The sequence below is a fragment of the Stenotrophomonas sp. 21LCFQ19 genome (assembly GCF_056861425.1).
The window spans coordinates 55,482-112,672 of record NZ_JBSPUF010000010.1 but is presented as its reverse complement, the minus strand read 5'-3'; the positions used below and the strand labels follow the sequence as shown (position 1 = coordinate 112,672).

At 63.6% G+C, this 57,191-nt stretch carries 50 protein-coding genes; 33 read left to right on the top strand and 17 right to left on the bottom strand.

From position 1 onward, the window contains the following. Window positions 1–17 precede the first annotated feature (17 nt). The 8 genes from zipA (at window position 18) to AC13FW_RS12590 (ending at window position 11,767) form a co-directional block, all read left to right on the top strand. A complete protein-coding gene (gene zipA / locus AC13FW_RS12625; protein ID WP_482986949.1) occupies window positions 18–758 on the top strand; it encodes a cell division protein ZipA in 741 nt (246 codons plus the stop codon). A 183-nt stretch (window positions 759–941) separates the two neighbouring features. After that, window positions 942–3,419 carry an NAD-dependent DNA ligase LigA gene (ligA, locus tag AC13FW_RS12620; protein WP_482989279.1) on the top strand — a complete coding sequence of 826 codons (2,478 nt, stop codon included), beginning with the start codon at window positions 942–944 and terminating at the stop codon, window positions 3,417–3,419. Then, window positions 3,416–3,892 carry an N-acetyltransferase family protein gene (locus tag AC13FW_RS12615; RefSeq protein ID WP_481534573.1) on the top strand — a complete coding sequence of 159 codons (477 nt, stop codon included), beginning with the start codon at window positions 3,416–3,418 and terminating at the stop codon, window positions 3,890–3,892. Before ligA ends, AC13FW_RS12615 begins: the two co-directional genes overlap by 4 nt. After that, window positions 3,889–4,836 carry an EF-P lysine aminoacylase EpmA gene (epmA, locus tag AC13FW_RS12610; RefSeq protein WP_482986947.1) on the top strand — a complete coding sequence of 316 codons (948 nt, stop codon included), beginning with the start codon at window positions 3,889–3,891 and terminating at the stop codon, window positions 4,834–4,836. The genes AC13FW_RS12615 and epmA overlap by 4 nt, the downstream gene beginning before the upstream one ends. Window positions 4,837–4,958: 122 nt before the next feature. Beyond that, window positions 4,959–5,642 carry a DUF3011 domain-containing protein gene (locus tag AC13FW_RS12605; RefSeq protein WP_481534571.1) on the top strand — a complete coding sequence of 228 codons (684 nt, stop codon included), beginning with the start codon at window positions 4,959–4,961 and terminating at the stop codon, window positions 5,640–5,642. Window positions 5,643–5,703: 61 nt separating this feature from the next. Next, the gene (gene mtnA, locus AC13FW_RS12600) at window positions 5,704–6,768 is read left to right on the top strand and encodes an S-methyl-5-thioribose-1-phosphate isomerase (RefSeq protein ID WP_482989278.1); all 1,065 of its coding nucleotides are present in this window, start codon (window positions 5,704–5,706) and stop codon (window positions 6,766–6,768) included. A gap of 369 nt (window positions 6,769–7,137) precedes the next feature. Beyond that, complete coding sequence (gyrA, locus tag AC13FW_RS12595) at window positions 7,138–9,837, top strand: DNA gyrase subunit A (protein WP_482989277.1); 2,700 nt, start codon at window positions 7,138–7,140, stop codon at window positions 9,835–9,837. A 310-nt stretch (window positions 9,838–10,147) separates the two neighbouring features. Continuing rightward, the gene (locus AC13FW_RS12590; protein WP_482989276.1) at window positions 10,148–11,767 is read left to right on the top strand and encodes an acyl-CoA synthetase; all 1,620 of its coding nucleotides are present in this window, start codon (window positions 10,148–10,150) and stop codon (window positions 11,765–11,767) included. A 235-nt stretch (window positions 11,768–12,002) separates the two neighbouring features. Here the strand turns inward: AC13FW_RS12590 and AC13FW_RS12585 are convergent, their stop codons facing one another. The 3 genes from AC13FW_RS12585 to AC13FW_RS12575 form a co-directional block, all read right to left on the bottom strand. Continuing rightward, window positions 12,003–12,395 (bottom strand): DUF3037 domain-containing protein, encoded by a 393-nt coding sequence (locus AC13FW_RS12585; protein ID WP_482989275.1) that lies wholly within the window; start codon window positions 12,393–12,395, stop codon window positions 12,003–12,005. Beyond that, on the bottom strand, window positions 12,373–13,149 hold the full coding sequence (locus AC13FW_RS12580; protein ID WP_482989274.1) for a HipA family kinase: 777 nt from the start codon (window positions 13,147–13,149) through the stop codon (window positions 12,373–12,375). Before AC13FW_RS12580 ends, AC13FW_RS12585 begins: the two co-directional genes overlap by 23 nt. A 137-nt stretch (window positions 13,150–13,286) precedes the next feature. Further along, window positions 13,287–14,480: a GGDEF domain-containing protein gene (locus tag AC13FW_RS12575; protein ID WP_482989273.1), complete on the bottom strand. Its 1,194-nt coding sequence runs from the start codon at window positions 14,478–14,480 to the stop codon at window positions 13,287–13,289. 131 nt (window positions 14,481–14,611) lie between these two features. Between AC13FW_RS12575 and AC13FW_RS12570 the strand changes: the two genes are divergently transcribed. Further along, entirely contained in the window at window positions 14,612–15,682 is a 1,071-nt protein-coding gene (locus tag AC13FW_RS12570) for a DUF1615 domain-containing protein (RefSeq protein ID WP_482989272.1), read from the top strand. 359 nt (window positions 15,683–16,041) lie between these two features. Here the strand turns inward: AC13FW_RS12570 and fabR are convergent, their stop codons facing one another. Continuing rightward, window positions 16,042–16,704 carry an HTH-type transcriptional repressor FabR gene (gene fabR, locus AC13FW_RS12565; protein WP_282266051.1) on the bottom strand — a complete coding sequence of 221 codons (663 nt, stop codon included), beginning with the start codon at window positions 16,702–16,704 and terminating at the stop codon, window positions 16,042–16,044. A 93-nt stretch (window positions 16,705–16,797) separates the two neighbouring features. Between fabR and AC13FW_RS12560 the strand changes: the two genes are divergently transcribed. Next, window positions 16,798–17,850 (top strand): ferredoxin reductase, encoded by a 1,053-nt coding sequence (locus tag AC13FW_RS12560; RefSeq protein ID WP_482989271.1) that lies wholly within the window; start codon window positions 16,798–16,800, stop codon window positions 17,848–17,850. Between the two features lie 3 nt (window positions 17,851–17,853). Continuing rightward, complete coding sequence (locus AC13FW_RS12555; RefSeq protein WP_482989270.1) at window positions 17,854–18,981, top strand: fatty acid desaturase family protein; 1,128 nt, start codon at window positions 17,854–17,856, stop codon at window positions 18,979–18,981. 70 nt (window positions 18,982–19,051) lie between these two features. Here AC13FW_RS12555 and AC13FW_RS12550 read toward each other — a convergent pair whose 3' ends face one another. Next, window positions 19,052–20,254, bottom strand: a complete 1,203-nt coding sequence (locus AC13FW_RS12550; protein ID WP_482989269.1) for an acyltransferase family protein — start codon at window positions 20,252–20,254, stop codon at window positions 19,052–19,054. Window positions 20,255–20,408: 154 nt separating this feature from the next. Here AC13FW_RS12550 and AC13FW_RS12545 point away from each other — a divergent pair, with 154 nt between their 5' ends. From AC13FW_RS12545 to AC13FW_RS12525, 5 genes are all read left to right on the top strand, one after another. Continuing rightward, on the top strand, window positions 20,409–21,314 hold the full coding sequence (locus AC13FW_RS12545) for a LytTR family DNA-binding domain-containing protein (RefSeq protein ID WP_296252198.1): 906 nt from the start codon (window positions 20,409–20,411) through the stop codon (window positions 21,312–21,314). Between the two features lie 76 nt (window positions 21,315–21,390). Beyond that, window positions 21,391–22,173: a hypothetical protein gene (locus AC13FW_RS12540; protein ID WP_482989268.1), complete on the top strand. Its 783-nt coding sequence runs from the start codon at window positions 21,391–21,393 to the stop codon at window positions 22,171–22,173. Window positions 22,174–22,387: 214 nt separating this feature from the next. After that, entirely contained in the window at window positions 22,388–22,846 is a 459-nt protein-coding gene (locus AC13FW_RS12535; protein ID WP_482989267.1) for a hypothetical protein, read from the top strand. A 240-nt stretch (window positions 22,847–23,086) separates the two neighbouring features. Beyond that, window positions 23,087–23,470: a hypothetical protein gene (locus tag AC13FW_RS12530; RefSeq protein WP_296252192.1), complete on the top strand. Its 384-nt coding sequence runs from the start codon at window positions 23,087–23,089 to the stop codon at window positions 23,468–23,470. A gap of 556 nt (window positions 23,471–24,026) precedes the next feature. Beyond that, on the top strand, window positions 24,027–26,921 hold the full coding sequence (locus AC13FW_RS12525) for a VIT domain-containing protein (RefSeq protein WP_482989266.1): 2,895 nt from the start codon (window positions 24,027–24,029) through the stop codon (window positions 26,919–26,921). Between the two features lie 171 nt (window positions 26,922–27,092). On the opposite strand, the gene AC13FW_RS12520 is transcribed toward AC13FW_RS12525, so the two are convergent. Beyond that, entirely contained in the window at window positions 27,093–28,439 is a 1,347-nt protein-coding gene (locus AC13FW_RS12520; protein ID WP_282266029.1) for an ABC transporter substrate-binding protein, read from the bottom strand. Between the two features lie 109 nt (window positions 28,440–28,548). Then, entirely contained in the window at window positions 28,549–29,706 is a 1,158-nt protein-coding gene (locus AC13FW_RS12515; protein WP_482989265.1) for a PPC domain-containing protein, read from the bottom strand. A gap of 173 nt (window positions 29,707–29,879) precedes the next feature. On the opposite strand from AC13FW_RS12515, the gene prfB reads away from it, so the two are divergent. Continuing rightward, window positions 29,880–31,005 (top strand): peptide chain release factor 2 gene (prfB, locus tag AC13FW_RS12510; RefSeq protein ID WP_296252185.1). Its coding sequence is split into 2 segments (ribosomal slippage): window positions 29,880–29,954 and window positions 29,956–31,005, totalling 1,125 coding nucleotides; the frame shifts between segments, so codons are not numbered across the junction. Window positions 31,006–31,105: 100 nt separating this feature from the next. Continuing rightward, complete coding sequence (gene lysS, locus AC13FW_RS12505) at window positions 31,106–32,626, top strand: lysine--tRNA ligase (RefSeq protein WP_482989264.1); 1,521 nt, start codon at window positions 31,106–31,108, stop codon at window positions 32,624–32,626. 242 nt (window positions 32,627–32,868) lie between these two features. On the opposite strand, the gene AC13FW_RS12500 is transcribed toward lysS, so the two are convergent. Continuing rightward, complete coding sequence (locus AC13FW_RS12500; protein ID WP_482989263.1) at window positions 32,869–33,927, bottom strand: YeiH family protein; 1,059 nt, start codon at window positions 33,925–33,927, stop codon at window positions 32,869–32,871. 97 nt (window positions 33,928–34,024) lie between these two features. Between AC13FW_RS12500 and AC13FW_RS12495 the strand changes: the two genes are divergently transcribed. From AC13FW_RS12495 to AC13FW_RS12480, 4 genes are all read left to right on the top strand, one after another. Further along, entirely contained in the window at window positions 34,025–34,930 is a 906-nt protein-coding gene (locus tag AC13FW_RS12495; protein ID WP_482989262.1) for a LysR family transcriptional regulator, read from the top strand. A 35-nt stretch (window positions 34,931–34,965) separates the two neighbouring features. Beyond that, window positions 34,966–36,855, top strand: a complete 1,890-nt coding sequence (locus tag AC13FW_RS12490) for an ATP-binding cassette domain-containing protein (protein WP_482989261.1) — start codon at window positions 34,966–34,968, stop codon at window positions 36,853–36,855. A gap of 86 nt (window positions 36,856–36,941) precedes the next feature. Next, the gene (locus AC13FW_RS12485; RefSeq protein WP_482989260.1) at window positions 36,942–37,370 is read left to right on the top strand and encodes a VOC family protein; all 429 of its coding nucleotides are present in this window, start codon (window positions 36,942–36,944) and stop codon (window positions 37,368–37,370) included. A gap of 272 nt (window positions 37,371–37,642) precedes the next feature. Then, on the top strand, window positions 37,643–38,170 hold the full coding sequence (locus tag AC13FW_RS12480; protein ID WP_482989259.1) for an SRPBCC family protein: 528 nt from the start codon (window positions 37,643–37,645) through the stop codon (window positions 38,168–38,170). 3 nt (window positions 38,171–38,173) lie between these two features. Here AC13FW_RS12480 and AC13FW_RS12475 read toward each other — a convergent pair whose 3' ends face one another. Then, complete coding sequence (locus AC13FW_RS12475; RefSeq protein WP_482989258.1) at window positions 38,174–38,623, bottom strand: barstar family protein; 450 nt, start codon at window positions 38,621–38,623, stop codon at window positions 38,174–38,176. Then, the gene (locus tag AC13FW_RS12470) at window positions 38,620–39,084 is read right to left on the bottom strand and encodes a guanyl-specific ribonuclease (RefSeq protein ID WP_482989257.1); all 465 of its coding nucleotides are present in this window, start codon (window positions 39,082–39,084) and stop codon (window positions 38,620–38,622) included. The genes AC13FW_RS12475 and AC13FW_RS12470 overlap by 4 nt, the downstream gene beginning before the upstream one ends. Window positions 39,085–39,345: 261 nt before the next feature. Here AC13FW_RS12470 and AC13FW_RS12465 point away from each other — a divergent pair, with 261 nt between their 5' ends. After that, window positions 39,346–39,957: a superoxide dismutase gene (locus tag AC13FW_RS12465; RefSeq protein ID WP_303746572.1), complete on the top strand. Its 612-nt coding sequence runs from the start codon at window positions 39,346–39,348 to the stop codon at window positions 39,955–39,957. Between the two features lie 224 nt (window positions 39,958–40,181). Here AC13FW_RS12465 and AC13FW_RS12460 read toward each other — a convergent pair whose 3' ends face one another. Further along, window positions 40,182–40,991: an endonuclease/exonuclease/phosphatase family protein gene (locus tag AC13FW_RS12460; protein ID WP_482989256.1), complete on the bottom strand. Its 810-nt coding sequence runs from the start codon at window positions 40,989–40,991 to the stop codon at window positions 40,182–40,184. Window positions 40,992–41,169: 178 nt separating this feature from the next. On the opposite strand from AC13FW_RS12460, the gene AC13FW_RS12455 reads away from it, so the two are divergent. Next, entirely contained in the window at window positions 41,170–42,738 is a 1,569-nt protein-coding gene (locus tag AC13FW_RS12455) for a POT-type proton-dependent oligopeptide transporter (RefSeq protein ID WP_481534199.1), read from the top strand. Window positions 42,739–42,740: 2 nt separating this feature from the next. After that, the gene (locus AC13FW_RS12450) at window positions 42,741–43,361 is read left to right on the top strand and encodes a rhomboid family intramembrane serine protease (RefSeq protein WP_482989255.1); all 621 of its coding nucleotides are present in this window, start codon (window positions 42,741–42,743) and stop codon (window positions 43,359–43,361) included. Between the two features lie 132 nt (window positions 43,362–43,493). Here the strand turns inward: AC13FW_RS12450 and AC13FW_RS12445 are convergent, their stop codons facing one another. Then, window positions 43,494–43,658: a hypothetical protein gene (locus AC13FW_RS12445; RefSeq protein ID WP_296246622.1), complete on the bottom strand. Its 165-nt coding sequence runs from the start codon at window positions 43,656–43,658 to the stop codon at window positions 43,494–43,496. 199 nt (window positions 43,659–43,857) lie between these two features. Here AC13FW_RS12445 and AC13FW_RS12440 point away from each other — a divergent pair, with 199 nt between their 5' ends. The 7 genes from AC13FW_RS12440 (at window position 43,858) to AC13FW_RS12410 (ending at window position 50,113) form a co-directional block, all read left to right on the top strand. Then, entirely contained in the window at window positions 43,858–44,151 is a 294-nt protein-coding gene (locus AC13FW_RS12440) for a GNAT family N-acetyltransferase (protein ID WP_482989254.1), read from the top strand. Window positions 44,152–44,211: 60 nt separating this feature from the next. Continuing rightward, a complete protein-coding gene (locus tag AC13FW_RS12435; RefSeq protein WP_282270353.1) occupies window positions 44,212–45,039 on the top strand; it encodes a DUF3298 and DUF4163 domain-containing protein in 828 nt (275 codons plus the stop codon). Window positions 45,040–45,056: 17 nt separating this feature from the next. Further along, window positions 45,057–46,172, top strand: coding sequence for a cyclopropane fatty acyl phospholipid synthase (gene cfa / locus AC13FW_RS12430; protein WP_482989253.1), 1,116 nt, complete (start codon window positions 45,057–45,059; stop codon window positions 46,170–46,172). Window positions 46,173–46,262: 90 nt separating this feature from the next. Then, window positions 46,263–46,757 carry a MarR family winged helix-turn-helix transcriptional regulator gene (locus tag AC13FW_RS12425; RefSeq protein WP_296246596.1) on the top strand — a complete coding sequence of 165 codons (495 nt, stop codon included), beginning with the start codon at window positions 46,263–46,265 and terminating at the stop codon, window positions 46,755–46,757. Window positions 46,758–46,764: 7 nt separating this feature from the next. Next, entirely contained in the window at window positions 46,765–48,909 is a 2,145-nt protein-coding gene (locus AC13FW_RS12420; protein WP_482989252.1) for an FUSC family protein, read from the top strand. Beyond that, window positions 48,899–49,096, top strand: a complete 198-nt coding sequence (locus AC13FW_RS12415; RefSeq protein ID WP_282270361.1) for a DUF1656 domain-containing protein — start codon at window positions 48,899–48,901, stop codon at window positions 49,094–49,096. Before AC13FW_RS12420 ends, AC13FW_RS12415 begins: the two co-directional genes overlap by 11 nt. Window positions 49,097–49,105: 9 nt before the next feature. Next, on the top strand, window positions 49,106–50,113 hold the full coding sequence (locus tag AC13FW_RS12410; RefSeq protein WP_482989251.1) for an HlyD family secretion protein: 1,008 nt from the start codon (window positions 49,106–49,108) through the stop codon (window positions 50,111–50,113). 114 nt (window positions 50,114–50,227) lie between these two features. On the opposite strand, the gene AC13FW_RS12405 is transcribed toward AC13FW_RS12410, so the two are convergent. Continuing rightward, window positions 50,228–52,399 carry a M3 family metallopeptidase gene (locus tag AC13FW_RS12405; RefSeq protein WP_482989250.1) on the bottom strand — a complete coding sequence of 724 codons (2,172 nt, stop codon included), beginning with the start codon at window positions 52,397–52,399 and terminating at the stop codon, window positions 50,228–50,230. 154 nt (window positions 52,400–52,553) lie between these two features. On the opposite strand from AC13FW_RS12405, the gene AC13FW_RS12400 reads away from it, so the two are divergent. Then, the gene (locus tag AC13FW_RS12400) at window positions 52,554–53,036 is read left to right on the top strand and encodes a glutathione peroxidase (protein ID WP_482989249.1); all 483 of its coding nucleotides are present in this window, start codon (window positions 52,554–52,556) and stop codon (window positions 53,034–53,036) included. A gap of 16 nt (window positions 53,037–53,052) precedes the next feature. Here AC13FW_RS12400 and AC13FW_RS12395 read toward each other — a convergent pair whose 3' ends face one another. From AC13FW_RS12395 to AC13FW_RS12380, 4 genes are all read right to left on the bottom strand, one after another. Next, the gene (locus AC13FW_RS12395) at window positions 53,053–53,346 is read right to left on the bottom strand and encodes a HigA family addiction module antitoxin (protein WP_282270369.1); all 294 of its coding nucleotides are present in this window, start codon (window positions 53,344–53,346) and stop codon (window positions 53,053–53,055) included. Continuing rightward, on the bottom strand, window positions 53,346–53,624 hold the full coding sequence (locus AC13FW_RS12390; RefSeq protein ID WP_296246580.1) for a type II toxin-antitoxin system RelE/ParE family toxin: 279 nt from the start codon (window positions 53,622–53,624) through the stop codon (window positions 53,346–53,348). The genes AC13FW_RS12395 and AC13FW_RS12390 overlap by 1 nt, the downstream gene beginning before the upstream one ends. A gap of 114 nt (window positions 53,625–53,738) precedes the next feature. Further along, complete coding sequence (locus AC13FW_RS12385) at window positions 53,739–56,144, bottom strand: AAA family ATPase (RefSeq protein WP_482989248.1); 2,406 nt, start codon at window positions 56,142–56,144, stop codon at window positions 53,739–53,741. A 112-nt stretch (window positions 56,145–56,256) separates the two neighbouring features. Next, the gene (locus AC13FW_RS12380) at window positions 56,257–57,045 is read right to left on the bottom strand and encodes a ferredoxin--NADP reductase (protein ID WP_482989247.1); all 789 of its coding nucleotides are present in this window, start codon (window positions 57,043–57,045) and stop codon (window positions 56,257–56,259) included. Between the last annotated feature and the right edge of the window lie 146 nt (window positions 57,046–57,191).

Sequence of the window (57,191 nt, the reverse complement as noted above, 5' to 3'; positions counted from 1 at the left end):
TCCGGAGACTGCAGCGCATGTCTGACACGGCACTGTTGCGTATCGGCATTCTGGTTGCCGGCGTTTTGCTGGTAGCGGCCATTTTCTTTTTCAGCCGGCCAAAGCGCCTGGCCCAAGGCAAGCGCAAAGAACCTGCCAGTGGTGAGCAGCCGCGGCGCGAGCCGGTGCTGGGCGGTGCCGATGGCGCTGCAGGTGCCGAGCTGGGCGAGGGTGGTGCAGAAGGCGACGGCGTGAGCCAGCCCGAGCTTGGCCTCCCTGACGTGGACGAAGGCAACCTGAGTGAGCTCGGCAAGCGGCCTACCCAGGATTTCGACAAGATTGTCTCGCTGTACGTGGCTGCCCGTTCCGGGCAGGTGCTGCGTGGCGAGGACATTGTGGTGGCAGCGGAAAAGACTGGCCTGGTCTTCGGCTACATGAATGTGTTCCACCGTCTGGTGGAAGGGCATTCGGAGCGCGGCCCGATCTTCTCGATGGCCAGCATCATGAAGCCGGGCAGTTTCGACATGGCCAACATCCGCGAGATGGAAACCCCGGCCATTGCGTTCTTCCTGACCCTGCCGGCGCCGATGACTGCGCTCGATGCCTGGGAAAAGATGCTGCCGACCGTGCAGCGCATGGGCGAGCTGCTGGATGGCGTGGTGCTGGATGACAGCCGCAATGCGCTGGGTCGCCAGCGCATCGCGCATATCCGCGATGATCTGCGTGCCTATGACCGCCAGCATCAGGCGCCGCCGCTGACCAAGTCGCCGCGTTGGTAAAGCTTTAAAAGCTATCCCTCCCCAGCCCTCCCCTGGCTACGCCAAGGGAGGGGGCAGGGCTTTTCCCCCTCCCTTTGCCGCAGGCAAGGGGAGGGCCGGGGAGGGGGGCTTTTCGCAGCAAACGTAAATCCCAAGCACCACCAGCTCACCCGCGCCAACACTCCGCGCAGGTAAAATCGCCGCATGAACCAAAACACCGCCGCCACCCAGCGCATCAGCGAACTCCGCCGCCAGCTGGCCGACGCCTCGCGCGCCTATCACGAGCACGACGAGCAGATCATTCCGGACGCCGACTACGACCGGTTGATGCGCGAGCTGGAAGCGCTCGAAGCTGCACATCCGGAGCTGGACAGCGCCGACTCGCCCAGCCATCAGGTCGGTGGCAAGCCGTCATCGCGCTTTCCGGAAGTCGTGCATGCGGTGCCGATGCTGTCGCTGGGCAACGCATTCACCGATGCCGAGGTGCATGACTTCGTGCGCCGCATCGATGAGCGCCTGCATCGCCGCGAGTTGTTCTTCTCCGCAGAGCCCAAGCTTGATGGACTGGCCATCAACCTGCGCTACGAAAACGGCGTGTTCGTGCAGGGCGCGACCCGCGGCGATGGTGCCACCGGCGAAGACGTCAGCGCCAACCTGCGCCAGATCAAGGTCATCCCGCAGCAACTGGACGGCCAAGGCTGGCCTGAAGTGCTGGAAGTGCGTGGCGAGGTCTACATGCCGCGTGCCGATTTCGAACGCTACAACGAGCAGGCGCGCCTGCATGGCGGCAAAGTGTTGGCCAATCCGCGCAATGGCGCGGCCGGTTCGCTGCGCCAGCTTGATCCGAAGATCAGCGCGCAGCGGCCGCTGAGTTTTTACGCCTATGGCCTCGGTGAAGTGTCCGGTGGCGAGCTGCCCGGGACGCATTCGGCAACCCTGGCGCAGCTGGCGCAGTGGGGTTTCCCGGTCAGCGACCTGTGCAAGGTGGTGCAGGGCGCCGAAGGTCTGTTGGCGTACTACCGCGATATCGGTGAGCGCCGCGACAGCCTGGCCTATGACATCGATGGCGTGGTCTACAAGCTTGACGATCGCGAAGGCCAGCAAGAGATGGGCTTCGTCGCACGCGCACCGCGTTGGGCGATAGCGCACAAATTCCCCGCGCAGGAGCAGACCACCACGGTCGAAGCCATCGAGATCCAGATCGGTCGCACCGGCGCAGCAACGCCGGTTGCGCGACTGAAGCCGGTGCATGTGGCCGGTGTCGTGGTCACCAATGCCACCCTGCACAACGCCGACCAGATCGCGCGCCTGGATGTACGCGTCGGCGACTCGGTCATCGTGCGCCGTGCCGGCGATGTGATCCCGGAAGTGGTCAGCGTCATTGTCGATCGCCGCCCCGAGGGCGCGACGCCGTGGCAGATGCCGCGCGCCTGCCCGGTGTGTGGTTCGGAGATCGTGCGCGAAGAAGGCGAAGCGGCATGGCGCTGCTCGGGCGAGCTGAGCTGCCCGGCGCAGCGCAAGGAGGCCATTGCCCACTTCGCCTCGCGCAAGGCGATGGATATCGATGGCCTGGGTGACAAGTACATCGAGGTGCTGGTGGATGCCGGCATCGTGCGCGGCGTCGCCGATCTGTATGCACTCAACCGCGATCAGCTGCTGGTGCTGAAGCTGGCGCTGGATTCCGATTCCCCAGAAGCACTCGCCTCGCAGCTCGGCCAGCACCTGCAGCCGGAAGGCAGTGGCGAGACCCTCAATCGCATCCTCAAACTGGATGCGGGCGATGCCTCCTGGCGCGCACAGGCCTTGTCGGTGCCGGCCAGCTTTGAGTGGAACACCAGGAAGATCGCCACCAAGTGGGCAGATAACCTGATCGCCGCGATTGCAGCCAGCCGCAACACCACGCTGGAGCGCTTGCTGTTTGCGCTGGGCATCGAACACGTGGGCGAAAGCACCGCCAAGGCCTTGTCGGCGTGGTTTGGTGATCTCGAGTTGATCCGTCACCTGCCGTGGCCGATGTTCAAGCGCGTGCCGGATATCGGTGGTGAAGTTGCCCGCTCGATTGGTCATTTCATGGCGCAGACGGGCAACCAGCAAGCCATTGACGCGTTGTTGGAGCGTGGCGTGCAGATCAGCGATACGCACGCGCCCAATGCAAAGCTGCGCGCCGATCTGAATCTGGCCACCTTGTTGGCGGATCTGGAGATTCCGAAGGTCACGCCGGTGCGCGCGCGCCAGCTGGCCGAGGCGTTCCGTTCCACGGCGGCGATCCTGGATGAAGAAGCACACAATTTCATGACCGCTGGTCTGCCGGCGGAGACCGCCAATGCGCTGGTTGCCTGGCTGAATGTTGATGCCAATGCACAACTGTTCAGCGCGGCTGGCGCAGCATTGGAACGTTTGCTGGCGATCACGCCGGAGGCGCAGGAACAGGTCGCTGGCGTTCTCGACGGCAAGACCGCAGTGCTCACCGGCACCTTGACGCAAATGGGCCGCGACGAGGCCAAGGCCCGGCTTGAGGCCTTGGGCGCGAAGGTCGCCGGCAGCGTCTCGAAGAAAACCAGTTTCGTGGTGGCCGGCGCCGAAGCCGGCTCCAAGTTGGACAAGGCAAATGAGCTCGGTGTGGACGTATGGGACGAGGCGCGTCTGCTTGCCTTCCTCGCCGAGCACGGAGAACAGGCATGAGTGAGATCAAGGCGCGCTTGGCGCTGCTGGAAGACTTCCCGCAGCTGATCGCGATGGTGCGCGAGTTCTATGTGGAAGACCAGATTCCCTATATCGCCGAACGGGTCGAGCCCGGTCTGCGGACGCTGCTGGAGCAGCCCAGCTGTGGCGCGGCGTTGCTGATGCTTGATGGTGACAGCGTGGTCGGCTACATCACCCTGGGTTGGTGCTTCAGTGTTGAGCAGGGCGGTCGTTTCGTGCTGCTGGATGAGTTGTATCTCGGTCCGGCCGCGCGTGGTCGCGGTTGGGGGCGGCAGGCCTTGGCGCTGGCCCGTGACTGGGCTGCAGGGCAGGGCGCGGCGGTGATCAGGCTGGAAGTGAATCACCACAATGCCAAGGCCAAGTCGTTGTATCTGTCGGCTGGCTACCGCGACGATGAGCGCGACATCCTGACCTTGTCACTGGATGGGCACTCCGGGCGTTTGCACTCGTGATCGAGGCCCTGCGTCAGCGCGCACGCTTGAATGCATTGATCCGTGGTTTCTTTGCCGCGCGCGATGTCCTGGAAGTGGAGACGCCAATCATGTCGGCTGCCGGCAACACCGAGCCGAATATCGAGGGCTTCCATACCCGCTTCAGCGGGCATGTCGATGCTGGTTCGCCGCAGCGCTGGTTGCGTACCTCGCCGGAGTATCCGCTCAAGCGATTGCTGGCCGCCGGTGTGGGCGATTGCTACGAACTTGGCCGGGTATTCCGCAACGGCGAGGCCGGCGGGCGGCACAATCCCGAGTTCACCATGCTGGAGTGGTACCGGGTTGGCTGGGATCACCACCGGCTGATCGAAGAAACCATTGCGCTGGTGCAGGAATCGTTGGCGCTGGTGCAGCGTCCGCCTGCATCGGTGCGCATCGTCAGCTACCGCGACCTGTTCATGCAGGCGGTGGCGCTGGATCCGTTCCTTGCCGACGAATCGCAGCTGCGTGCGGGTCTGGGCGAAGTCGGCATCCAGCCTGATGGCCTGACCCGCGACGACTGGTTGGATCTGCTGATGAGCCATCGCATCCAATCGCAGTTCGCGGCCGATGCCATCACCGTGATCCATGACTGGCCGGCCAGCCAGGCCGCGCTGGCCAGGATCCGTCCAGGCACGCCGCCATTGGCTGAACGCTTTGAGCTTTACCTGGGGCCGGTCGAACTGGCCAATGGCTACCACGAGCTGAACGACGCAGTTGAGCAACGCCAGCGGTTCGAGCGCGATCTGGCGATCCGCGCGGCGCGCGGAGCTGAACAACCGCCCTTGGATGAAGCCTTTCTTGCGGCATTGCCGTCGTTGCCTGCCTGCGCAGGTGTTGCGGTCGGGGTGGATCGCTTGTTGATGGCCTTGGCTGGTACGCCGCGTATCGGCGATGTATTGGCGTTTGATTTCGCCAACGCCTGATGCAGGTTTGCGCTTGATCAAGGATCTGCATGTTGCCAGCGACGATGATGATGCTTTGCTCACAAAGACTCAGGCAGTGTGTGATCATCGGAACCCATCATGACCGAACGGGGGAGCGTCTGATGAAGCGGGTCTGCGGCTTGCTGCTAGTGCTGGCGCCGACCGTACTGGCAGCCCGGGAATCTGCGCCAACAGCGGCGGACCGGCAGGTTGTGCGCTGCGAATCAGGTGATCAGCTGCGGGCGTTCTGCCCGATGGATACCAGCGCTGGCGTGCAATTGGTGCGGCAGCTGTCCAGGCGTGACTGCATCCGAGAGACCAGTTGGGGCGTCGAAGGCAACGCGGTTTGGGTAAGCCGGGGTTGTAGTGCTGAATTCGCGCGGCCGCAGGCTTCCACCCGCACAACACGGCGGGTAGTACGTTGTGAATCCAAGGGGCGGACGGAGGTTTGCCCCGTGGTGTTGCGCGGGGCACCTGTGCGCTTGCTGCGGCAGCAGTCAGTGTTGCCATGCCGCGAAGGGCGCAGCTGGGGATATAGCGGCAAGGAGATCTGGGTCAGTCGCGGTTGTCAGGGCCTGTTCGAGGTTGGCGCCGAGGATGGCTCCGGGTTTGTCGATGTCCCACGCCGGGTTACCTGCGAATCGAAGAGCGAGCTGCGACGCGAATGCGGCGTCAGCGTCACGCGTCGGGTGACCCTGGTCGAGCAGCTTTCCAAAGCGGCGTGCCGGGAGGGTGACAGCTGGGGTTGGGATCGCAATGGGATCTGGGTGGACAAGGGCTGCCGCGGCGAATTTTCCGCCGACTGAGCTGGGCTGGTCGATTCCAGGTTATTGGTTCACGCAGGGCAGCGCCGATTACAATGGACGGATGAACGATACCTCCGCCATTGATTACGCCCGTTACGACCATATCCGCCCGATCCGCTGGACCGGCGAAGCCCTGGAGCTGCTGGATCAGCGCAAACTGCCGTTCATCGTCGAGCACGTGCTGTGCCATGACAGCGACGCGGTAGCCGAGGCCATTCATGCCTTGACCGTGCGCGGTGCACCCGCCATTGGTATTGCTGCAGCCTGGGGCGTAGTGCTGGCGGCGCGCGAAGTGCAGGCCGATGACGGTGCTGCTGCATTGCAGGTGTTGGCGCCGGCGTTGGATCGACTCAATGCCTCGCGTCCCACTGCCGTCAATCTGGCCTGGGCGCTGGCACGCATGCGCCGCGCTATCGCCGCTGCCGGTTCGGAATGGAAGCTGGTCGCCGCGCTTGAAGCGCAGGCCATCGCAGATGAGGATCTCGCTGCCAATCGCCACATGGGCGCGTTGGGCGCAGCGCTGATTGCGCCGGGCAGTGGTGTGCTGACCCATTGCAACACCGGCTCGCTGGCCACTGCAGGCTTTGGCACCGCCTTGGGGGTGATCCGCGCTGGCGTGGCGCAGGAGCGTATCGCGAAGGTGTTTGCCGGGGAGACCCGGCCGTGGTTGCAGGGCGCACGCCTGACCGTGTGGGAGCTGCAGCAGGATGGCATCGACGCGACCCTGATCGCCGACTCGGCCGCTTCGCACCTGATGAAGACCGGCGCGGTGCAGTGGGTGATCGTTGGCGCCGACCGGATCTGCGCCAACGGTGACACTGCCAACAAGATCGGTACTTATCAGCTGGCCATCGCTGCCCGCCATCATGGAGTCAAGTTCATGGTGGTCGCACCGTCCTCGACCGTGGACATGGGCACCGCCCACGGCGATGAGATCGAGATCGAGCAGCGTGACCCGGGTGAACTGTTCGGCGTGGGCGGTGTCCGCACCGTGGCAGAGGGCATTGCCGCCTGGAACCCGGTGTTCGACGTGACCCCGGGCGAGTTGATCGACGCCATCGTCACCGAACGCGGCGTGATCCTGAAGCCTGACCTGGCGACGATGTCTGCCGCGTTCTCCAATTAACCGGTAGTGCCGAGCCATGCTCGGCATGGGCACGCGATTGTAGTGCCGAGCCACGCTCGGCAGGGACGCGCCAATGTAGTGCCGAGCCATGCTCGGCAAGCGACTTGCGCGGTAAGGCCCCAGCCGAGCATGGCTCGGCTCTACAGGGGAGGGCTCCTGCAAGGGGCGCCGGCAAGGCCCCTGCGGAGCATGGCCCGGCCTTGGCTATGGCAGTCCCTAAGTTCCTGATTTCTTCCGGTAAAAGCCCCCTAAATGGCGGCGAAAAACCTGCCCTTGTGGTAGACTCCGCAGGTTGATCCGAGTTTCCGGCAGGGTGGCCCTTCAGGGTGCCGCCAACGGACGGGATCGCTACCAGACAACGGAACCCGAATGGCAGAAAACGCCAAGGAAATCATCCAGGTCAACCTGGAAGACGAGATGCGCAAGAGCTACCTCGATTACGCGATGAGCGTGATCGTCGGCCGCGCACTCCCCGATGCCCGCGATGGCCTCAAGCCAGTACATCGCCGCGTCCTTTTCGCGATGAACGAGCTGGGCGCGCACAGCAACAAGGCGTACTTCAAGTCGGCGCGTATCGTCGGTGACGTGATCGGTAAGTACCACCCGCACGGCGACCAGTCGGTCTACGACGCGCTGGTGCGCTTGGCGCAGCCATTCTCGCTGCGCTACATGCTGGTGGACGGCCAGGGTAACTTCGGTTCGGTTGACGGCGACTCGGCAGCAGCAATGCGTTATACCGAGGCCCGCATGTCGCGCCTGACGCATGAGCTGATGGCCGATATCGACAAGGAAACCGTCGATTTCCAGCCTAACTACGATGAAAAGGAACTGGAGCCGACGGTCATGCCGACCCGGTTCCCGAACCTGCTGGTCAATGGTTCTGCCGGTATCGCGGTGGGCATGGCGACCAACATCCCGCCGCATAACCTCACCGAAGCCATCACGGCCTGCATCGCGCTGATCGACAATCCGTCGATCGACGTTGATGGTCTGATGGAGCACATCCCGGGCCCGGATTTCCCCACCGCCGGCATTATCAATGGCACTGCCGGCATCATCGCCGGCTACCGCACTGGCCGTGGCCGTGTGCGTATCCGTGCCAAGGCCGATATCGAAGTGGCCGACAATGGTCGCGAGTCGATCATCGTCACCGAGATTCCGTACCAGGTGAACAAGGCGCGGTTGATCGAGAAGATCGCCGAGCTGGTCAAGGAAAAGAAGCTCGAGGGCATCAGTGAGCTGCGCGATGAGTCCGACAAGGACGGCATGCGCATTTACATCGAAATCAAGCGCGGCGAGTCGGCCGAGGTTGTGCTCAACAACCTGTACCAGCAGACCCAGATGGAGTCGGTGTTCGGCATCAACATGGTGGCGCTGGTCGATGGTCGGCCGAAGCTGTTGAACCTCAAGGAAATGCTGGAGGCGTTCATCCGCCACCGCCGTGAGGTTGTCACCCGCCGTACCATCTTTGAACTGCGCAAGGCGCGTGCGCGTGCGCACGTGCTGGAAGGCCTGACTGTTGCCTTGGCCAACATCGATGAAATGATCGAGTTGATCAAGACCTCGGCCAACCCGGCTGAAGCCAAGGAGCGCATGCTCTCCAAGGTGTGGCAGCCAGGTCTGGTTGGCGCCCTGCTGGGCGCTGCCGGCGCCGAGGCATCGCGTCCGGAAGACCTGCCCAAGGGCATTGGCCTGGTCAACGGCAACTACCAGCTCAGCGAAGTCCAGGCGACGCAGATCCTGGAAATGCGCCTGCACCGCCTGACCGGGTTGGAGCAGGACAGGCTGACCGAAGAGTACAAGCAGCTGCTGGAATTCATCGCCGGCCTGATCCGCATCCTGGAAAACCCGGATGTGCTGCTGCAGGTCATCCGCGAAGAGCTGGAGAGCGTGCGTGCCGAGTTCGGCGACGAGCGTCGCAGCGAGATCCGCCACAGCGAAGAAGACCTGGATATCCTGGATCTGATTGCACCGGAAGACGTGGTGGTGACGCTGTCGCGTGCCGGTTACGTCAAGCGCCAGCCAGTCAGCGCTTACCGTGCGCAGCGCCGCGGTGGCCGCGGCCGCAGCGCCGCAGCCACCAAGGACGAGGATTTCATCGAGCAGCTGTGGCTGGTCAACACGCACGACACGCTGCTGACCTTCACCAGTTCGGGCAAGGTGTTCTGGTTGCCGGTGCACCAGTTGCCGGAGGCCGGTTCCAATGCACGCGGCCGTCCGATCATCAACTGGATCGCGTTGGAGAATGGTGAGCGCGTGCAGGCCGTGTTGCCGGTGCGCGAGTACGACGAGAACCACTTCGTGTTCTTCGCTACCCGCAACGGTACGGTCAAGAAGACCCCGCTGAGCGAGTTCGCGTTCCGTCTGGCGCGCGGCAAGATCGCCATCAACCTGGACGACGGCGACGCGCTGGTTGGCGTTGGCCTGACCGATGGCGAGCGTGACATCGTGCTGTTCGCCTCCAACGGCAAGACCGTGCGCTTTGGCGAAGACAAGGTCCGCTCGATGGGCCGCACCGCCACCGGCGTGCGCGGTATCAAGATGCCCAAGGGCGAGGAAGTGGTCAGCCTGATCGTCGCCGAGAGTGCCGGCGGCGTTGAGGATGAGAACGAAGAGGACAACGGCGTCGAGGAAGTGGCAGCGGACAGCGGCGAGATCGTCGAAACCGCAGACGATGCCGGCGTGCAGTACATCCTGACAGCGACCGAGAACGGCTATGGCAAGCGCACCCCGCTGGCGGATTACCCGCGCAAGGGCCGCGGCACCCAGGGCGTGATCGGCATCCAGACCAGTGAGCGCAACGGCAAGTTGGTCAGCGCGGTGTTGCTGGGTACTGGCGATGAAGTGCTGTTGATTTCCGACGGTGGCACCCTGGTGCGTACCCGTGGCTCGGAGATCTCGCGCGTCGGCCGTAACACCCAGGGCGTGACCCTGATCCGTCTGTCCAAGGGCGAGAAGCTGCAGGCGGTTGAACGCCTGGATGCTTCGCTCGATGCCGAGGACGAGGTGCTGGAAGAGGATGCTGCAGGCACTGCGGAAGCAGTGGCACCGGCAGCGCCGGAGGCCTGATTCGGGTTTTGAGTTTGGAAAAAGCGCCGGCATGCCGGCGTTTTTTTTGTGCTTTTGTCTGGCTTTATCAGCCAGGAGCTTGCCCTCACCCCAACCCCTCTCCCGCAGGCGGGAGAGGGGCTAACGCCCCGCGAGCGCAAGCATTGCTAGCCCTTCTCCCGTTTACGGGAGAGGGGTTGGGGTGAGGGCAAGCTCCTGGCCAGCAGCCTCAAATTCCAAGCCAAATCCCTGCGACTAATGTCGCAGCGACATTCCGAGCCAGCTGTCCGACTCTCTACCAGCAACATCCTTGGAGAGGGAGAGGCAGCAGATGTACCAGGATCTCGGTCGCAACCAGGCCAACTACACCGCGCTGTCGCCGTTGAGCTTCCTGCGCAAGGCGGCAACCGTGCATCCGCAGCGCGTGGCGGTCATCCACGGGGGGCGCCGCCTGGACTGGGCGCAGGTCTACCAGCGCTGCCGTCGGCTGGCTTCGGCCCTGCAACGCCGGGGTATCGGCAAAGGCGATACGGTTGCCGCGCTGCTGCCCAACACTCCAGCGATGATCGAACTGCATTACGGGCCGGCGATGCTCGGCGCGGTGTTGAATACGCTCAACACCCGGCTTGATGCGCAGACCCTGGCTTTCATGCTCGACCATGGCGAGGCCAAAATCGTATTCAGCGACCGTGAGTTCGCACCGCTGATGGAACGGGCGTTGGCACTGTGCAAGCAGCCGCCGCAGGTCATCGACGTCGATGATGCAGAGATAGAAAGCGGTGCGTTCCTTGGTGAGATCGAGTACGAGGCGCTGCTGGCCGCCGGCGACCCTGACTTCGCGTTCGAGCTACCAGTCGATGAGTGGGATGCCATCACTCTGAATTACACCTCGGGTACCACTGGTGATCCCAAAGGCGTGGTCTATCACCATCGCGGCGCGTACTTGAATGCGGTTGCGAACATCATCGACTGGGGCATGCCACAACACCCGGTGTACCTGTGGACGCTGCCGATGTTCCACTGCAACGGCTGGTGTTTCCCGTGGACCATGGCTGCGGTGGCCGGCACCCAGGTATGCATGCGCCGGTTTGATCGCAAGCGTGTGCTGGAGTTGATGCGCGAGCATGGCGTCAGCCACTACTGCGGCGCGCCGGTCATCCATGCCGCACTCGCCGCTGCGCCGGAGGAAAGCAAGCAGGGCTTGGTCGGTATCAAGGGCCAGGTCGCGGGTGCGGCGCCGCCGGCAGCAGTGCTGGAGGAAATGGAGCGCATGGGCGTGGAGATCACCCACGTCTACGGCCTGACCGAGGTCTATGGCCCGGCGTCGATCTGCCAGCCGCAGGCCGAGTGGGCGCAGCTGCCAATTGCAGAACGTGCCGAGCTCAACAGCCGCCAGGGCGTGGCCTGCCTGCTGCAGGAAGACATGCAGGTACTGGACCCGGAGACTCTGCAGCCGGTGCCATGGGATGGCATCAGCGTTGGCGAGATCATGTTCCGCGGCAATATCACCATGCAGGGCTATTTGAAGAATCCGCGAGCAACGGCTGAGGCGTTCGCCGGCGGTTGGTTCCATACCGGTGATCTGGCGGTGGTGTATGCCAACGGCGCGGTGAAGATCCGCGATCGCTCCAAGGATGTGATCATCTCCGGGGGCGAGAACATCTCGTCGCTTGAGGTGGAGGATGTGCTGTGCCGGCATCCGGCGGTATTGGCGGCTGCGGTGGTCGCGCGGCCGGATCCGAAGTGGGGCGAAACGCCTTGCGCCTTTGTCGAGTTGAAGGAAACCTCGCATCTGGAATCGGCCGAGGCATTGGCGCATTGCCGGCAGCATCTGGCCAGCTTCAAGCTGCCGCGGCGCTTTGTCTTCGGTCCGCTGCCGCGCACGGCGACCGGCAAGGTGCAGAAGTTCAGCCTGCGCGACGTGGCCAGGGAGCTGGTCGATATCGAGTGATGCGCGAGCCTGTCGGTGAGGCGAGTTCCGTAGTGCCGAGCCATGCTCGGCATTTGGATTAACCAGTAAGCCACGGCCGAGGCATGGGCGCCCGTTCCGGCGCGCCCGCCCCTGCGCCGCCCCCCCCCCCCCCACACCCCCCCCCCCCCCCCCCCCCCCCCCACTACAGGGAACGCATCTGCCGAGCATGGCTAGGCTCTGCAGGTGCGATTGGCACCGCGTCCCGGGCGGTGACTCAGCGCGGCGTGCGCACCATGCGTTCGAGCAGGTGCTCGACGATGCCGGCGGGGTTGGCGGTGCGGCCTACGTGGGTGACCGAGGTCTGCACCACCGAGCTGCGCTTGGCAGTGAGGAAGTGGAAGCGGGCGCGCGGTGGCAACTGTGCGATCGGCCCGGCACCTGGCTCACCACGGCAGATCGCGACGATGGCATCCAGCCACGGCTGCACACCAGCCAGATCCAGTTGCGGTGCAAACGCCTGCAATCGCGCAAGGTCGATCTCGATGGCGGCCTGCAGGTGCCCTGCGCTGGGGCAGGAGACGATCACGCCTACGTTGATGAACTCTTCGCGCTCCACCCGCGGTACGACGCGGATGATGGCGTAATCATAGGTGTGCAGCGTGGGCACGGATGGCCTCCTGTACGAAGGCTTCGCGCAATTGCAGGCGACGCTTCAAATAGCTGGCGTAGGCAGAACGGTAGGCGGTCGCATCGGCAAAGGCGGGCTCGTTCTGCAGCCAGCTGTCTGGAATCTGCGCGACGATGCCGTCGATGACCGCGTCGGTCAGCAAGGGAGCCAGCGCCGCGTCGGCGTCGGCGATGTGGCTGGCGAACGGCAGCAGCACGTGGTCCTTGATCAACACGAAAGGCTTGGCGCAGGCCTCGCCGGCGTTCTCCCAGTCGTGGTGGAAGTACAGCGCCGCGCCGTGATCGATCAGGTAGAGCTTGCGGTGCCAGACCATCAGGTTGGGGTTGCGTGCGGTGCGGTCCACGTTGCTGGTGTACGCATCAAACCAGACGATGCGCGAGGCCAGTTCGGCATCCGGTTGCATCGCCGCAGGATCGTAGTTGATCGCGCCGGGCAGGTAGTCGCTGCCGAGGTTGGTACCCTCGCTGGCGCGGATCAGGTCCTGGATCTCCGGGTCGGGCTCGGTACGGGCGAACTCGCGGTCCAGTTCGACCAGGACGATGTCCGGCATCGGCAGGCCCAGTGCCTGTGCAAGCCGACCAACCACCAGCTCGGCGATCAGCGCCTTGGGGCCTTGGCCCGCGCCGCGGAACTTGATGACGTACATGCCATCGTCGTCGGCTTCGATCACCGCTGGCAGTGAACCGCCTTCGCGCAGCGGGGTGATGTAGCGGGTGGCGTGAACAGTTTTCACGGGAATACGCGGTCAGAAAGAAAGGCAAGCCTAGCGCAAAGCCGCTGTGTTCGGTGGCCCGCTGGTTGCCCCCGGCGCTGGACGGATGCCGTGGATGACATGGAGTAGCTGTGCGGTCTGTGGCGTGGAGTCGTGAGTCAAAGTGAAGAGTGGTGGATCAGGTGGATACTGTCAGTGCCGCCCAGCGATGGACTGGCGATCACCCGGTTGCGTCCTTCGCGCTTGGCCTGATACACGGCCAGGTCGGCGCGCTCCAAGGCGCTTTCCAGATCATCCGTTGCCGCCACCATGGTGAGGCCAAAGCTGGCGGTGATGGTCTGCTTCGCCGGTGAGCAGTGCATCTCGCTGATGCCAGCACGTATGCGCTCGGCGACGCGGGCAGCGGTGGCCAGATCAGCGCAGCGCAACAGCAGCACGAATTCCTCGCCGCCGAAGCGCGCGACCAGATCGCCCGGGCGGGTCATCTGCTGCAGCAGTACACCGACCTGCCGCAACACGTTGTCGCCGGCGGCATGGCCCCAGGTGTCATTGACCTGCTTGAAATGATCGACATCGCAGGCAAGCAACGCCCACTGGTTGGCGGGGCCGTGTTGCAGGCGCTGGTTGGCGATCTCGAAGAAGGCGCGGCGGTTGAGCAGCAGGGTGAGCGGATCATGGTTGCGCTCATGGCGCAGCTCTCCCATCAGTTGCTGGGCCAGTCCACCCAGCAGCAGGAACAGCAGCCACAGGTTGAGCAGCAGGTTGAAGGCCAGCATCCACAGCCACAGGCCGGAACGCGGCAAGCCGCTGCTGGTGAACCAGCCGGCCAGCAACCAGGCCAACAGCGGGCGCAGGATCGCGTATGCCACCAGTAGCAGATAGGTCCTGCGCAGCAGGCGCTCGAAGAGCGTGTCCGGTTGCTCGCGGCCAAACAGCGCCGGCAGTGCCAGAGCGAGCAGCAGGCCCATGCCCAGGTTGAGGAAAACGATGCGTGCGCCCAGCACGTCGCTGAGCCTGGAGAAGCAGAACAATGCGAACAGGGTGAGCAGGCTGATGGCCAGCGCGGCCGGCACCGGCACTCTGCCGCCGGATCTGAGCGCGAAACCCTGCGCCGTGGCCCAACTCCCCGCACAGTACAAGGCGCCGGTCAGAACCGACCAGGTCGCCAGCCGGGCGTTGTCCATCAGGATCTGCGCGGCCAGCGGAAACGCGGTGCAGATATAGCCGGCCGCCAGCCACAGCAGGTAGCGGTGGTCGCGTAATGAACGCCAACCGGCCAGCAGCGCCAGTCCCAGCAGCAGGGAGGTAGCGGGGACCACAAGCGGGAAGTACTGTTCAGCGGTGGCGCTCAAGGGTCAAGCCACGTTCGACGATTTGGACAGACGAGGGTGCGAAGTATATGGGCAGGCAGGCGACATGCGATGGTTGGCGCAGCACGCGCACGGTTTCCCCTTGGTGGTGCGGCGGAGCCGGGACGAAGGCCATGCTGGGCCTGTTTGCGGCTTTGGCGCTGGCGTCCTGCAGTACCGTGCCATCACCTGCGCCGGGCCCATCGGCAACGCAGGTGCGCGATGAGGTCGTGCGGCGTATTCCGGCGACCGTCAATGACCGCATTGGCTGGGCAAGTGATATCCGCGAGGCCTTCGAGGCGCAACGCATCGAGGCGTCGGTCGAGAACATCTGCGCGACCTTGGCGGTGATCGAACAGGAATCTGGCTATCGCGCCAATCCCGAGATACCCAATCTGCCGCGTATTGCCCGGGGCGAAATAGACCGCCGTGCCGCTGCCGTCCACATTCCCAAGCTATTGGTGGATGCCGGCCTGAAGGTGAAGGGCAGCGACGGGCGCAGCTACGGTGAGCAGTTGGCGCGGGTGCGCAGCGAACGGGACCTGAGTGAGTTGTACGAGGAAATCATTGGCCGTGTGCCGATGGGGCAGCGTTTGTTTGCCGGCAAGAATCCCGTGCAGACCGGCGGCGCGATGCAGGTGAGCATTCCGTTTGCGCAGGCAAATGCGCAGGACTACCCGTACCCGGTGGCACGCAGCATCCGCGATGAGGTGTTCACCCGGCGCGGCGGCGTGTACTTCGGTATCGCCCATCTGCTCGACTACCAGACGCCCTATACGCAGAAGGTGCATCGTTTCGCTGATTACAACGCGGGCCGTTACGCCAGTCGCAATGCGGCGTTCCAGAGCGCGGTGAGCAGTCTGACCGGTGTTTCGCTCGCGCTGGACGGTGATCTGCTGGTGCCGGATGCGCCCATCGACAAGCCAGGCCAGACCGAACTGGCGGTGCGCAGGCTGGCGCCGCGACTGGGTATGGATGAGCGTGAGATACGGCACGCGCTTGCGCAGTCGGATCGCCTGGATTTCAGTGGTAGCACGCTGCACTCGCAGGTGTTCGCCATGGCGGATGCACGCGCCGGGAAGGCCTTGCCGCGTGCCTTGATTCCCGGCATTCGCCTGGACAGCCCCAAGATCACCCGCGAACTGACCACCGAGTGGTTTGCCAACCGCGTAGACAGCCGTTACCGCCAATGCCTGCAAAGATAGTGCCGAGCCATGCTCGGCAGCGGCGTTACCGATAAGCAGATTGTAGGAGCGGGGTTAGCCGCGAAGCTGCCACCAATGAAGTGCAGGAAGAGCTGCGATCTGGCAGATCATCAGCTTCGCGGCTGACGCCGCTCCCACAAAATCCTGATCCGCGCGTCAGCTTGATGACCGCGACGGCCAAGGGCGCAGCGTAGTGCCGAGCCACGCTCGGCAGGGGCTTTACCGATACACAGTCTGTAGGAGCGGCGTAAGCCGCGAAGCCGACGCCAATGAAATTGCAGGAGTAACCGTGATCAGATGGACCACCAGCTTCGCGGCGCACGCCGCTTCCACAACCGCACAAAATCGTTTGGCCTGTTTCAGGCCTTGACCGGGCGCCGTGCCAGTGCGCGGGCGCCGGTGATGATCATGCGGATCATCTGCGACATCTCTTCGATCAATTCAGGGTCGCGCTCTTCAGGCAGATCAATCGCGCTGCCGCCCATCGCGAACACCAGCCGGGTGATGGCTTTGGCAGCCAGCGCGGGCTCGTGCAGGGTTGCACCGTCCAGTGCAGCCAGTCGCACCAGGTCGGCTTTCAGCTCTTCCTCGAAGTACCCCAACTCGCGGTCCACCGCATGCTTGAACGCATCCGAGCCGGCCGTGCCTTCACGCAGCAGCACATGCATCAGCCGGTCGTCGGCGCGCAGCTGCTCCATGAAGGTTTCCACCGACAGGCGGATCACGCCGCGGTTGCTGTCGGCTGCGCGCAAGCGCGCCTGACCGATGATGGTGCGCAGCGAACGGCCGGCCAGGTCTATCAGGGCAACCGTCAGTTCATCCATGTCGCGGAACTGGCGATAGAACGAATTCGGGGCGATCCCGGCCTCGCGCGCGACCTCGCGCAGGCTCAGCGTGGACACGCTGCGGTGCGGGCCGATAAGGGCGAGGGCGGCGGCCAGCAGGTCATCACGCGAGATGGAAGCCTTGCGCGCCGGGTGCAGGTCGTCTTGTGCGGGCAGGGGCTGTTCGCGTGCTGTCATGGGGCTCGGGCCGGTCAGGTGCGTGAATCATAGCCTGTACTGGCAATATACAACTGTATACACAGTCGTATGCTCGGACGTATAGTGCGCCCCATGAGTGCTGTCTACCGCAATACCGCACCGCCACCGATCCCGTGGCTGAGCGAAGGCTTCTTTGATTTCTGGTCCACCCGGCTGCATCCGCTGTGGACGCTGCGGCGGCCATTAGCCCGGCTGGTGGCACGCCACAAGGCCAGCGCCGACGCCGTCACCCTGGAATTGCAGTCCAATCGCCACTTCCGTGGCCTGCAGGCCGGGCAGCACGTCAATCTGGGCGCGGAACTGGATGGCCGCCTGACCACGCGCAGCTACAGCCCTGTCGTGCTTGAAAATGGTCGTATGGCGATCACGGTCAAGCGTATTGCCGGTGGCAAGCTCAGTCATTACCTGTCTGAACAGGCAGTCATCGGTGAGGTGTTTGCGCTGGGGCAGGCCTTTGGCGAGATGCTGCTGCCAGCCACGCCGCCGCCGAAGCTGCTGATGCTGGCTGCAGGCAGCGGTATCACCCCGATGCGCGCCTTGCTGCGGCAGTTGGATGCACAAGGCATGCCGGGCTCCGTGGACCTGATCTATTGGGTACGTCAGCGCGAGCAGTTGTGCTTCATCGATGAGTTCAATGCCATCGCTGCCCGCCACCCGTCGTTCCGTCTGCATCTGGCGGTGACCGGTGAGGGCGCCGCGCGCGTGGGCAGTCATGATCTCGACTGCCTTGGGGATCTGCACGCAGCGCATGTGCTGGCCTGCGGCCCGGGCGGTTTTGCCAATGCCGCCCGCGCACGTCTGCAGGACCAGGTGGCGCATTTCGACAGCGAGGCGTTCAGCGTGCCGCAGCTGGCCGAGGTGGAGCAAGGCAGTGTGCAGATCCAGCTGCTGAAGACCGGTCGCACGCTCACCGTGGCGCGCGGGCTTGCCTTGCTGCCTGCGCTGGAAGCGGCCGGCATCAAGCCAGCCAGTGGCTGCCGAATGGGCATCTGCAACACCTGCGTCTGCGGCAAGGCCTCGGGCATCACCCGCCACACCGTGACTGGTGATTACACCAGCGAACCTTCCGTGCCGCTCAAACTGTGCGTCAGCAGCGCCAGTACCGATCTGACCCTGGAGCTGTAAGTCATGTCTTCCGTGCACAACCGCGTGCTGTCAGCTGTAGAACTGCAGACCTTCGGTGATGAACTCGACGCCGTAAAAGCCCGCCATCAGGCCTTGCTGGGTGCCAGTGATGCCCGCTACATCCGCCGGATCGTCGCAGCGGTGCGTTGGACCGGTGTCGCCGGACGCGCCCTGTTGTTCCTGGGCGCATTCGTGCACAGCGTGCTGGTGCCGGCATGGATTGCCGGCGTGCTGCTGCTCGCGCTGTCCAAGATCCTGGAAAACATGGAGCTGGCACATAACGTCATCCACGGCCAGTACGACTGGATGGGCGACCCGCAGCTGCAGGGCAAGACCTACGAATGGGATATCGCCGGCACTTCGGAGAACTGGCGCAAGACGCATAACTTCCGCCACCATACCTATACCAACGTGCGCGGGCTGGACGATGACATCGGCTACGGTCTGTTGAGGATCTTCCCGGAGCAGCGCTGGCATCCGTTCTTCCTGGCCCAGCCGTTCGTGGCGGTGGTATTCGCGCTGCTGTTCGAGTGGGGTATCGCGATACAGGACCTGCGCATCGGTCGCGTGCTGGTCGGCAAGATGACCCTCAAGCAGCTGTGGAACCAGGCCCGCCCGGTTGGTCGCAAGGCGATGCTGCAGGTCCTGAAGGACTACGTGCTGTTCCCCGCATTGGCCGGCCCGTTCTTCCTGCCGGTGTTGTTGGGCAATGTGGCGGCCAACGTCATCCGCAACGTCTGGACCTATGTGGTGATCTTCTGTGGTCACTTCACCGCCGATGCCGAAACCTTCCCCAAGGAGTGCATCCGCAACGAAGGCCGTGGCCATTGGTACCTGCGCCAGCTGCGCGGCTCGTCCAACCTGACCGGCGGCAAGTGGATGGACGTGATGACCGGCAACCTCAGCCATCAGATCGAGCACCATTTCTACCCGGACATCCCCGCCAACCGCTACGCGGCGATGGCGGTGGAGGTGAAGGACATCTGCGCGCGCTATGGCCAGCACTACAACACCGGTTCGCTGCCGCGCCAGTTCGGCCAGGTGATGTGGCGCATCCTGCGCCATGCCTTCCCGAGCAAGCCGGCACCGGAACGGCCGTTGGTTGCTGAGCCGCGCGCCGAAGTTGGCTGAGTTGCTTGCACCCCCGGCAGGCACGCGCCATGGGCCGGGAGAAGGCATGGTTGTCTGGTGTGAGCGCCGATCAGTCTCCTCGTCCGCTCACGGCCTTGGCAGGTGTTCGGGAGGTGCGGACTGTCGGCTGGTCGCGCAAGCCAAACAGTGGCCGCAGTAGCCCGCTGCGGCGGATCAGTTCATAGGCGCCAAGGCATAAAGCGAACGTCACTGCGATCAGGATGGCTGCCTCGATGCCAGGGCTCAGCTGCAGCGGCTTGAGCTTGTGTGCCAGCACGACAATCACTGTCTGGTGCAGGATGTAGAGCGGGAACACCGCCAGGGTGAGATAGCGCAGGATCGGGCTGTCGGCCTCGCGCCAACGGTAGGCAAAGCCCAGCAAGGCGGCGATCACGCACCATTGGTCGACCGCCCAGGCAACCCGGAGCGCAAGGCGAAGCGCCAGCGGCGGCGGTTGCGCGTCGTTGTAGCCGGCGAAGTACCAGGTGTGGATCAGCGCTGCATAGCAGACGCCTGCCAAGGTCAGTGACAGCCAGCGCAGCCGCTGCAGCGACTCCCAGAAGCGGCTGCTGAATGCGGCGAGATAACCGATCAGGAACACGCTGCCGTACTGGGCATGGTTGTACCAGTCATCGGTCAGCGCATGGGTCTGCTCGAAGCGGTTGACCAGCAACAGACGCGCGATGGCCAGGACCGCCACCGGGACAATCAACGCGCCCCAGCCGGTTATGGCCAGACCGGTCCATTGGCGCAGGCGCTGCAATGCGGAGCTGGGCAACAGCCGCCACAACAGCCAGGCCAGGACGGTGTAGCTCCACAGATAGGGCAGGAACCAGAGGTGGTTCCAGGTCGGGACGCGCAGGCAGCCGTCGCTGTCACAGAAACCCTGGTAACCGCTGAGATACTTGCCGTAGAACGCCCAGTAGGACTCGCTGTATCCGCCGGGGAGTTGCTCGACCACCTGGTAGTAGGCCTGTGGTGGCACGATCACCGCCATCCCGAACAGCAACGGCAGCAGCAACTGCCATGAGCGGCGGCGCAGCAGGCCGGCAGGCTGGCGCGCGAACATGAAGGCGGTAGCCACGCCCGAGATCAGGAACAGCAGTGACATCCGCCATGGCGAGGTCAGCAGCATGAACGGCTCCGGCGCAATGCCCGCGGCCGGGCTTTTGACGTGCCAGTCCCAGCTCACGTAGTACATGCCAACGTGATAGATGACCAACAGGCCAAAGGCGATTACCCGCAGCCAATCCAGGTCGTGGCGTCTGTGCATTGCGTGTCCAGCGTATGGAGAAGGGCGTCATTGCAACCCGGGACGCGCTCCCGTGGTGCCGGAAGGGCCGATCTGCGGGGGCCTGGGGACGAGTGGCGGCGATCCGGGGACGGGCAGGGCCGGCTGCGGCGGCCTCGCCGTCTAGAATGCGCAGATGAATCGAGCTGCGTCATCGACCCTGTTGAATCGCTCCATCCCCTGGCGGCAAAGCATGGAGCTGCTGTTCTGGTTGCTGCTGGTGTTGATCAACTGCAGCGGCAATGCGATCACCACCTGGATGGACGCCAACCGGTCCGGTGCGCCTTCCATGGAATGGTGGGAACCCTGGGTCTGGGAATTCTCCAGTGGACTGGTCTGGCTGCTGTTGCTGGTACCAGCGATCGTCTGGTTCAGCAGGCGCTGGCCACTGCATCTGGACAACTGGCGACGCCGCCTGCCCTGGTACCTGCTGGCCAGCGTACCGATCTCCCTGCTGCACGTGCTGGCCATGTTCGGGCTGAGGATGCTCGCCTATGCACTGGTGGGGGAGCGCTACCAGGTCGGCTCCTGGCTGGACGAGCTGCTATACGAGTACCTCAAGGATGTGCGTACTTACGCCGCCATCCTGTTCTGCATCGATGGCTATCGCTTTCTGCTTCGCCGTCTGCAAGGCGAGGCACAGCTGCTGGCCGAGCCTGATGAAGGGCCTCCGGTGGAGCCCATCGATCATCCGGAGCGTCTGCTCGTCCGCAAGCTGGGCCGCGACTTCCTGATCGCAACGGCCGATATCGAATGGGCGCAGGCCGCCGGCAACTACGTCAACCTGCACCTGCGCGGGCACGACTATCCGCTGCGGATCACCATGGCGGCACTGGAGCAGAAACTGGATGCGGCTTGTTTCGTGCGCGTCCATCGCAGTTGGTTGATCAATCTGGGTCATCTGGTGTCGATCGAACCGCTGGAAGGTGGCGAGGCCCTGCTGCATATGGCTGACGGCAAGCAAGTCGCCTGTAGTCGGCGTTATCTGGCGGCGCTGAAGTCAACGTTGGGCCGAAGCAAGGAAGAGCCTGCCCCGGAGTAAGTCGATGCACGGGCACGGCAGCGTGCAGTGGAAACCGGGCACAATGCAGACAACAGACCCAAATCGAGCAAGCAGGATGCAGAAGTTGGTTGTTACAGGAGTATTCGCCGCAGTGGCCTCATTTGCCACGTGGGTGACCCACGCGCAGGAACAGCGACCTTTGCTGGATGCGATGCAGGCGATGATGGAAGGCAACATCGCTCTGGATGCGACGTTCGGGCGTGCAGACTCGGCGATCGACGGACCGGATTTCGACCAGGCGGGCAATGAATGGAGGATGGTGGTCGCGCGTGGCGAATCGATCGCCTTGCGTCGTTACCTGATCACCGTCAACGAATCCTCGGGTGAAGTCTGCGTGCGCGAGTTGCCTGCCACCCATTGCGTCGCCAAAGGTGACGCAGGGGTTGCCCTGCAGGCCGCACGTGACAAACGGCAGGGACTGGCTGAGGCTGCGCTGTATCCGCCGCCCGACCTGCAAGGTGTGATGAAGGCGGTCTTGCGTCACGAACTAACATCCGGGGGCTATCTCGCAAGCAATCGCATGCCGGTGTATGTGAGCATTGCATCGCCCAAGGGCGACAGTGCGGTCGACCTGTCGCCGGAATCAATCCGCGATCTTGGGGAGATCGGAGTCCAGCTCATGCCCGGCTCGGCATGGCAGCAGCCACCCGAGGGTACGCGCGTGGGGAAAACAATGAGCATGGGCTTGGGTATCCCCACACGACGTGCCGATGGGGATTACGACCTCCAGTTCGGGTTCCATTGTGGCTCCGTATGTGGATCCCAATACGAGGCGGTGCTGCGGCACGACGCATCAGGGTGGCGGGTGCTTTCCTCGGAGATGGGTTTGATCTTCTGACAGAGGAAGGGCGGTCCAGGCTTGAATCTCCGCGGAGGCCGCGATGAACCAGAAAAAGCCAAGGGCCGCCTGCAAACCGAGGTGGGCATTGGACAGCCCGCGAGCATCAACACTTTCTGACACTTCGCCTGGGTCGCAAGCTTGGATAACGTGATCATTTGCCAGCTGAATCCAGTGTCCATAATATCCAGCCGTCCCACGCGGATTGGCGATCATGCGGCTCGTTTCAGTGTTTCTTGCATTGGTCGGTGCTACGGCAGCCCTCGTTCTCGGCTGGCATGTGCTCGGCTACCCGTATTCGTTGGACGAAGCCAGATTTCTGCACAAAGCATCCAGCCAGATCGCTGCCGGAGCCAAAGAGCTGGATCTGGCTGAGTTGATGCCTGGGGATTGGGAGCTTGTCTGTGAGAGCCACGGCTACGATGGCCCCAAGTACCTGGAGCGTTACAACAAGGTTTTTGAGCCAGCTTCTCGACGTCAGGATGAGGCCTGGGGGCTGATATTCATCTCGGCCGATGGCTCTTATCGATCCGCGGCTGGCTCGTGTAGTGTGCGGGGCATGCGGTTTGGCTCCAGAGGCTGCCTGGAAAGAACCAAGGCGATATTCGTTCGCGAGCTGGAGAATGGCGGTTGCAAGAGTTTCATGGGAAAGGTACCCGTCGGAAAGCGCTGACGACTCACCCAAGTTGAAGCCGAAACTGGAGACGTGGGCACACAGGCACGAGAACGACCGGTCCATCGGCAGGACGGCATGCGAACCGAGGCGGACACTCGCATGCCTGCTGTGCGGTCTTGTGATCGGATCACCGGCAGCGGCAACGCATCCCTTGTTGGCCCGACCCTGCAGTCCTAAAGTTGAATATTGTCCAGAAGGCGCGTAATTGTCGGCTTTGCTACAGGGTGAGGCAGGTAGATGAGATATCAAGGTGCTCGGGCAAAAGTCGACTTGGCATCCTTGGATGCAAAGCGCATTCACATGGTAGTTCGGCGGCTGTTTCGCCGCCGGAACGATTACAGCCAAGCTTCTCTCGACGAGTTACCTTCCGAACTTGGTGCGTTTGGGATTTTGACGGTCAAAGACCTGCGACTTCTCATGAAGAAGCACAGACGGTCCCTGTTGGAGGATGAGAACACCAGGTTGAGTCGCAGCGAGGCTCTGTGGCTGAGCCATGAAATCGATTCTGCAGGTCTCGACGCTTTCGCAGGGAAATCGTGGTATGCCTTTCCCGGGCTCGTTCGGCAAGCCATGGAGCTGGAATTTGGCGAGGCTGCTGCTGTCTATCTGATGGAGCGGTAGTTACTTCAGTGCTGCAATGGGAAATCCCCCTAAGGACTGAGGTCACTTCTTTCGCAGATGGAAAAATTATCAGATTGAAATCCGTGCGGAGGGCGATCAGTACATTGTTGGCTTCATGCCCTTGCGGTATTCCGCGGGGCATCAAACGGCGGGGGAGTTGAGTACCTGGTGCAAAAGTGCTCACACCGCATCGAGGACGCACGCTTTTATATGTAGCGGCGGGAGTGAAACGTCGAGAAGTTTGTGGATGGCGCAGGTTCCGCTCTTGGTCTTATATTGCCTTCCGTTGCGTTGATCAGTGTCGGCTCGTTGATCGCTTTGGGCTTTTACAGTTGGCCAATTTCGGCAGTGCTTGCTCCCGCAAGGCGGCGTTCCGGATGCGGCCGAGGCTTGCCTCCCAAGCTGCCGAAACACGGCACAATGCTCCGGGCAGGGGAAGGCTTGAGTTGTGCTGCCTGATGGCGGACATGCCCATCAAGCGCGGAATGATCGATCCGCCAACCCCGTTGTGGCTGTTGGTGCGTTTGATCTCCCAACCCTTGGACGGAGTGCTGCGATGAGCCTGGTTATCTGGCGGCGTTGTTGGATGGTTTTCCTGGTGCTGGGCGGGGTAGTGACGCCGGTCGCCGCGCAGCAGGGCAGGGAGGTGACCCAGCCGCCGGTACTGATTGCGATCTCCAAGGACGAGCAGCCAATCCAGCTGCAACGGGCGATCATCGACGGCGAAGTGCAGGCCGGTGTCGCCCAGACCCGGATTGAGCTGGTGTTCCACAACCCCAATCGGCGGGTGATGGAGGGTGAGCTGCAGTTCCCCTTGGCCGATGGCCAGCAGATCAGTGGCTTCGCCCTGGATATCGATGGGCAGCTGCGTGACGCAGTGCCAGTGCCGAAGGAACGTGGGCGTCAGGTGTTCGAGGCGATCACCCGCCAAGGCCAGGACCCGGCGCTGCTCGAGCAGACCGCCGGCAACCAGTTCCGTCTTCGCGTGTATCCCTTGCCTGCTGGCGGCAGCCGTCGGGTGCAGTTGACCATCCGGGAGGCGATGCCCATGTCCAGCGCGGGCTGGCAGTGGCGTTTGCCATTGCAGTTTGCCGCCGGTGCCGGCGAGGTCAGTCTGCGCTTGCGCGCGAGCGGCGCGGACAAGCTTGGGCAGGCGCCGTTCCGGCTGATGGCCGGCGCGCTGGATTGGCAGGGCAGCGGTCGCCAGTTGCCGGCGCAGCTGCAATGGCAGCTGCCAGCCAAGCCGCAGGCGGCGCTGCGGGCGGCGCGCCACGACGGACAACAGTATCTGCTTGCCCAGCTGCCGGTGGCAGCGCTGGCTGCGCGCCGCATTCCGTCAAAGGTCGGCCTGCTATGGGATGCATCGGGATCGGCGGGGACACGCAACCGGGTGCGCGAGTTCGCGCTGCTCGATCGCTATTTCGCAGCGATGGGCGAGGGCAGTGTCGTGTTGACGGTGCTGCGCGAAACGCCTGAAGCGGAGCGGCGTTTCAGCATCCGCAACGGTGACTGGAGCGCGTTGCGGCGCGTGCTGGAGCAGACGCCCAACGATGGTGCCAGCGCGCTGGCATCCTGGAAGCCGGATGCAGCGCTCGGCGAATACCTGCTGCTCAGTGATGGCCTGTCCAACTGGGGGGCATCGGTTTCGCCAGTGTTGGCGGCAGACCAGCGCTTGTTCGCAATCAGCAGTGCAGCCGCCGGCGCCGACACGGCGCGCCTGCGTGGTTGGAGCGAGGCGAATGGTGGCAGCCTGGTGCAGCTCGAAATCGACGATGTCGGTGCGGCGGCGAGGCGCTTGCTGGCTGAGCCGACGGCGGTGGAAGTGGCGCCCGCGCCAGGTCTGCATGATGTGGTGATCGACCGCCGCAGCCTGGAGCAAGGCTGGCTGTGGCTGTATGCACGTGCCGATGCGGTGCAGAGCAAGGTGCAGGTGCGGATCAATGGCGGCCAGTGGCAGACACTGAGCGTTGCGCCTGACAACGCTGATGCCGGTCTGATGGCAGGGTTGTGGGCGCAGGCGCGCCTGCAGCAACTGGCTGCTGATCCGCGCGGAAATCGCGAGGCGATGCAGTTGCTGTCGCAGCAGTTCGGCATGGTCAGCGAAGGCAGCTCGCTGCTGGTGCTGGACACGATCGAGGACTACCTGCGTTATGCGATCCGGCCGCCGGCTGCGTTGCGTGCTGAATATGACCGCCGATTTGCCCGTCAGCTTGCTGACCGCGAGGCTGCGCGTAAAGCCCATCTCGATGATGTGGCCGAGCAATGGAAACAGCGTCAGGCGTGGTGGGACAAGCGTTGGCCGAAAGATGCACCGCCGAAGGTGGCGCAGGCTACGCAGTCGGAGAGGCTTCCTTTGCACGATGCGCCGGCACCGGCAATGGCGTCGCCCTTGCCGGCGCCGCCACCGCCACCTCCGCCCGCCTCGCCCGCTCCACCCGTGTACGTCGAGGCCGAATCATCGTCATTGGACAGGGTAGTGGTTACCGGCAGCGCTGCTGCTCCGCGCCAGTACCCTGCCGTCGATATGCCGGTCAATTCCGGCGAGGTCCAGATCAAGCTCGGCGCCTGGGAACCGGACTCGCCGGTCGCGCAGCGCCTGCGCAAGGCACCTGCCGCCGAGTTGTATGCGTGGTACCTGGATGAGCGCGAGGCCAATGCCAGCAGCAGTGCGTTCTTTCTGGATGTGGCCGATCTGCTGCTTGCTGCTGGGCAGCGTGAGCTTGCGCTGCGGGTATTGTCCAACCTGGCTGAGATGGAGCTGGATAACAGGCATCTGCTGCGCGTATTGGGCTATCGCTTGATGCAGGCCGATGCCCCCGCGCTTGCGGTGCCGGTGTTCGAGCAGGTGCTGGTGATGGCTGAGGATGAGCCGCAGAGCTTCCGCGATCTGGGTCTGGCGCTGGAGGCGGCAGGGCGTCCGCAGCAGGCGGTTGATCCGCTGTACCAGGTGGTGCAGCGGCCATGGGATGGCCGCTTCGATGGCGTCGCGTTGATCGCGCTGGATGAGCTGACGAATCTGCTTGCACGTGGTGGCCAGTCGCTGGAAGCAAGCCAGGTGGACACGCGCCTGCGCAAGGCGATGCCACTGGACCTGCGCGTGGTGCTGGCCTGGGACGCGGATAACAGCGACATGGATCTATGGGTGACCGACCCCAACGGCGAACGTGCGTACTACGGCAATCGTTTGACCTATCAAGGTGGGCAGATGTCGCAGGACTTCACCGGCGGTTATGGTCCAGAACAGTTCTCGCTGCGTGATGCCAAGCCGGGCATCTATAAGGTGGAGGCAAACTATTTTGGCAGTCGCCAGCAGTTGGTGACTGGTGCGGCTACTTTGATGCTGCGCTTGAGTACCCATTGGGGTACGCCGAAGCAGAAGGATCAGGCGGTGACCATGCGCCTGCAGGGCGCCACCGATACCGTGTTGGTGGGTGAGTTTGAAGTGCGTTGAGTCAGTTGCTGCGCCAATCTGCGCTTTGTTTGTGGGAGCGGCGTAAGCCGCGAAGCAAACAATGCGTCAGTATGAAGGATTGGCAGCGTCAGCTTCGCGGCTTACGCCGCTCCCACAAAAAAGAAAAGGCCGATGCCAGAATGCTGGCATCGGCCTTTCGGTGCCGCTTGCTTACTTGCGACGTGCCAGCAGGCGGTAGCTGCCGGTGGCGTTCGGATCGAAGCTGTGCGCGAACACGATGTAGCGGCCGGCTTCCAGGTCGATTTCCAGGTTCGGATCGAGGCTGGATTCGCTGTCATCCTGCTGGGCGACTTCTTCGCCGTTGCGCATCAGCGTGATCATGCCATCCAGGCTGGACGAGCCTGCGGTCATGCTGATCACGTACTTGCCCTTGCGCGGGATCTCCAGCGTGTACATGTCACGATTGCCAGCACGCAGCTGGCCCTGTACTTCGCGACCGATCTTCAGCTCGGGGCGAATCGGGCCATCGGGCGCGGCTGCAGTGGCGGTAGCCAGCTGGAACACGCCGCCACGGCTGTTCACCGAGCGCACCGAGACGTTGTACTCGCCAGCATCCAGCACCTGGCTGATGCGCGAATTGACACCGCCGCCGCCATCGTCATCACTCAGGGTGATGTCGCCGCCCTGGATGGTCAGCATGGTGTCCAGCTCCTTGCCACTGGCATCGAGCTGCACACGACGCCGTTCCGGCAGGTTCAGCACGAAACTGCGGGTGTCGTCGGCACCGATGAAGCCGCTGACGGTGCCTTCGAGCGGCAGGTTGGTGCCGTCGTTGAAGACCAGGCCTTCGGGGAAATCCGACTGCTCGACGCCAAGGTAGAACGCTCCGGAAGCTTCGCCCAGGCCACCTGCGGTCAGCGTGTAGCGGCCCGGTTGCAGGGGAGCGACCAGGCGCGAGTTGAGGTTGCTGCCACCGTCATCGTCTTCCAGGTTGAGGCCGTTGCCGCTCAGTTCGAGACGGGCATCGAACTCGCTGGATTCGAGGTTGATGGTGTACAGGCCGGGCTTGTCGACCTGCAGGACGAAGGTCTTGTCGCCGTTGCTCAGCCAATCGGTGACCCGGCGGCCAGCGGTCAGCGGCTTGCCGTCATAGGCGACGATGGGTTCGGCCGACAGCTGGAACGGGCCGAAGGCGCGGGCATCGGCGCCGCTGACGGCGACCAGGTACTGGCCGGCCTTGTCGGCGCGCATGCTCAGCGTGGCATTGCCTTCATCACTGCCATCGGTGCGGGATACCAGTACGTCGCGGTTGAACACGGCCAGCGAGCCTTTGAGCGCGCCGTTGAGCTTCAGCGATACCGCCTGGCCGGCGCCCATCTGCAGCGAGAACAGCTGGCTGCGGGTGCCGTCGCTGTAATTGATCTGGCTGGAAGAGGTGATTTCGCCGGATACATCGCCGTCAACGGCGAGTGGGCGGGCCGGGCCGGCGGCATGCGCGGGGGCGTGCACGGCGGCGGCAATGGCAAGGGACAGCAGTCCGGCTGCAAGTCGCTTCACTTTAACTCCTTGATATTGGAAGCAGGGGTAAAAAGCCGCCACGCTGCTTGCGGGGGCAGGCAGCGTGGCGTTGGCCCACTACGCCAGTTGGCGGAATGGGCGGTGTGGCTTAGTTGATTACCGCAGCGGCCGCATCGGCAGCGGCGCTGGCAGCCTCTTCGGCAGCATCCTTGCGGTTGCTGTTCGGTGCGGCGACATCGCCACCCAGGTCGGTGGTTTCCAGCTCGAACACGCCCTGCTGGCTGCCCAGGCTGGTGACCGCAACGATGTAACGGCCGGCGCGCAGGTTCAGGGTCAGCTGGGCGTTGGTGCCGTTGCCGCCGTCGTCGTTCTCTTCGTCGACGCCCGGGCCGGTGATGTGCAGCACCGAATCGAAGCCATCGGCGATCGCGTCGAACTGGATGTGCTTGGGTGCGTCCAGATTCAGCACGAAGGTGCGGCGGCCACGCGAATCCATCATCGATTGAGCGGTCTGGCCCACGGTCAGCGCAGTGCCGTCACGGGTAACCAGGCCATTCTCGGTCGGGGTCAGCTTGACGTTGAGCTTGAACGAGCCGGTGTTGCCGTTCACCGAGGAGGCAGCGACGGTGTACTCGCCGGGCTCCAGGTAGGTGCGGATGCGGGCGTTGAGGTTGCCGCCGTTGTCATCGTCTTCCAGCTCGACGTTGCGGCCGTTCAGGCGCAGGTAGGAGTCAAATGCGCTGGACTCCAGGGTGATGGCATACAGCCCTGCCTTGTCGACCTTGAGCTTGTATTCCTGCTTGTCACCCATCAGCCAGTCGGTGATCTCGCTTTCGGCGCCCAGCGGCTTGCCGTCATACGGCACGACCTTGGCGCTCTTGAGCTTGAACGGGCCAAACGCGTCGGCGCTGGCGCTGTTGACTGCGACCAGGTAAGTGCCGTCCTTGGGGGCGCGGAAGGCCAGGTTGACCGAGCTGGAGGAGTCGCCTTCGCTCGTGCCCGAGGAAGAGGCATTGGCGATCATGTTCTGGCCGTCGAACACAGCCAGCTGGCCGCTGAGCGAGCCACCCAGTTCCAGAGAGACGGCTTCGCCGTTCTTCATGGTGATCTTGTAGCCCTGGTGACGGCTGCCGTCGTTGTAGTTCAGGGTGCTGGACGAGGTGATTTCACCAGACACCGTTTCCCCGACGGTCAGGTTCGAGGCCTTGTCGCCGCCGGTGGGGGCAAGGCCGCCCAGCTTCTGGCAGGCAGCAAGTGCCAGGGTCAAGGTGATGGCTGCAAACAGGCGAGCGTGTCTGGCGTTCAAGCTTAGGTCCTTCATGGTCAGAAATGTCTCCTTTTCCCGTCTTCGCGGGTCAGGGGGCGATTCTAACGTTAAGTTGTGTCTATTCAGCGAGAACGTCTTCACGCCCCAAAGCCCCAATTCAGGAGGCAGCTGGATGCTAGAATTGACAGCTTGTCTGCCTCACTAGACCGACCATGATCGAACTCAATCCCATCCGCCAGCGAATCACCGATCTCACCGATCGCGTGCTATCGCTCAGGGGGTATCTTTGACTACGACGTCAAGAAAGAACGCCTCGAAGAAGTAACCCGCGAACTCGAAAACCCGGATATCTGGAACAACCCCGAGTACGCCCAGACGCTGGGCCGTGAACGCTCGATGCTGGACAAGACCGTCACCGGCATCGCCGATGTACTGGACGGCCTGTCCGAGGCCACCGAACTGCTTGAGCTGGCCGAAAGCGAGCAGGACGAGGACACGGCGCTGGCCGTGGTGGCCGACCTGGACAAGTTCCAGGCGCACATCGAGAAGCTCGAATTCCAGCGCATGTTCTCCGGCGAGATGGACAGCTGCAACGCTTTCGTCGACATCCAGGCCGGTGCCGGTGGCACCGAAGCCCAGGACTGGGCGGAAATGATGCTGCGCATGTACCTGCGCTGGTGCGAATCGCGTGGCTGGAAGACCGAGCTGATGGAAGTGTCCGGTGGCGACGTCGCCGGTATCAAGTCGGCCACCTTCCGCGTCGAAGGCGAGTTCGCCTATGGCTGGCTGAAGACCGAGATCGGCGTGCACCGCCTGGTGCGCAAGTCGCCGTTCGACTCGGACAACCGCCGCCACACCAGCTTCACCTCGGTGTTCGTGTCGCCCGAAGTCGATGACAACATCGAGATCGACATCAACCCGGCCGACCTGCGCACCGACGTGTACCGCTCTTCCGGTGCCGGCGGCCAGCACGTCAACAAGACCGAGTCGGCGGTGCGTATCACCCACATCCCGACCAATACCGTGGTTGCCTGCCAGACCGGCCGCAGCCAGCACCAGAACCGCGATACCGCGATGAAGATGCTGGCCGCCAAGCTGTACGAACTGGAAGTGCAGAAGCGCAACACCGAGCGTGATGCGCTGGAAGCGACCAAGTCGGACATCGGCTGGGGCAGCCAGATCCGCAACTACGTGCTCGACCAGAGCCGTATCAAGGACCTGCGCACCGGCGTTGAACGCACCGATACGCAGAAGGTGCTGGATGGCGACCTGGATGAATTCATCGAGGCCAGCCTCAAGTCGGGCCTGGAAGCCGGCGCCAAACGCAGCGACGCGTGATCCGGAATGGCCCTGCGCGGGCCATTCCCTTGTTGTACGGTGCGGTTTCACCAGGCGGTGGCCGCACCTTGGTTAACTCCCCTAAATAGAAATCAAAGCCATGACCGAACAGACCCCTGAAACGCAGCAGCTCCCCGTCGACGAGAACAGCCTCATCGCCGAGCGCCGCGCGAAACTCACGGCGCTGCGCGGGCAGGGCATCGCCTACCCGAACGACTTCCGCCGCGAAGACTTCGCCGGCACGCTGCAGGCCGAGTACGCCGATGCCGAGGCCTGGACCAGCGAAGCGCTGGAAGCCACCGGCCGCACGGTGAAGATGGCTGGCCGCTTGATGGCCAAGCGCATCATGGGCAAGGCCAGCTTCGCCCAGATCCAGGACGAGAGCGGCCGTATCCAGCTGTTCCTGCAGGCCACCGCGCTGGGCGACATCTATGCTGCGTTCAAGGGCTGGGATGTGGGTGACATCATCGCCGTCGAGGGCGGCCTGACCCGTACCAAGACCGGCGAGCTGTCGGTCAAGGCGACCAGCATCCGCCTGTTGACCAAGTCGCTGCGCCCGCTGCCGGACAAGTGGCATGGCCTGGCCGACGTCGAGCAGCGCTACCGCCAGCGTTACGTCGACCTGATCGTCACCCCGGAATCGCGAGACGTCTTCATCAAGCGCTCCAAAATCATCCGCGCGATGCGCGCATGGCTGGACAACCGCGACTTCCTCGAAGTCGAGACGCCGATGATGCATTACATCCCCGGTGGCGCCACGGCCAAGCCGTTCACCACCCACCACAATGCGCTGGACCTGGACCTCTATCTGCGCGTTGCGCCGGAGCTGTACCTGAAGCGTCTGGTGGTTGGTGGCCTTGAGCGCGTCTACGAAATCAACCGCAACTTCCGCAACGAAGGCGTCAGCACCCGCCACAACCCGGAATTCACCATGATGGAGCTGTACGAGGCTTACGCCACGTACAACGAAGTGATGGACCTGACCGAAGGCGTGATCCGTGACGTCGCACAGAACGTGCTCGGCACCACCGTCGTTGAATGGGATGGCGCGCAGATCGACCTGGCCCCGGCGTTCCGCCGCTGGCGCATGGACGAAGCCGTGCGGCACCACAACCCGGAGATCTCGGCCGCCGACTGCACTGATCGTGATGCGCTGCTGCGTCATTGCGAACGCCTGAAGATCCGCGTCAAGCCGAGCTACGGTTGGGGCAAGCTGCTGCTGGAGATCTTCGAGGCCACGGTCGAGCACACCTTGATCCAGCCGACCTTCATTACCGACCACCCGGTCGAGGTCTCGCCGCTGGCCCGCGCCAGCGACAACGACGCTGGTTACACCGACCGCTTCGAACTGTTCGTCAACGGCAAGGAGCTGGCCAATGGCTTCTCCGAGTTGAACGATCCGGAAGACCAGGCTGCACGTTTCCAGGCGCAGGTCGAAGCCAAGGACGGTGGTGACGACGAAGCCATGCATTACGACGCCGACTACATCCGTGCGCTGGAATACGGCATGGCACCGACCGGGGGCTTGGGTATCGGCATCGATCGACTGGTGATGATGCTGACCGGCCGTGCCTCGATCCGCGACGTGCTGCTGTTCCCGTACATGCGCCCGGAAGCCTGATCCAGGGCGACCCGGCTGCAGCCGCAAGAACAAAGGCCTTCCCCTGACCGGGAAGGCCTTTTTTTTGCAATGTAGTGCCGAGCCATGCTCGGCAGAGGCTTTACCAGCGAAAAGCTGCCCTCACCCCAACCCCTCTCCCGTGAACGGGAGAGGGGCTAAGCCGCGGCCAATCGGCCTCCTGCGCGCGTGAGACGGGTTTGTAGTGCCGAGCCATGCTCGGCAGGGGCCTTCCCGATAACACTTCAGCCCAGCACAGCCCGCACCCCCAGATTGATCAGTATCCCACCGGCCAACAACCAGACGAACAGCAGCAGAGCCAACAGCATCGGCTTGGCACCGGCCTGACGCAGTGCCGAAGCATGCGTGGTCAGGCCCAGCGCAGCCATCGCCATCGCCAGCAGCACGGTGTCCAGGTCAACCAGCACCTTGACCAACTCAGCCGGCAGCAACTGCAGCGAGTTGAAACCAACCATCGCGATGAAGCCAAACGCGAACCACGGAATGGTGATCTTCGAACGCTCGCCATTGGCGTTGCTCTGGCCGCGGGCCAGCAAGGCAGACAGGCCAACCAGGAACGGCGCCAACATCATCACCCGCACCATCTTGGTGATGACGGCAGCATCGGCGGCGGGCTCACTGACCGCACGGCCGGCAGCCACCACCTGCGCAACTTCGTGCACGGTAGAGCCGGTAAACACGCCGAACGCGGTTTCATCCAGCGGCATCCAGCCCGCCGACACGCCCCACTGGTACAGCAGCGGGTACAGGAACATCGCGATCGTGCCGAACACCACCACCGTGGCCACGGCGACGGCCACCTGTTCGGCGCGGCCCTTGATCACCGGTTCTGCCGCCATCACCGCTGCAGCGCCACAGATCGAACTGCCGGCGCCGATCAGCAGGGCCGAATTGCGGTCCATGCCCAACAGCTTGGTGCCCAGCCACCAAGCCAGACCGAAGGTCGAGCACAACACCAGCGCATCGATTGCCACACCAGCAATGCCAACCTGGCCGATGTCCTGCAGGGTCAGTCGCAGGCCATAAAGAATGATGCCGGCGCGCAGCAAGGTGGCCTTGGAGAAACCAACGCCAGCGTCGGCGCGCGTTGCCAGGCTGCGATAAACCGTGTTGCCCAGCACGATGCCGATGACGATGGCCAGGGTCAGCGCGCTGATGCCGTGGTTCTGCATCCATGGCAAGGTGCCCAGCCAGATCGACAGGCCGGCAACGGCGGCCGTCAGCAGCAGGCCGGGGAGGCGGGAGAGGGGTATCGAGGTCAGCCCTTGGGTCGAGGTGTTCATAACGTAGGGTTATTAGAAGATGGCCCATGCTGCACCTACGGTTATTACCTGTAAAACGGATAATATTGGTTGAATCAACCGATTTTCGAGATAGGTTATGCATCTATCCCTGCGCCAGCTGCAGATCTTCTCCGGCATTGCCGAGGCCGGCACCACGACGGCAGCAGGCGAGTTGCTGGGCTTGTCGCAATCGGCGGTCAGTGCTGCGCTGGTCGAACTGGAGAACCTGCTCGGGTTGGCCTTGTTTGACCGGATTGGGCGCAGATTGGTACTGAACGGCCATGGCCGGGCATTGCTGCCACAGGCGCGGGCCCTGCTCGCGGGGATGACCGATATCGAGCGGCGGTTCCGGGCCGACAGCCAGACCGGCGCCGCCGTGCGTTGGCAGGTCGGCGCCAGCACCACCATCGGCAACTACCTGATGCCGGCACGTATTGCCGACCTGCAGGCCTCCAATCCGCACGCCCATGTGGAACTGGTGATCGGCAATACCCGCGAGGTCACCACCGCCGTGCAGCGGCTGGAAGTGGATGTCGGCCTGATCGAAGGGCCAAGCCACGAACCGGGTCTGGAAGTGGCGCACTGGCAGCAGGACGAACTAGTGGTGGTGTTTGGCGAACGACACCCGCTTGCCGCGCAGTTCAGGAACGGAGCCGACCTGGCGACGCTGCGGCATGCGCGCTGGCTGCTGCGCGAGCCCGGTTCCGGCACTCGTGAGGCCGCCGAGCAGGCTTTGTTGCCGCATTTGCATGGGTTTGCCGAGGTGCTGCAACTGGGCGGCACCGAGGCGATCAAGCAGGGTGCGGTGGCCGGGCTGGGCCTGGCCTGCCTGTCGCGGCATGCGGTGGCGGACCTGGTGACGCTGGGCAAGCTGCAGGTGCTGGCCACGCCCTTGCCGCCATTGCAGCGTCAGTTGTGGGTGGTGCGCCATCCCGGCAAGCGGATTCCGTCCAGCCTGCGCCAATTGCTGGGCCTGCCGGGGGACGTGTTTAGCGACGATTGAGCGCGGTCGGCTGCCGGAGCCCGTACAATACGCCCATGCCTTTGATTACCTTGCAGAACGTCGACTACAGCGTCGGCGGCCCGTTGTTGCTGGAAAAAGCCGAACTGTCGATCGAGACTGGCGAGCGTATCGCCCTGATCGGCCGCAACGGCGCCGGCAAATCCACTCTCATGAAGCTGATGGCTGGCGAGCTCAAGCCCGATGACGGCGAGGTGCGCGTACAGCAGGGCGTGCGCGTCACCCGGCTCGAGCAGGAAGTGCCGCATGGCGCCGCCGGCAGCGTGTTCGACGTGGTCGCCGATGGTCTTGGCGAGCTCGGCCATTGGCTGGCCGAGTTCCACCGCCTGAGCCACGCCGAGGTCTTCGATGGCGAGGCCATGGGCAATGTGCAGGCCAAGATCGACGCCGCCGATGGCTGGGGCCTGGACCAGCGCGTCGAGGAAACCCTGACCAAGCTCGACCTGGATGGCGATGCCGAGTTCGGCCGTCTGTCCGGCGGCATGAAGCGCCGCGTGCTGCTGGCGCGTGCGCTGGTCGCTGGCCCGGACGTACTGCTGCTCGACGAGCCGACCAACCACCTGGACATCGAAGCCATCGATTGGCTGGAAACCTTCCTCAAGGGCTGGAACGGCTGCGTGGTGTTTGTCACCCATGACCGCCGCTTCCTGCGTGCCCTGGCCACCCGCATCGTCGAGATCGATCGCGGCCAGGTGACCAGCTGGCCGGGCGACTGGGACAACTACGAGCGCCGCCGCGAAGAGCGCCTCAACGCGCAGGCGCAGGAAAACGCCCGCTTCGACAAGCTGCTGGCGCAGGAAGAAGTCTGGATCCGCCAAGGCATCAAGGCCCGCCGTACCCGCGACGAAGGCCGCGTGCGCCGGCTCAAGGCGATGCGCAACGAGCGCAGCCAGCGCCGTGAGCTCGGTGGCAACGTCAAGCTGGAAGCGGCCGGTGCCGAGAACTCCGGCAAGAAGGTCATCGACATCAAGAACATCTCCTTCTCGTTCGGCGAGCGGGTGATGGTCAAGGATTTCGAAACCACCATCCTGCGCGGTGACCGCATAGGCCTGATCGGCCCCAACGGCAGCGGCAAGACCACCTTGCTGAAGCTGCTGCTGGGCGAACTGCAGCCGGACAGCGGCGAAGTGCGGCAGGGCACCAACCTGCAGATCGCCTATTTCGACCAGTACCGCGCCACCCTGCGCGAGGACTGGAGCGCGATCGAGAACGTGGCCGAAGGCGCGGACTTCATCGATCTCAACGGCAAGCGCAAGCATGTGCATGCCTACCTGCAGGACTTCCTGTTCACCCCGGAACGCGCACGCGCGCCGATCACCCGCCTGTCCGGTGGCGAGCGCAACCGCCTGCTGCTGGCCAAGTTGTTCGCACAGCCGTCCAACCTGCTGGTGATGGACGAACCGACCAACGACCTGGATGTGGAAACACTGGAACTGCTGGAAGAGCTGCTGGCGGATTACACCGGCACCTTGCTGCTGGTCAGCCATGATCGTGACTTCCTCGACAACGTGGTGACCTCCACGCTGGTGCTGGAAGGCGAGGGCAAGGTGGGCGATTACATTGGCGGCTACAGCGACTCGCTGCGCCAGCGCCCGGCACCGACCCAGACCGCAATGGCGGTGGCCAAGGCTTCGGCGACGGCAGCACCCGCTGTTGCGCCTGCGGCTCCGGTTGCTGATGCCGCACCCAAGCGCAAGCTGAGCTTCAAGGATGCGCGCGAGCTGGAACAGTTGCCGGCCAAGATCGAAAAGCTGGAGCTGGATGTGGAAGGCCTGACCTCGGCGATGAACGATCCCTCGTTCTATACCCGATCCAGCGCTGAAGTCGCTGCGCACACGCAGCAGCTGACCAAGGTGCAGGCCGAACTGGATGCCGCCTACGCACGTTGGCAGGAACTGGACGCCTGATCCGGCGCTGACGGTCTACGCCTTGCTTCACCTGCCGTCCTCACCGAGGGCGGCAGGATGGTGCCCTCGGATGCTGCGAGGTAATGATGAAACGGCCGTTCGACGTTGCACGTATCGACCATGTGGTGTTCCGGGTCCGCGACCTGGAGCGCAGCATTACGTTCTATTCAACCGTGCTCGGCTGCGAGGTGGTGCGCCGACGCGACCATCTTGGCCTGGTGCATCTGCGTGCCGGTGCATCGATGATCGACTTGATCAGTCTGGATGGCAGCTTGGGTGCGCGCGGTGGCGTGGGTCCGGGTCCCGAGGCCCGCAATGTTGATCATCTGTGCCTGCGGGTCGAGCCTTTCGATGAGGCAGGCCTGGTTGCGTATCTGTCCCTGCACGGTGCAACGCCGTTGGCGGCAGCCGAGGTGAACTTCGGTGCTGAAGGTGATGGCCTGTCGCTGTATTTCAGAGATACGGATGGCAACACCATCGAGTTGAAGGGGCCGGTTTCGGCGGCAGTCGGCTAGTGCACTGCGCCCTCCCTTGCACCGAAGGTGCAGGGGAGGGTTGGGGAGGGGTGTTCTTCGCTTTGCCCCAGCCGTCGCGCATTTGGCGTAGATCAAAAGCACCCCTCCCAACCCTCCCCTTCGCTGCGCGAAAGGGAGGGCTTAGTTGCTCGGCACTACGCCCCCTCCCTTGTGCCGAGGGTCCAGGGGAGGAGGCTCTTCGCCATGAACCCAGCACTTGCTGCGCAACCACGCTACGCGCATGCTCGTGCCATTCAACAAGAGCAGCAGCCATGCACCGTAGACGCACTACGCTTCTGCTACTCGCAACAGCCTTCGCCTTGCCCACGCAGGCTGAAGTCAAAGACGCCACACCCAGTGGCTTCACCGTCGAAAACAGTGTCCAGGTCGCTGCTACGCCCGAGCGCGTCTGGCAGGCGATGACCGCCGATATCGATCACTGGTGGCCGAAAGATCACAGCTGGTGGGGCAAGGCAGCAAAACTGTCCATCGATGCCCGCGCCGGTGGCTGTTTCTGTGAAGTTGCCGGCGCACAGCAGGCGCAGCACCTGCAGGTAGTGTTCGTCGATCCGCAGAAAACCCTGCGGATGACCGGCGGGCTGGGGCCAATGCAGGGCATGGGCTTGCATGGCGTCGCCGAATGGACGTTGCAGGCAGAAGGTACGTCTACCCGGGTGACGTGGCGCTACCGGGCTGGTGGCTATAGCCCAGACGACCTCAGCGCCTTGGCACCGGTGGTGGACAAGGTCCAGGCACAGCAATTGGACGGCCTGGCGCGCTGGCTGCAGGCCGCCCGCTGAAGATCACTCTTCCTCGTCCTCGCCGCCTGCCTCTTCGCCACCATCGGGCAGTTCCAAAAAGGCCCAGAACGCCACGTTGTGCTCGGCCCAGCTGGCCGAGGCTTCGGACAGCACATCCAGCAAGGTATCGAAGTCCGCCGGGCTGCCCTGGCGCAGGTCGTTGGCATCGCTGAACAGCAATGCATAGCCGTTGGCCGGCAGCCAGGACAGGTCACGCAGGCCATCGGACAGGGCATCCCAGTTGCGGCTCCAGCCTGCGGGGAAGTCGAGTTGCGTGCCGAGTCGCATCAGCAAGGTGCGCTTGTCGGCGCAGCCTTCCAGGTCGATGCGGCACACACGCAGCCCTGCATCGCGTGCAACCGCCGCCAAACCACCAAGGTCGCCATCGCCGACACCGTACACGCCGGCCTGACTGACGTCCTCCAGGCCCATATCGAAACCGCTGTCACTCATGGCGTACTCCTGGCGGGGACTTCAAAGCTGCGGAAGCTCTCGTAGTGGTCGTCGGTGTAGTACCAGGCATCCGGCGGGTCACCGCCGGTGACGATGCGCCTGGCGCCACGATGGCTCAGACCGGGTGTATCCACGGTGTATTCGCGGTAATAGCCACGCGGGCGCTGCGGCAGCTGGCGCTCGCGGTTGCCGAAGGTGCTGCCGTCCTGGCGATGCGGGTACGGTCCGCCGCGCTGGATCAAGTCGATGGTCGCGCGCGCTTCTGCCGGAAGGAAAGCCGGGAGCGGATCTTTGCTGCGCTCGTCGCTACGTCCGTCTTGGCTGGTCTCGGCCGCTACAGGCAAATCCTGCGACAGCGAGGGCGCGAACTGCGGTGGTGCAGGTTGCTGCAGCACGCGCATGCCCCACAGTCCGCCGATCAGCAGGACAATGGCGACGACCAGGAGTAAGGGCTTGCGCATGGGCAGTAGGAAAATTCCGGGACAGGTGACGATTATCACGCCATGACAGCGGGTTTGTTGAACAGATGGTTCAGTAGGTTGGCTTCACGCAACGGTAACAACGATCGCGCAGATCGCCCCTGCGGTGTCCATCGCCCAAGCGCGGGACAAAGTTTCCTCTACAACACCCTTGGTAAGTTGCTGCATCGTCCCTACCATTGATAGCGCACCGTCTGGTTTTTCGACCAGACACAGAAACCGGCTATCCAAAGGAGATCCCTCATGGCTTACACCCTGCCCAAGCTGCCTTACGCCTACGACGCCCTGGAGCCGCATATCGATGCGGCCACGATGGAGATCCACCACAGCAAGCACCACCAGACCTACATCAACAACGTCAATGCTGCGCTGGAAGGCACCGAATACGCCGATCTGCCGGTTGATGAGCTGGTGAAGAAGACCAAGTCGCTGCCGGAAAACCTGCAGGGCCCGGTGCGCAACAACGGTGGCGGCCATGCCAACCATTCGCTGTTCTGGACCGTGATGTCGCCCAATGGCGGCGGCGAGCCGGTCGGTGACGTGGGCAAGGCCATCGAATCGCAGCTGGGCGGTTTCGAGAAGTTCAAGGAAGCCTTCACCAAGGCCGCGCTGACCCGTTTCGGCAGCGGCTGGGCGTGGCTGAGCGTCACCCCGGACAAGAAGGTTGTCGTCGAGTCCTCGGCCAACCAGGACAGCCCGCTGATGGACGGCAACACTCCGATCCTGGCGCTGGACGTGTGGGAACATGCCTATTACCTGAAGTACCAGAACCGTCGCCCGGAATACATTGGCGCGTTCTTCAACGTGGTCGACTGGAACGAGGTCGAGCGTCGTTACCAGGAAGCGATTGCCTGAAAGCGGTGACCTGAGGCGGTCGCCCCATGTCGGGGCGGTCGCCATTACGAATGGCCGGGCATAGCCCGGCCTTCGTCGTTGATGGCGCCGCGAACCCGATGTTGTGGGAGCGGCGTCAGCCGCGAAGCCGGAACTGCTCCGGCTGCGGCCAAACTGGCAACCTGATGACGCTCCAGCTTCGCGGCTGACGCCGCTCCCACAAGCGACCGTCGGCAACTGCCGCGTCAGGGTTGCTCGGCGTCATCGGCGGCGGGGAGGCGGGTGATGCGCAGCGTTGCCATCATGCCCAGTGGCTCGGGTACGGATTGCGCGTCAGTGGCGGGTAGCTGGATCGCCTGCTGGGTGATGTCGGCGAAGCTGCGGACCTGGTACAGCACATCCAGCCCATGCTGCGCATCGCTTGCGAGGCGGGCATCGCCGCGGCGGTTGGACGGGTTCCTGCGTGCGGGTTGATACCCCGGAAGTTGCCGGACAAGCTCCTCGGTGGGCGCGGCGAAGTCACCGATGATCAGCGACGGCAGGCCATCAGCGGTGGCGTCCATCCATGAGCGCAGGTCGGCAGCCTGATGGCCGCGTGCGACCGGACTGTTGTCGCCGGGGCACATGCTGGCGGCGTAGATGTTCAGTTGCGCTTGTTGCAGCTGCAGGCGCTGCATGCCGGCAGCTGTGGGGGCGTCGTCGCCGTGCAGCAGGGTGATGCCGTCCTGCTGTGCCTGCAGGCGGGTCAGTACCGCGTTGCCACGGCGCACCGGCTGGCTGGGGCGGTCGGCGCTGACGAAATCACAGTTGTACTTGAGCCGGCTGCCCAGCCAGCAGGCAGGGTTGGGGGTGTTGGCCAGCTGGCGCACGTCCTGTACCACGATCACGTCCGGCCGCAGGTCCTGGATCAGTGCGGCGATCCGGTCGCGCTGGCCAGTCCAGATCTCACCACCGTCGGGGAGACGCAGGTTGGCTACCTTGATGACCGGCAGCACCGGCTCGGCCATGACGCCAAATGACAGGACCAGCAGTCCAAAACAACCCCAGCGCAGCATTGCAACGCCTCAAGATGAGGGGCTGTCATGCTAATGCTTTCCGCGTGGAAGGGGCGTGCATGCGCTGGCACTGAGGTTTTGCTGGTGCAGGCGGTAGGTGTTTTGCTGGGCTGAACCGGTCTGGCGGGCGGCTTGATGCGTTACGCTTGCAACCTTTGTATTCACGGATCGCCCGCAGATGACGACCAACGACGTGGCAGCAGCCCCGAACCCCAAGGCAAAGATGCCGCGCCAGATCGGCTACATCATCGGTAACGAGGCGTGCGAACGCTTCAGCTTCTACGGGATGCGCAACATCCTGGTGCAGTTCCTGATCACCTCGCTGCTGTTGCAGGAGATCACCGCCGAAGGCCGTGCTGGCGAGGCGAAGGACATCATGCACAGCTTCATGATCGGCGTGTATTTCTTCCCGCTGCTCGGTGGCTGGTTGGCCGACCGCTTTTTCGGCAAGTACCACACCATTCTCTGGTTCAGCCTGATCTACTGCGTCGGCCATCTGTGCTTGGCCTTGTTCGAGGGCAACCGCCAGGGCTTCTTCCTGGGCCTGGGCCTGATTGCGCTGGGCGCAGGTGGCATCAAGCCGCTGGTCGCTTCGTTCATGGGCGACCAGTTCGACCAGGGCAACAAGCACCTGGCCAAGATCGTGTTTGACGCCTTCTACTGGATCATCAATTTCGGCTCGCTGTTCGCCTCGCTGCTGATTCCGCTGGCGCTGAAGAACCTCGGCCCGCAGTGGGCGTTCGGTATCCCCGGCATCCTGATGTTCGTGGCGACCTTCGTGTTCTGGCTGGGACGCAAGCGCTACGTGCTGGTGCCGCTGCCGCCCAAGGACCCGCATTCCTTCGCCAACGTGGTGCGTACCGCGCTGCTGGCACAAGCCCCGGGCCAAGGCCGCATGGGGCTGGTGGTGGCGGTACTGGGCGTGGTGCTGGCGCTGGCTTCGTTCGCGTTGGTGCCCAGCCTGGGCATCGTGATCTGCTTGTGTCTGGCACTGGTCTCGGTGCTGGCCGGTATTGGCGGCGGCACCATGCTGCAGCTGGACCGCGCCCGCGGCGTGCACCCGGAGGCGGCTGTCGAGGGCGTGCGCTCGGTGCTGAAGGTGCTGGTGATCTTCGCCCTGACCACCCCGTTCTTCTCCCTGTTCGACCAGAAGGCCTCGACCTGGGTGCTGCAGGGCCAGCAGATGAGCATGCCCAGCTGGTTCACCGCCTCGCAGATGCAGGCGCTCAACCCGCTGCTGGTGATGATCCTGATCCCGTTCAACAATCTGGTGCTGTACCCGGCGCTGCGTCGCTTCGGCTTCGAGCCGACCGCGCTGCGGCGCATGACTGCCGGTATCGCCTTCAGTGGCCTGGCCTGGATCGTGGTGGGTGGCATCCAGGTTGTCATGGACGGTGGCGATGCCATGTCGATCTTCTGGCAGGTGCTGCCGTATGCGCTGCTGACCTTCGGTGAAGTGTTGGTCTCGGCTACCGGTTTGGAGTTCGCCTACAGCCAGGCACCGGCATCCATGAAGGGTGTGGTGATGAGCTTCTGGAACCTGACCACCACCATCGGTAACCTGTGGGTGCTGCTGTCCAACGCGGCGGTGCGCAACCACGCGGTCACCGACCGTATTGCCAGTACCGGTCTGAGCGAAACGGCGTTCCTGATGTTCTTCTTCGCTGGCTTTGCCTTCATCGCGGCGCTGGCGTTCGGTATCTACGCACGCCGTTACAAGATGGTCGACAACTACCGGGCGGTTTGAACATGCAAGGACCGATAACCCTGATCCTGATCGCCATCACCGCGCTGGTGTCATGGATGGCGTTCAACAACCGCAAGCTGGCTGATCGGCTGATCCTGTGGCCGCCGGCGATCGACAAGCACAAGCAGTACGACCGGCTGGTGACCTACGGGTTCATCCATGCTGACTTCGGCCACCTGTTGTTCAACATGGTGACCCTGTACTTCTTCGGCCGCTTGATCGAGGTCATCATGCTCGGCACCACCGGGCAGTGGTGGGTCTATCCGCTGTTCTACCTGTCGGCGCTGGTGGTATCGATCCTGCCGACCTACCTGAAGAACCAGAAGAATCCGAACTATCTGAGTTTGGGTGCTTCAGGGGCGGTGTCGGCTGTGCTGTTCGCCTACATCCTGATCGCGCCGTGGAAGCTGATCCTGGTGATGTTCATCCCGGCGCCGGCCATTCTGTATGCCGCGTTCTACGTCGGCTACAGCATCTGGATGGACAAGAAGGGCGGGGACAACGTCAATCACAGCGCGCATCTTGCCGGTGCCGCTTTCGGTGTGATGTTCATGCTGATCATGGAGCCGGAGCTGCTGCAGCACTTCCTGCAGAGTCTGATGAATCCTACTTTCCGCTTCTGAGCGGAGGAGAGGGAGCTGGGGGCTGTATAGCCCCTCATGCCAGGGGCCGCGCGCATCGTGTCGTCGCGGCCCCGTTTCGTTCATGGCAGCTGCGCCCTGGGCGCGCCGCGCGTGTGAGCGCTGGTGACAGGCTCAGGCGGCGTAGCTGTCGAGCAGGCGCGAATAGACTTCGTTGTCGATCTTCTTGAATTCCCAGCCGCTGGTGTCGCCGGCGACGGCCAGTTGGAACAGGCCCTCCAGCAGGGTGGAGTCATGGTCGTTGGACGGAATCTGCATCGTGCGGTCGTTGTCGAACACGGTACACCTCGACTGTCAGCTATTGTTTATGGGTAAACCCAGCAATTCCCGTGCCAGTGTTTGAGACGCAATCCATGCTTTGATGGCGGTGGCGCTGCTGGCGCCGATGTCGGAAAGTGACGCAAAGTGGCGCTTCCGACCGCCAGCTCGGGTCATCACATCGCTTTCACCAAGTCCACCGCGTTCCGCAGGAGTCCTCATGAGCTTGAGCAAACCACCAGTTCCAGATATCGAAAATGACGCGGCTGCAAGCCGCTTCCAGACCCTGGTTGATGGTCAGCGCGCGGTGCTGGATTACGAACTGGACGGCGGCGTGATGGTCATCACCCATACCGGGGTGCCCGAGGCCATCGGCGGGCGTGGCATTGCCGCGGCATTGACCCGGTTCGCGCTGGAGCATGCACGCGTTGCAGGCTGGAAGGTGATACCGGCCTGCGCTTATGCCGCAGCTTTCATGCAACGTCATGGCGAATATGCAGACCTGCTGGGATAATTCGCTGGCATGGCCAAGCCCGACCGGGCGGCCGCACACACCTCCAAGGGATCAAAGGGCATGAACAGGTTGGTACGGGGATCGTCTGCCGCAGCGGTATTGCTGCTGGCATTGGCTGGTTGCAAGCAGGATGAGCAAGGTGCGCCGGTCGCACCGGCCGCGGAACCGGTGCAGGCACCGGTTGCGGTCGCACCTGCGGCAGCTGATCTGCGCGATGTGATTGAAAACACCCCAAGCTATGTCATTGGTATCAGCTATCCACCGGCAGCCGCCAAGTACCCGGGTCTGGCCAATGCGCTGAGCGATTATGCAGGCCATGCCAAGGCTGACCTGTTGAAGTCGGTGTCCGAGCTGGGCAATGACAAGCCCACCGCCCCGTATGAACTGTCACTGGCCTTCGACATGCTGGTGGAATCGCCGGCGGTTGTCGCGGTTTCGGCCGATGGCAGCAGTTACACCGGTGGCGCCCACGGCCAGCCGTTGGTAGCCCGTTTTGTATGGCTGCCCGAGCAGCAGCAACTGCTCAAGGCAGAAGACCTGATCACCACGACCAAAGGCTGGCAGGCGATCAGCGACTTCACCGAGGACAAGCTGCTGGAGCAGGCCACCGTGCGTGCCCAGGGCGAGGACATGTCGCCGGAAGAGCAGCAGGCCCAGGTCCGCAACCTGTCCAAGATGATCGACGAAGGCACCACCGCCGACGCCACCAACTTCGGCCAGTTCCAGCCCGTGCTGGATGCGGCCGGCAAGATCTCAGCGCTGCGCTTCGTGTTCCCGCCCTACCAGGTGGGGCCGTACTCGGATGGCACGCAGACGGTGGACGTGCCGGCGGCCGTGTTGTTGCCACATGTGGCGGCGGCTTACCAGGGGCTGTTCGCACGCCCCTGAAACACAGGAGGTCAGTAATGGATGCGGGGCTGCAACGACGTGTGGAAGCACTGCTGCAGGAGGCCGATATCACCCCCGGCGGTGACAGGCCGCAGGACCTGGGCATCCTCGACCCGCGCTTTTATGCGCGGGTGCTGGCCGACGGCTCGCTCGGTCTGGGCGAGAGCTACATGGAAGGTTGGTGGCAGGCGCATTCGCTGGATGGCCTGCTCACCCACCTGCTGGATGCGCGACTGGACGAGCGCGTGCATGGCAGTGGCGAAGTCTGGGACGCGCTCAAGGCCAAGCTGTTCAACCTGCAGAGCGGGCAGGGCAGCTACGAGGTCGGCAAGCGGCATTACGACCTGGGCAACGACCTTTACCGGGCCATGCTTGGCAAGCGGCTGGTCTACAGCTGCGGATACTGGCGCAATGCCAGCAATCTGGACGACGCGCAGGAAGCCAAGCTCGAACTGATCTGCCGCAAGCTCGGCCTGCAGCCGGGTATGCGCGTGCTGGATATCGGCTGTGGTTGGGGCGAGGCACTGAAGTTCGCGGCCGATCGTTATGGCGTGCGCGGCGTGGGCGTGACCATCTCGCAGGAGCAGGCCGCGTTTGCCCGTGAACTGTGTGCCGGCCTGCCGGTCGAGATACGCCTGCAGGACTACCGCGAGCTGGACGAGCACTTCGACGCCGTGTTCTCGGTGGGTATGTTCGAGCACGTCGGGGTCAAGAACTACCGCAGCTACTTCGAGGTTGCCCGGCGCTGCCTGGGCGAGCAGGGCCTGTTCCTGCTGCACAGCATCGGCACCAACATCAGTCGCGACCGCACCGATCCGTGGATCGCCAAGTACATCTTCCCCAACTCGATGCTGCCCTCGGCGGCGCAGATCACCCATGCGATGGAAGGGCTGTTCGTGCTGGAGGACTGGCACAACTTCGGCACCGACTACGACCGTACCCTGCAGGCCTGGCGCGACAACGTCGAGGCGGCATGGGAGCAGCTGGACGCGCGCTACGACGAGCGCTTCCGGCGCATGTGGCGTTTCTACCTGGCGGCGTCGATGGCGACCTTCCGTACCCGCCACTCACAGCTTTGGCAGCTGCTGTTGTCGCCGCGCGGGGTTCGTGAGGGTTATCTGGCGCCACGCTGAACGTGGAACGCTGTTATCGCAAAATTGATTTAAAAGTTTATATTACACATGTGTATTATCTGCCTCATCCCAAAATGAGCCGGATAGCCCATGAGCAGCTTCGACGCGACCGAGACCCGGATTGATGCCACCTGCGCCCGCTGGCCGGGCTTTCCGCGTGAGCCGGCGGTGCTGGTGCGTCTGGTCAAGGGCATCTACAAGACCGTCCATGACCGCGCCAACGCGGTGTTGCGTGATTTCGACCTCAGTCACGCCGAATACAACATCCTGATGATGCTGTACGGCACGCCGGACCGACCGCTGAACCCGTCGGAACTGGCCGAGGCCGCCACCGAAAAGTCCGCCAACATCACCCGGCTCACCGACCAGCTCTGCAACAAGGGCCTGCTGGAGCGGATTCCGGACACCAGTGACCGGCGCAAACTGGGGCTGCACCTGACCGACAAAGGCCTGGCCTGCATCCAGAGCCTGCTGCCGGAGATGGCTGAACTGCTGGTCCTGCAGGTACAGGGCCTGGATGAGAGTGAGCAGCACCAGCTCGAACGGCTGCTTAAAAAGATGCTTGATGGCATCGAGGCCATCTGAGTACGCCATGTCTGCCATCCCATCATCGGTAAGCGCGTCGGCGACGACGCCCTGGTATGCCGGCATGCGCGGCTTCCTCAAGGGCGAGGCTGACACCTGGCTGTTCGTACTGCGCACGACCGTGGCCTTTTTCCTGACCGGTTGGTTGGCCATGCGCCTGCAACTGCCACAGCCGGGTACGGCGATGATGACCACGGTCATCGTGATGCACCGGCAGAGCGGCATGGTGCTGGCCAAGGCCTTCTACCGGGTGCTCGGCACCTTTGCCGGTGCGGCGGCCGCGCTGCTGATCGTGGCGTTGTTCCCACAGCAACGCGAACCCTTCCTGCTGCTGATGGCGCTGTGGATCGCTGGCTGTGTGGCCGGCGCTACCCTGCATCGCAACTTCAAGTCCTATGCCTTCGTGCTTGCCGGTTACACCGCGGCCATCATTGCCTTGCCGGTGATCTCCAGCCATCCCGGGCAGATCTTCGATTCGGCGGTGGCGCGCATCAGCGAGGTGCTGTTGGGCCTGCTGGTGACTGCGGTGATCAGCGATACCATTTTCCCGGTGCGCCTGCGTGACACCTTGCGCACGGCGGTGAACAACCAGTACGAGAGTTTCCTTGGTTTCATGCGTGGCGCCCTGCTTGGTGAGGTGCCACGCGAGCGCATGGAGCAGGCACATCTGCGCGTGGTGCGCGACGCGGTGACGCTGGAGGACCTGCGCAGTTCGGTGATCTTCGAAGACGGCGAAGCGCGTGCGCGCAGCGCGCACCTGCAGCGCTTCAACCAGCGCTTCATGGCGGCGTCGACCACGTTCCAGTCCCTGCACCATCTGATCAACCGCTTGCTGCGCCAGCCCGACCCGGCCGCGGGCCAGGCGCTGCAGGCCTTGTACCTGCCATTGGGTGCCGCCCTGCAAGCCAGTGAACAATCGCCGGCGCAATTGGCAGAGCAGATCCACGCCGTACGCAAAGGCCTTGCTGCGCGCTCGGTCGAGCTGCGCGCTGCCCTGGGCGGCGTCACCCAGGTCGAGGACTTCGATGTGGGGGCGCAGTTGTTGCGGCGCTTCGTCAGGGAGCTTGAACACTACGTACATGCACGCCGGCAGCTGACGCTGCAGGTCGCACCGACCGAAGACGATGCACGTGCGCAGTTCATCCGCGGCAATGATTATCTCGGTGCCGCGGTGGCGTTCACCCGCACTGCCATCACCATGCTGCTGTTGGGTGCGCTATGGGCCGCCAGTGGCTGGGCGATGGCGGTCAACGTGATGTTGCTCGCAACCATCTTCTCCGGCTTGTTCGCCACCATGCCAAATGCGGCGCGGATGACCGGCAAAGTTGCCTGGGGCTATCTGCTTGGCGTGTTCGCAGCCTATGTCTGTGACTACATGGTGCTGACCCGGATGGAAGGTTTCGTCCTGCTGGTTGCGGGGTTGCTGCCGTTCTTCGTGGTCGGCCCCTATATGGTCAGCCGCCCCAAGCTGTCGGTGTTCGGGCTGGGCTATACGATGGGCCTGGTCAATATCCTGGCCATCACCAGCGTGCATGCCTTCGACCCGGTGCGCTTCTTCAACGAAGGCACCTCACAGATGATGGCGATGGGCGCGGCGGTACTGAGCTTCGCGTTGATGCCACCGCTGGTGGGCACGGCATGGTTGCGACGGCGACAGATGGCGGGCTTGCGCGCACAGGTGGGTTTGGCGGCGCAGGCGCCGTTGCCTGGGCTCCAGCACCGTTTCGAAAGCATCAACAGCGACCTGCTGCACCAGATCGTCACCCACACGGCGGCGGGCAGCGAGGAGTCCCGCCAGCAGCTGGCCTGGGCCTTGGCGGTCAACGAAACCGGCCGCGCACTGATCCACCTGCGCCAGGATGTGGCGCGTGAACCGGCATCGACGCAACTGCGCCAGTGCGTGGATTCGGTGGTACGGGCCTTGGCCGACTTTTTTGCCCTGCCGGATGCAACGGCATGGCAACGCGCCCACACCGCGCTGACCGAGGCCATCGCGCTGGCGCGCGCACAGGCCGTCGACGGCGGTGTCGCCGCGCGGGTGCTGCTGCACCTGCGCCTGGTGCGATTGGCGATGGTGGATGACAGCTCGGTCATGGCCGCCTACATCGCACCCACTGATTCAAAGCCGGAGGCACCTCGCCATGCCCATTGAGATTGCATTCGCGGGAACCCTGTTTCCCGGCCTGCTGTTGTTGTTCGTACTGGTCTGCATCGCGCTGTGGGCGCTGGACACGCTGGCTGGCCGTCGCGGTTGGTACCGCAACGTCTGGCACCCGGCCTTGTTCCGCACCGCGGTCTTCATCTGTCTGTTTGGCGGCTTCGGCCTGCTGCTGTTCTGAGAATTCCCCATGACCCCCAAAGTCCAATCCATTCTTCGTTTCTCCATCACCGCCGTGGTGGTGGTGATAGCTGCCTTGATCGCGATGGCGATGTGGCGGCATTACATGTACTCGCCGTGGACCCGGGAAGGCCGCCTGCGCGCGGAAGTGGTACGCGTGGCGCCGGATGTCTCCGGCCCGGTCAGTGCGGTGGCGGTGCGTGACAACCAGTTGGTGAAGCGCGGCGATGTGCTGTACCAGATCGACCCGGCGCGCTACCAGAACGCCTTGAACCAGGCACGCGGCAACCTGGCCGCCGCACAGGCAGCGGCACGTGCGGCGGGTGCAAGCATCCAGGTAGCGGCGGCGGGAGCTGCACAGCAGAGTGCGAATGCCACTCGCTACGAGCAGCAGTACGAGCGGCGCCAGCGCATTACTGGAAGCTTGATCTCCGAAGAAGCGCGTACCGATGCGCTCAGTGCTGCGCAGGCGGCGCGCGCGGGTGTGGCACAGGCGCAGGCAAGCCGTCAGCAGGCCAGTGCGTCACAGCAGCAGGCACTGGCTGCTGTGGAGCAGGCACAGGCGGCATTGGATACTGCAGAGTTGAACCTGGAACGCACCCAGGTGCGCGCGCCGGTGGATGGTTATGTGACCAATCTGGAAGTGCGGCAGGGCGACTACGCTACTGCCGGTGCGGCCAAGCTAGCGGTGATCGATACCAATTCGTTCTGGGTCTACGGTTATTTCGAGGAGACCAAGCTGGCGCAGTTGCATGTGGGCGACGGCACCCGCGTGCAGTTGATGAGCGGGCAGGAGCTGCACGGCCATATCGAGAGCATCTCGCATGGCATCACCGATGCGGACAGCCCAACCGGCAGTGACCTGCTGGCGAATGTGAACCCGACCTACAACTGGGTGCGGCTGGCGCAGCGGATTCCGGTGCGGATCAAGCTGGACGCGGGTTCGTTTGCGAAGGGCGTCGTGCTGGCCAATGGCATGACCGCTACGGTGATTGTGGAGCGGGGGCGGCAAGGCTGAGTTGGGTTTGCTTTGTGACTGGGGCGGATGAGGGGGTTTTTGATCTGCCGCACGAAGCAAAAGAGAACGCCCGGCAAAGCCGGGCGTTCTCTTTCCATCAAAATCAGCAACTGCTTACTTGGCAGCAGCACCGGTGGTCAGGCCACGCTTCTCCAGCAGCGGCTCGATCTGCGGCTCATGGCCGGCGAAGTTGCGGAACAGCTCCATCGCATCGACGCTGCCGCCCTTGGACAGCAGGGTCTTGCGGAAGTGGTCGCCATTGGCGCGCGACAGGCCGCCGTTCTCGCGGAACCACTTCTGGGTGTTGGCATCCAGCACTTCCGACCAGATGTAGGCGTAGTAGCCAGCCGAGTAGCCGCCCATGATGTGGCTGAAGTACGGAGTCTTGTAGCGCGGCGGGACCGGCGCGTAATAGATGCCGTCCTTGACCAGCGCTTCATGCTCGAACTTCATCACGTCCTTCGGTGCCGGGATCTGGCCAACACCGATCTGGTGCCAGTTCTGGTCCAGCATCGCTGCGCCCAGGTACTCGGTGGTGGCAAAGCCCTGGTTGAACTTGGACGCGGCGATCACCTTGTCCAGCAGCGCCTGCGGCATCGCCGAGCCGTTCTGGTAGTGCTTGGCGTAGTTGGCCAGGATGGTCGGCTCGTCGGACCACATCTCGTTCACCTGCGACGGGAACTCGACGAAGTCACGCGGCACCGCGGTGCCGGCGAAGTAGGGGTACTTCACGTCCGAGAACATGCCGTGCAGGGCGTGGCCGAATTCGTGGAAGGTGGTGGTCACTTCGTCCCAGGTCAGCAGGGTCGGCTTGCCGGCCGGCGGCTTGGGGATGTTGAGGTGGTTGGCGACCACCGGCTTGTCGCCGGTCAGGCCCGACTGCGACACATAGGCATTCATCCACGCACCGCCACGCTTGGACTCGCGTGCATACGGATCGAAGATGAAGATCGCCAGCTGGCTGCCATCGGCGTCGAACACGTCATAGACGGTGACGTCGCCGTGGTAGACCGGCAGGTCGGTGCGCTGCTTGAAGCTCAGGCCGAATTCCTTGCCGGCGGCGAAGAACACGCCGTTCTCCAGCACGTTCTTCAGCTCGAAGTAGGGCTTGAGCTGGGATTCGTCGAAGTTGTACTTGGCCTGGCGCACCTTCTCGCTGTAGAAGGCCCAGTCCCACGGCTGCAGTTCGAACGTCGGCTTGCCGGCGGCCTTCTGCTCGCTGTCGATCATCGCCTGCAGGTCGGCGGCTTCGCGCTTGGCGTTGGTGACGGCGGCCGGAGCCAGCTGGCCAAGCATGGCATTGACCGCTTCCGGGGTCTTGGCGGTCTGGTTGCCCAGCGAGTAGCTGGCGAAGTTCGGGAAGCCCATCAGCGCGGCCTTCTCGGCGCGCAGGGTCATGATGCGCGAGACCAGCGCGGTGTTGTCGTACTCGCCACCCTTGCTGCCACGCGAGATCGAGGCTTCGTAGATATTCTGGCGCAGCTCGCGGTTGGCCAGGTTGGTCAGCGGCGGCTGGCCGGTGGTGTTGAGCAGAGCGATGACGTACTTGCCATCCAGCTTGCGGGCCTTGGCAGCTTCGGCGGCGGCAGCGATCTGCTCGGCCGACAGGCCGTCCAGCTGCTTGACGTCATCAACCACGATATAGGAAGCGTTGACCTCGGCCAACACGTTCTGGCTGAACTTGGTGCCCAGGTTGGCCAGCTCGGCGTTCATGTCCTTGAGCTTGGCCTTGTCGGCATCGCCCAGCTTGGCACCGGCGCGGACGAAGTTGTCGCGGTACTTCTCGACCAGACGCAGGCTTTCAGCGTCCAGGCCCAGGTTGGCGCGGTTGTTGTACAGAGTCTCGATGCGCGAGAACAGCTTGCCATTGAGGTTGATGGCATCGCTGTGCGCGGCAAACTTGGCCGAGTAGTCCGCCTGCAGCTTCTTGCGTGCGTCGTTGGTGTCGGCGCCGATCAGCGCGAAGAACACGGTGGTGGCGCGGTCGAGCACGGCGCCGCTGTTTTCCAGCGCGATCAGCGTGTTTTCAAAGGTGGGCGCAGCCGGGTTGTTGGCGATCGCTTCCACTTCCTGCAGCTGCTGGGCCATGCCAGCGTCGAAGGCCGGCGCGAAATCGGCGTCCTTGATCTTGTCGAACTGCGGGTAGTGCAGCGGCAACGGGCTTTCAGCGAAGAACGGATTGGCCTGCTGGGCCGACTGGGTGGTCGCAATGGGTGCGGCCTGGCTGTAGGCCGGCAGGGCAAGACCCAGGGTCGCGGCAAGGGCGAGGGCGAGACGGGTGTTCAAGGCGGAAACTCCGGTAAAAAGACTGATCTTTCAGGGTACCTGCAGGCGCGTCCGTAGGGGTGTGTCGAATGGCATGGTTGCGCTGAAAGGCCACATCTTGCATGCCGTTGGCGCCGCGATGGCGTACGCTGGCGGTTCTGTCAGGAGCCGCGCCATGCCCAATGCCTTTGATTTCGAGTTGACCGCACTGGATGGCCGTCCACTGCCGCTGGCCGCCTTTGATGGCAAGGTGCTGCTGGTAGTGAACACAGCGTCCAAATGCGGCTTCACCCCGCAGTACGAAGGGCTGGAGCAGCTGTGGCAGGAGCTGGGGCCGCAGGGGCTGGTGGTGCTGGGCTGCCCCTGCGACCAGTTCGGCCACCAGGAGCCGGGCGATGCCGCCGCCATCCAGGACTTCTGCAGCATCAACTACGGGGTCAGTTTCCCGTTGTCGGCCAAGCTCAAGGTCATTGGCGCCGACGCCGATCCGCTATGGCAGTGGCTGCAGCGGCAGAAGCGCGGCGCGCTGGGCATCGCCGCGATCAAATGGAACTTCAGCAAGTTCCTGATCGGCCGCAACGGACAGGTGCTTGCCCGCTACGCGCCGACCGCACGCCCGGAGGCGCTGGAGGCGGATATCCGGGCGGCGCTGGGCTGAAGCGAGCGCTGCGTCATCAAGCCGCAGCCAGCTGCAGGCGGCCTACAGACTTCAGATCGATATGCTGGCGGGCGACCCAGAGATCATGCGCGTCCTGCATGGCCAGCCAGCTTTCCGGGCTGCGACCAAGGGCGACAGACAGGCGCAAAGCCATTTCAGGGCTGACCCGACTGCTGCCGTTCAACACCCGACTCAACGTCGAGGCGGAAACCCCAAGTGCCTGTGCGAGTTCGCGGCCGCTGACATTGTTCGGCTCCAGATAGATGCCGGAAATGAAGGCGCCCGGATGCGGCGGGTTATGCATGTTCATCAATGATAGTCCTCGTAGTCCAGCACGTGGCAATTGCCATCCTTGAATTCAAAGGTGACGCGCCAGTTGCCGTTGACGGCAATCGACCAGCGTCCCTTCATCTCACCCCTCAGTGCGTGCAGGCGAAATCCGGGGATATCCATGTCCTCGATTGTGTGTGCTGTATCAAGTGCGGCCAGCTGCAGGCGCAGTCGATTCGCATGACTTGCCTGTATGCCTGCGGTGCTTCCGGTTTCATAGAGCTTGCGCAGCCCTTTGTGGCGGAATGACTTGATCATGCTGGATTGTAGCATGTTGCGCATCGCGCAACATTCACTGGGAGGGCAGGGGCGGTAGCGGGGTCAGTCGGGGTGCGGCAATGCCCGGCGCTGGACTGCGCCGGGCAAGCTTGCTTAGACCGGATCGGTCGCCGCTTCGTCCAGCAGGTCTTTCTGCTGCAGTTGTACCTTGGTCGGGTCGCCGTGTTCGGCCATGGCCCGTTGCAGGGCGCGGCGGGTGGCAGCGGTGACCAGTGACTGCAGGTCGCGGCCGGAGCTGCCTTCGGTGGCGGCTGCCAGGGTGCCCAGCACCTCGTCCACGGCAAAATCCAGCGGCTTGCCGGCCAGCTGCAGGCGTAGGATGGCCGCGCGTGCGTCGATGTCGGGCAGGCCGATCTGTATCTTGCGCTCCAGGCGCGACAGCAGCGCGCTGTCGATCGCGTCCAGGTGGTTGCTGGCAGCCAGCAGGAATACCTGGCCTTGTTTGGTGCTGATGCCGTCCAGTTCCTGCAGCAGCTGGGCGACGATTTCGGCGTTCAACTTGTCGGAATTGCCGCTGCCACGTGGTGGGGCAACGGTGTCGATCTCATCGAGGAACAGGATGCACGGCGCCTGCGCCCGGGCTTTCTCGAACAGCTGCTTGACCCGCGCGGCGCCGTCGCCGAGGAACTGGCCCTTGACCTCCGCCGATGAGGCGGCGATGAAGGACAGCCCGGACTGGCTGGCCAGTACGCGCGCGATCTGGGTCTTGCCGGTGCCGGGTGGTCCATACAGCAGGATCCCGCGTGGCACCGGGATGTTCATCCGCGCCAGTTCTTCGGCATGCAGCAGTTCCTTGCCGAGGCTTTCGAACTCGGCGCGGGTGCTGGCCGGCACGATCACATCGTCCCAGCCCAAGGTCTGCACCGAGGTGGAGCTCTTGCCGCGCAGGCGGGCGATGGCGGCGCTGAAATCACTTTGCGCGGGGCGCCCGGCCGGGTGGGTGGCGACCACGCTGGTGACCAGGGTGGACAGGTCGCGCCCGGACATGCCGGCGGTTTCGCGCACCAGCGCCTCGGTCACCGGCAATGCCAGCTGGGCCTTGCCGAACTCGGCCAGCAGGATGCGTTCGCGCGCCTCTGCATTGGGGGCGGCAAGCTCGATGGAGACGGTGAAGCGCGACAGCACCGCATCATCGATCAACTCCTGGCGGTTGGTGGCACCAATCACCAGCACATTGCCGCTGCCCTGGTTGAAGCCATCCCATTCGGCGATGAAGGTCTGCACCAGCTCGTTGCCGAAGTTGTCGGTGTCGCGGCTACCACGGCGGGCAAAGGCACTTTCACATTCGTCCACGAACAGGATGGTCGGCCCCTTGTTGCGCGCGTTCTCCCAGATCTTCTTGACCTTGGGTCCGGTGTGGCCGATGTGTTCGCCCTTCAGGTCGGCGATGGTCACCGCGACGAAGTTGCAGTCCACGTGTTCGGCCAGCTTGCGCGCGATCAGGGTCTTGCCGGTGCCGGGTGGCCCCCACAGCAGCATGCCCTTGGGCAACGGCGGGGTGCCGGCGGCAAAACGGTCCACCAGCTTGATCACCTGTTCCAGGGTCTGCTCCGGGATGGCGACGTCCTTCCAGTTGGCTTCCAGCTTGTCCAGCGAGGCCAGCCGGACCAGCAGCGATTGCTGAAGCTGCAGCTCGCGCTCGTGCGGTGCGCTCAATGCCTGCAGGTCGAGGATGGGCTGGGCCAGCGGTGCCAGCACGGGTGCCAGTTCGGCGGCCAGTGGAGTCCACGTCGCGGCGTGTTCATCGGCTTCGGCACGGACACGTACGAGGCCGCCGGGGTGGCCATTGAGCGGCAGGCGGATGAAGATGTCGGGGTCCTTGTCGTTGGCGACATCGGTGCTCACGCCAACCATCACCGCGTTGGAGTTGTCGTGCTTGTCACCGAGCTGCCAGCTGTTGCCCATCTTCTCCACCGAGGGTGCGGGCGCGCGGATGACGGGGTAGGGGTGGCTGCGGCCATCGTCGTTCTTCTTGCCGAAGGCGTGCAGTTGCAGCTGGCGTTTGCCCAGCGCATCGATTGATGCCAGCCCTGCAGCGGCATTGCGCTTTGACATGCGGTTGCGGCCCAGCCAGACCAACAGTGCATAAAAGACCAGGCCAGGCGGAATGTAGGCGAACAACAGGAACAGCGTGCTGGCCGGGAAGGGCAGCGTGTACGACAGGTGGCCGCAGAAGTTCCGAACCGGCCCATACAGCGCCAGGCTGCCGAGCAGCAGCCAGGCCACAGTGCGGACGCCGCCGCTGCCCAAGGTCGCGCGCAAACTCAGCGCTGGCCCCAAGGTGCCTTTGCGGCCGTGTTGTTGCGTGTTGCGGCGCGCCTGCGCCAGACCTTCTTCGAACGCCGGGCGCATAGCCTGGGCGGCCTGGCATGCGGCGGGGTAGGCAGCGCCCATCGCCTGCTTTGCGGTCTGGGCACGTTGCTGGCATTGCGCCAGCTCCTCAAGCAACACACTGCGCTGGTTGTCGATGAAGCTGCTGCGGGAACTACCTGGAACCATGAATCCTTTCCCCTGAACTGAAAACGGCCGGATCAGTGTGATCCGGCCGTTAAGCTACGCCATCATTGTCCGGGTTCATAGCCGCCAATGGTCGGTAAAAACCCTACAAGCCCTACTTCTCGACGAAGGCGCGCTCGAACACATAGTGGCCTGCGGTGCCGATGCGCGTGGACACCTCAAAACCGCGTGCGTCCAGCACGTTGCGCAGGTCGGCCAGCATCTGCGGGCTGCCGCAGATCATGAAGCGGTCGTTGGCCGGGTCCAGCTGCGGCAGGCCGAGTGCTTCCTGCATCTGTCCGCTTTCCATCAGCGAGGTCAGGCGGCCCTGGTTGGGGAAAGGCTCGCGGGTGACCGCCGGGTAGTACAGCAGCTTGTCGCGAACGATGTCGCCGAGGATCTCGTCGTTCGGCAGCTCCTGCTCGAAGTACTCGCGGTAGGCCAGGTCCTTCTCGTAGCGCACACCGTGGCAGACGATCACCTTGTCGAAGCGCTCGTAGGTTTCCGGATCCTTGACCACGCTCAACCACGGCGCCAGGCCGGTGCCGGTGCCCAACAGATAGAGGTTCTTGCCGGGGTGCAGATCGCTGATCAGCAACGTGCCGGTGGGCTTCTTGCCGACCAGTACCTTGTCGCCGGGCTTGAGGTGCTGCAGACGCGAGGTCAGCGCACCTTCCTGCACCTTGATGCTGAAGAAGTGCAGTTGCTCTTCCCAGTTGGCACTGGCGATGGAATAGGCACGCAACACCGGGCGGGCGCCTTCGTTTTCGTTTTCCAGCCCGATCATCACGAACTGGCCATTCTCGAAACGGAAGCCGCTGTCGCGGGTGGTGGAGAAGCTGAAGTAGGCGTCCGTCCAGTGACGGACTTCAAGCACCGTTTCGGCGCCAAAAGCGGAAGACATGCCGTGATTCGTAGATTGGAGACCGGCCTATTCTAGCTGATTTCCCATAAATAGGAATGAATCTCATTTGACCGGAGTATGGGTAGTGGCGGGGCCGCGCGCGGCCGGGGGGGTTATGATGTTCCGCGGCCCCGACAGCGGCGGGC

Excerpts from the sequence above, each read along its gene's own strand:
- AC13FW_RS12485 (WP_482989260.1), top strand. The coding sequence starts at position 36,942 with ATGAAACGGCCGTTCGACGTTGCACGTATCGACCATGTGGTGTTCCGG.
- zipA (WP_482986949.1), top strand. The coding sequence starts at position 18 with ATGTCTGACACGGCACTGTTGCGTATCGGCATTCTGGTTGCCGGCGTT.
- lysS (WP_482989264.1), top strand. The coding sequence starts at position 31,106 with ATGACCGAACAGACCCCTGAAACGCAGCAGCTCCCCGTCGACGAGAAC.
- AC13FW_RS12590 (WP_482989276.1), top strand. The coding sequence starts at position 10,148 with ATGTACCAGGATCTCGGTCGCAACCAGGCCAACTACACCGCGCTGTCG.
- AC13FW_RS12435 (WP_282270353.1), top strand. The coding sequence starts at position 44,212 with ATGAACAGGTTGGTACGGGGATCGTCTGCCGCAGCGGTATTGCTGCTG.
- AC13FW_RS12615 (WP_481534573.1), top strand. The coding sequence starts at position 3,416 with ATGAGTGAGATCAAGGCGCGCTTGGCGCTGCTGGAAGACTTCCCGCAG.
- AC13FW_RS12560 (WP_482989271.1), top strand. The coding sequence starts at position 16,798 with ATGAGTGCTGTCTACCGCAATACCGCACCGCCACCGATCCCGTGGCTG.
- AC13FW_RS12395 (WP_282270369.1), bottom strand. The coding sequence starts at position 53,346 with ATGAACATGCATAACCCGCCGCATCCGGGCGCCTTCATTTCCGGCATC.
- AC13FW_RS12530 (WP_296252192.1), top strand. The coding sequence starts at position 23,087 with ATGAGATATCAAGGTGCTCGGGCAAAAGTCGACTTGGCATCCTTGGAT.
- AC13FW_RS12525 (WP_482989266.1), top strand. The coding sequence starts at position 24,027 with ATGAGCCTGGTTATCTGGCGGCGTTGTTGGATGGTTTTCCTGGTGCTG.
- AC13FW_RS12465 (WP_303746572.1), top strand. The coding sequence starts at position 39,346 with ATGGCTTACACCCTGCCCAAGCTGCCTTACGCCTACGACGCCCTGGAG.
- AC13FW_RS12460 (WP_482989256.1), bottom strand. The coding sequence starts at position 40,991 with ATGCTGCGCTGGGGTTGTTTTGGACTGCTGGTCCTGTCATTTGGCGTC.
- AC13FW_RS12550 (WP_482989269.1), bottom strand. The coding sequence starts at position 20,254 with ATGCACAGACGCCACGACCTGGATTGGCTGCGGGTAATCGCCTTTGGC.
- AC13FW_RS12450 (WP_482989255.1), top strand. The coding sequence starts at position 42,741 with ATGCAAGGACCGATAACCCTGATCCTGATCGCCATCACCGCGCTGGTG.
- AC13FW_RS12545 (WP_296252198.1), top strand. The coding sequence starts at position 20,409 with ATGAATCGAGCTGCGTCATCGACCCTGTTGAATCGCTCCATCCCCTGG.
- AC13FW_RS12535 (WP_482989267.1), top strand. The coding sequence starts at position 22,388 with ATGCGGCTCGTTTCAGTGTTTCTTGCATTGGTCGGTGCTACGGCAGCC.
- AC13FW_RS12480 (WP_482989259.1), top strand. The coding sequence starts at position 37,643 with ATGCACCGTAGACGCACTACGCTTCTGCTACTCGCAACAGCCTTCGCC.
- cfa (WP_482989253.1), top strand. The coding sequence starts at position 45,057 with ATGGATGCGGGGCTGCAACGACGTGTGGAAGCACTGCTGCAGGAGGCC.
- fabR (WP_282266051.1), bottom strand. The coding sequence starts at position 16,704 with ATGACAGCACGCGAACAGCCCCTGCCCGCACAAGACGACCTGCACCCG.
- AC13FW_RS12420 (WP_482989252.1), top strand. The coding sequence starts at position 46,765 with ATGTCTGCCATCCCATCATCGGTAAGCGCGTCGGCGACGACGCCCTGG.
- AC13FW_RS12380 (WP_482989247.1), bottom strand. The coding sequence starts at position 57,045 with ATGTCTTCCGCTTTTGGCGCCGAAACGGTGCTTGAAGTCCGTCACTGG.
- gyrA (WP_482989277.1), top strand. The coding sequence starts at position 7,138 with ATGGCAGAAAACGCCAAGGAAATCATCCAGGTCAACCTGGAAGACGAG.
- AC13FW_RS12385 (WP_482989248.1), bottom strand. The coding sequence starts at position 56,144 with ATGGTTCCAGGTAGTTCCCGCAGCAGCTTCATCGACAACCAGCGCAGT.
- ligA (WP_482989279.1), top strand. The coding sequence starts at position 942 with ATGAACCAAAACACCGCCGCCACCCAGCGCATCAGCGAACTCCGCCGC.
- AC13FW_RS12555 (WP_482989270.1), top strand. The coding sequence starts at position 17,854 with ATGTCTTCCGTGCACAACCGCGTGCTGTCAGCTGTAGAACTGCAGACC.
- AC13FW_RS12415 (WP_282270361.1), top strand. The coding sequence starts at position 48,899 with ATGCCCATTGAGATTGCATTCGCGGGAACCCTGTTTCCCGGCCTGCTG.
- AC13FW_RS12570 (WP_482989272.1), top strand. The coding sequence starts at position 14,612 with ATGCTGGGCCTGTTTGCGGCTTTGGCGCTGGCGTCCTGCAGTACCGTG.
- AC13FW_RS12400 (WP_482989249.1), top strand. The coding sequence starts at position 52,554 with ATGCCCAATGCCTTTGATTTCGAGTTGACCGCACTGGATGGCCGTCCA.
- AC13FW_RS12500 (WP_482989263.1), bottom strand. The coding sequence starts at position 33,927 with ATGAACACCTCGACCCAAGGGCTGACCTCGATACCCCTCTCCCGCCTC.
- AC13FW_RS12425 (WP_296246596.1), top strand. The coding sequence starts at position 46,263 with ATGAGCAGCTTCGACGCGACCGAGACCCGGATTGATGCCACCTGCGCC.
- AC13FW_RS12410 (WP_482989251.1), top strand. The coding sequence starts at position 49,106 with ATGACCCCCAAAGTCCAATCCATTCTTCGTTTCTCCATCACCGCCGTG.
- mtnA (WP_482989278.1), top strand. The coding sequence starts at position 5,704 with ATGAACGATACCTCCGCCATTGATTACGCCCGTTACGACCATATCCGC.
- AC13FW_RS12495 (WP_482989262.1), top strand. The coding sequence starts at position 34,025 with ATGCATCTATCCCTGCGCCAGCTGCAGATCTTCTCCGGCATTGCCGAG.
- AC13FW_RS12440 (WP_482989254.1), top strand. The coding sequence starts at position 43,858 with ATGAGCTTGAGCAAACCACCAGTTCCAGATATCGAAAATGACGCGGCT.
- AC13FW_RS12475 (WP_482989258.1), bottom strand. The coding sequence starts at position 38,623 with ATGAGTGACAGCGGTTTCGATATGGGCCTGGAGGACGTCAGTCAGGCC.
- AC13FW_RS12470 (WP_482989257.1), bottom strand. The coding sequence starts at position 39,084 with ATGCGCAAGCCCTTACTCCTGGTCGTCGCCATTGTCCTGCTGATCGGC.
- AC13FW_RS12490 (WP_482989261.1), top strand. The coding sequence starts at position 34,966 with ATGCCTTTGATTACCTTGCAGAACGTCGACTACAGCGTCGGCGGCCCG.
- AC13FW_RS12455 (WP_481534199.1), top strand. The coding sequence starts at position 41,170 with ATGACGACCAACGACGTGGCAGCAGCCCCGAACCCCAAGGCAAAGATG.
- AC13FW_RS12540 (WP_482989268.1), top strand. The coding sequence starts at position 21,391 with ATGCAGAAGTTGGTTGTTACAGGAGTATTCGCCGCAGTGGCCTCATTT.
- AC13FW_RS12390 (WP_296246580.1), bottom strand. The coding sequence starts at position 53,624 with ATGATCAAGTCATTCCGCCACAAAGGGCTGCGCAAGCTCTATGAAACC.
- AC13FW_RS12605 (WP_481534571.1), top strand. The coding sequence starts at position 4,959 with ATGAAGCGGGTCTGCGGCTTGCTGCTAGTGCTGGCGCCGACCGTACTG.